General features: G+C 33.5%; 47 protein-coding genes. 22 read left to right on the forward strand and 25 right to left on the reverse strand.

Annotation, left to right across the window (positions count from 1 at the left end; all coding sequences use genetic code 11):
• Positions 1-545 (reverse strand): diaminopimelate decarboxylase (locus tag J0M08_10030; protein ID MBN8703393.1); only part of this gene is annotated, 545 nt, incomplete at its 3' end.
• Between the two features lie 10 nt (positions 546-555).
• A complete protein-coding gene (locus J0M08_10035) occupies positions 556-1,896 on the reverse strand; it encodes an aspartate kinase (protein MBN8703394.1) in 1,341 nt (446 codons plus the stop codon).
• Positions 1,897-2,102: 206 nt separating this feature from the next.
• Between J0M08_10035 and J0M08_10040 the strand changes: the two genes are divergently transcribed.
• Positions 2,103-2,651: a hypothetical protein gene (locus J0M08_10040; GenBank protein ID MBN8703395.1), complete on the forward strand. Its 549-nt coding sequence runs from the start codon at positions 2,103-2,105 to the stop codon at positions 2,649-2,651.
• A 20-nt stretch (positions 2,652-2,671) separates the two neighbouring features.
• Here J0M08_10040 and J0M08_10045 read toward each other — a convergent pair whose 3' ends face one another.
• Positions 2,672-2,836 (reverse strand): hypothetical protein, encoded by a 165-nt coding sequence (locus tag J0M08_10045; GenBank protein ID MBN8703396.1) that lies wholly within the window; start codon positions 2,834-2,836, stop codon positions 2,672-2,674.
• Between the two features lie 67 nt (positions 2,837-2,903).
• Between J0M08_10045 and J0M08_10050 the strand changes: the two genes are divergently transcribed.
• From J0M08_10050 to J0M08_10070, 5 genes are all read left to right on the forward strand, one after another.
• Positions 2,904-3,821 carry a hypothetical protein gene (locus tag J0M08_10050; GenBank protein ID MBN8703397.1) on the forward strand — a complete coding sequence of 306 codons (918 nt, stop codon included), beginning with the start codon at positions 2,904-2,906 and terminating at the stop codon, positions 3,819-3,821.
• A 5-nt stretch (positions 3,822-3,826) separates the two neighbouring features.
• A complete protein-coding gene (locus tag J0M08_10055) occupies positions 3,827-4,042 on the forward strand; it encodes a hypothetical protein (protein ID MBN8703398.1) in 216 nt (71 codons plus the stop codon).
• Positions 4,043-4,053: 11 nt separating this feature from the next.
• A complete protein-coding gene (locus tag J0M08_10060; GenBank protein ID MBN8703399.1) occupies positions 4,054-4,434 on the forward strand; it encodes a hypothetical protein in 381 nt (126 codons plus the stop codon).
• Positions 4,434-4,700 (forward strand): hypothetical protein, encoded by a 267-nt coding sequence (locus J0M08_10065; protein MBN8703400.1) that lies wholly within the window; start codon positions 4,434-4,436, stop codon positions 4,698-4,700. Before J0M08_10060 ends, J0M08_10065 begins: the two co-directional genes overlap by 1 nt.
• Positions 4,701-5,039: 339 nt before the next feature.
• A complete protein-coding gene (locus tag J0M08_10070) occupies positions 5,040-6,458 on the forward strand; it encodes a putative DNA binding domain-containing protein (protein MBN8703401.1) in 1,419 nt (472 codons plus the stop codon).
• A 113-nt stretch (positions 6,459-6,571) separates the two neighbouring features.
• On the opposite strand, the gene rlmD is transcribed toward J0M08_10070, so the two are convergent.
• Positions 6,572-7,966: a 23S rRNA (uracil(1939)-C(5))-methyltransferase RlmD gene (gene rlmD, locus J0M08_10075; protein MBN8703402.1), complete on the reverse strand. Its 1,395-nt coding sequence runs from the start codon at positions 7,964-7,966 to the stop codon at positions 6,572-6,574.
• Between the two features lie 109 nt (positions 7,967-8,075).
• Here rlmD and rocD point away from each other — a divergent pair, with 109 nt between their 5' ends.
• Positions 8,076-9,293 carry an ornithine--oxo-acid transaminase gene (rocD, locus tag J0M08_10080; GenBank protein ID MBN8703403.1) on the forward strand — a complete coding sequence of 406 codons (1,218 nt, stop codon included), beginning with the start codon at positions 8,076-8,078 and terminating at the stop codon, positions 9,291-9,293.
• Positions 9,294-9,305: 12 nt separating this feature from the next.
• Here the strand turns inward: rocD and J0M08_10085 are convergent, their stop codons facing one another.
• The gene (locus J0M08_10085) at positions 9,306-9,425 is read right to left on the reverse strand and encodes a T9SS type A sorting domain-containing protein (protein MBN8703404.1); all 120 of its coding nucleotides are present in this window, start codon (positions 9,423-9,425) and stop codon (positions 9,306-9,308) included.
• Between the two features lie 12 nt (positions 9,426-9,437).
• On the opposite strand from J0M08_10085, the gene J0M08_10090 reads away from it, so the two are divergent.
• Positions 9,438-10,247, forward strand: a complete 810-nt coding sequence (locus J0M08_10090) for a DUF3575 domain-containing protein (protein MBN8703405.1) — start codon at positions 9,438-9,440, stop codon at positions 10,245-10,247.
• An 84-nt stretch (positions 10,248-10,331) separates the two neighbouring features.
• Here J0M08_10090 and J0M08_10095 read toward each other — a convergent pair whose 3' ends face one another.
• From J0M08_10095 to J0M08_10150, 12 genes are all read right to left on the reverse strand, one after another.
• Entirely contained in the window at positions 10,332-11,522 is a 1,191-nt protein-coding gene (locus tag J0M08_10095; protein MBN8703406.1) for a hypothetical protein, read from the reverse strand.
• Between the two features lie 28 nt (positions 11,523-11,550).
• Complete coding sequence (locus tag J0M08_10100; GenBank protein MBN8703407.1) at positions 11,551-12,018, reverse strand: hypothetical protein; 468 nt, start codon at positions 12,016-12,018, stop codon at positions 11,551-11,553.
• On the reverse strand, positions 12,015-12,662 hold the full coding sequence (upp, locus tag J0M08_10105; GenBank protein MBN8703408.1) for a uracil phosphoribosyltransferase: 648 nt from the start codon (positions 12,660-12,662) through the stop codon (positions 12,015-12,017). Before upp ends, J0M08_10100 begins: the two co-directional genes overlap by 4 nt.
• A gap of 42 nt (positions 12,663-12,704) precedes the next feature.
• Positions 12,705-13,613, reverse strand: coding sequence for a GNAT family N-acetyltransferase (locus J0M08_10110; GenBank protein MBN8703409.1), 909 nt, complete (start codon positions 13,611-13,613; stop codon positions 12,705-12,707).
• A 1-nt stretch (position 13,614) separates the two neighbouring features.
• The gene (locus tag J0M08_10115) at positions 13,615-14,625 is read right to left on the reverse strand and encodes a polysaccharide deacetylase family protein (GenBank protein ID MBN8703410.1); all 1,011 of its coding nucleotides are present in this window, start codon (positions 14,623-14,625) and stop codon (positions 13,615-13,617) included.
• A complete protein-coding gene (locus J0M08_10120; GenBank protein ID MBN8703411.1) occupies positions 14,609-15,514 on the reverse strand; it encodes an AAC(3) family N-acetyltransferase in 906 nt (301 codons plus the stop codon). The genes J0M08_10115 and J0M08_10120 overlap by 17 nt, the downstream gene beginning before the upstream one ends.
• A 111-nt stretch (positions 15,515-15,625) precedes the next feature.
• Complete coding sequence (locus J0M08_10125; protein ID MBN8703412.1) at positions 15,626-16,927, reverse strand: polysaccharide deacetylase family protein; 1,302 nt, start codon at positions 16,925-16,927, stop codon at positions 15,626-15,628.
• A gap of 48 nt (positions 16,928-16,975) precedes the next feature.
• Entirely contained in the window at positions 16,976-19,642 is a 2,667-nt protein-coding gene (locus tag J0M08_10130) for a membrane assembly protein AsmA (GenBank protein ID MBN8703413.1), read from the reverse strand.
• A gap of 170 nt (positions 19,643-19,812) precedes the next feature.
• Entirely contained in the window at positions 19,813-20,403 is a 591-nt protein-coding gene (locus J0M08_10135) for a YdeI/OmpD-associated family protein (protein MBN8703414.1), read from the reverse strand.
• A gap of 128 nt (positions 20,404-20,531) precedes the next feature.
• Entirely contained in the window at positions 20,532-22,037 is a 1,506-nt protein-coding gene (locus J0M08_10140; protein MBN8703415.1) for an oligosaccharide flippase family protein, read from the reverse strand.
• Entirely contained in the window at positions 22,034-22,804 is a 771-nt protein-coding gene (locus J0M08_10145; GenBank protein ID MBN8703416.1) for a class I SAM-dependent methyltransferase, read from the reverse strand. Before J0M08_10145 ends, J0M08_10140 begins: the two co-directional genes overlap by 4 nt.
• Positions 22,805-22,830: 26 nt before the next feature.
• Entirely contained in the window at positions 22,831-23,700 is an 870-nt protein-coding gene (locus J0M08_10150; protein ID MBN8703417.1) for a hypothetical protein, read from the reverse strand.
• A gap of 164 nt (positions 23,701-23,864) precedes the next feature.
• Between J0M08_10150 and J0M08_10155 the strand changes: the two genes are divergently transcribed.
• From J0M08_10155 to J0M08_10205, 11 genes are read left to right on the forward strand one after another with little or no spacing between them, the layout of a single operon-like run.
• Positions 23,865-24,851 (forward strand): GDP-mannose 4,6-dehydratase, encoded by a 987-nt coding sequence (locus J0M08_10155; GenBank protein ID MBN8703418.1) that lies wholly within the window; start codon positions 23,865-23,867, stop codon positions 24,849-24,851.
• On the forward strand, positions 24,841-25,992 hold the full coding sequence (locus J0M08_10160; protein ID MBN8703419.1) for a LegC family aminotransferase: 1,152 nt from the start codon (positions 24,841-24,843) through the stop codon (positions 25,990-25,992). Before J0M08_10155 ends, J0M08_10160 begins: the two co-directional genes overlap by 11 nt.
• Before the next feature lie 3 nt (positions 25,993-25,995).
• Positions 25,996-26,967: an ATP-grasp domain-containing protein gene (locus J0M08_10165; protein MBN8703420.1), complete on the forward strand. Its 972-nt coding sequence runs from the start codon at positions 25,996-25,998 to the stop codon at positions 26,965-26,967.
• 34 nt (positions 26,968-27,001) lie between these two features.
• Positions 27,002-27,322 carry an HAD hydrolase family protein gene (locus J0M08_10170; protein MBN8703421.1) on the forward strand — a complete coding sequence of 107 codons (321 nt, stop codon included), beginning with the start codon at positions 27,002-27,004 and terminating at the stop codon, positions 27,320-27,322.
• 2 nt (positions 27,323-27,324) lie between these two features.
• Positions 27,325-28,341, forward strand: coding sequence for an N-acetylneuraminate synthase (gene neuB / locus J0M08_10175; GenBank protein ID MBN8703422.1), 1,017 nt, complete (start codon positions 27,325-27,327; stop codon positions 28,339-28,341).
• Positions 28,323-29,441, forward strand: a complete 1,119-nt coding sequence (gene neuC / locus J0M08_10180; GenBank protein ID MBN8703423.1) for a UDP-N-acetylglucosamine 2-epimerase (hydrolyzing) — start codon at positions 28,323-28,325, stop codon at positions 29,439-29,441. The genes neuB and neuC overlap by 19 nt, the downstream gene beginning before the upstream one ends.
• On the forward strand, positions 29,438-30,487 hold the full coding sequence (locus J0M08_10185) for a nucleotidyltransferase family protein (GenBank protein ID MBN8703424.1): 1,050 nt from the start codon (positions 29,438-29,440) through the stop codon (positions 30,485-30,487). The genes neuC and J0M08_10185 overlap by 4 nt, the downstream gene beginning before the upstream one ends.
• Positions 30,488-30,493: 6 nt before the next feature.
• Positions 30,494-31,180, forward strand: a complete 687-nt coding sequence (locus tag J0M08_10190; GenBank protein MBN8703425.1) for an acylneuraminate cytidylyltransferase family protein — start codon at positions 30,494-30,496, stop codon at positions 31,178-31,180.
• Positions 31,181-31,186: 6 nt separating this feature from the next.
• Entirely contained in the window at positions 31,187-31,936 is a 750-nt protein-coding gene (locus J0M08_10195; protein MBN8703426.1) for a class I SAM-dependent methyltransferase, read from the forward strand.
• Positions 31,936-33,159: a glycosyltransferase family 4 protein gene (locus tag J0M08_10200; protein ID MBN8703427.1), complete on the forward strand. Its 1,224-nt coding sequence runs from the start codon at positions 31,936-31,938 to the stop codon at positions 33,157-33,159. Before J0M08_10195 ends, J0M08_10200 begins: the two co-directional genes overlap by 1 nt.
• A 3-nt stretch (positions 33,160-33,162) precedes the next feature.
• Positions 33,163-33,900 carry a glycosyltransferase gene (locus tag J0M08_10205; GenBank protein ID MBN8703428.1) on the forward strand — a complete coding sequence of 246 codons (738 nt, stop codon included), beginning with the start codon at positions 33,163-33,165 and terminating at the stop codon, positions 33,898-33,900.
• 46 nt (positions 33,901-33,946) lie between these two features.
• Here J0M08_10205 and J0M08_10210 read toward each other — a convergent pair whose 3' ends face one another.
• The 3 genes from J0M08_10210 to J0M08_10220 are packed head-to-tail and all read right to left on the reverse strand — an operon-like array spanning position 33,947 to position 36,805.
• Positions 33,947-35,407, reverse strand: coding sequence for a VWA domain-containing protein (locus J0M08_10210; GenBank protein ID MBN8703429.1), 1,461 nt, complete (start codon positions 35,405-35,407; stop codon positions 33,947-33,949).
• A 21-nt stretch (positions 35,408-35,428) separates the two neighbouring features.
• Positions 35,429-36,268 (reverse strand): transketolase, encoded by an 840-nt coding sequence (locus tag J0M08_10215; protein MBN8703430.1) that lies wholly within the window; start codon positions 36,266-36,268, stop codon positions 35,429-35,431.
• A 45-nt stretch (positions 36,269-36,313) separates the two neighbouring features.
• Positions 36,314-36,805 carry a hypothetical protein gene (locus J0M08_10220; GenBank protein ID MBN8703431.1) on the reverse strand — a complete coding sequence of 164 codons (492 nt, stop codon included), beginning with the start codon at positions 36,803-36,805 and terminating at the stop codon, positions 36,314-36,316.
• 110 nt (positions 36,806-36,915) lie between these two features.
• On the opposite strand from J0M08_10220, the gene J0M08_10225 reads away from it, so the two are divergent.
• Positions 36,916-40,035 (forward strand): ATP-binding cassette domain-containing protein, encoded by a 3,120-nt coding sequence (locus tag J0M08_10225; GenBank protein ID MBN8703432.1) that lies wholly within the window; start codon positions 36,916-36,918, stop codon positions 40,033-40,035.
• Between the two features lie 3 nt (positions 40,036-40,038).
• On the opposite strand, the gene recQ is transcribed toward J0M08_10225, so the two are convergent.
• The 3 genes from recQ to J0M08_10240 are packed head-to-tail and all read right to left on the reverse strand — an operon-like array spanning position 40,039 to position 42,834.
• Positions 40,039-42,186, reverse strand: coding sequence for a DNA helicase RecQ (gene recQ, locus J0M08_10230; GenBank protein ID MBN8703433.1), 2,148 nt, complete (start codon positions 42,184-42,186; stop codon positions 40,039-40,041).
• A 1-nt stretch (position 42,187) separates the two neighbouring features.
• Entirely contained in the window at positions 42,188-42,421 is a 234-nt protein-coding gene (locus J0M08_10235; GenBank protein MBN8703434.1) for a hypothetical protein, read from the reverse strand.
• 5 nt (positions 42,422-42,426) lie between these two features.
• Positions 42,427-42,834: a hypothetical protein gene (locus tag J0M08_10240; GenBank protein MBN8703435.1), complete on the reverse strand. Its 408-nt coding sequence runs from the start codon at positions 42,832-42,834 to the stop codon at positions 42,427-42,429.
• A gap of 128 nt (positions 42,835-42,962) precedes the next feature.
• On the opposite strand from J0M08_10240, the gene J0M08_10245 reads away from it, so the two are divergent.
• Positions 42,963-44,756 carry an acyl-CoA dehydrogenase family protein gene (locus tag J0M08_10245; GenBank protein MBN8703436.1) on the forward strand — a complete coding sequence of 598 codons (1,794 nt, stop codon included), beginning with the start codon at positions 42,963-42,965 and terminating at the stop codon, positions 44,754-44,756.
• A gap of 84 nt (positions 44,757-44,840) precedes the next feature.
• Positions 44,841-44,984: a hypothetical protein gene (locus J0M08_10250; GenBank protein ID MBN8703437.1), complete on the forward strand. Its 144-nt coding sequence runs from the start codon at positions 44,841-44,843 to the stop codon at positions 44,982-44,984.
• A 3-nt stretch (positions 44,985-44,987) separates the two neighbouring features.
• Here J0M08_10250 and J0M08_10255 read toward each other — a convergent pair whose 3' ends face one another.
• Positions 44,988-45,230 carry a DUF1456 family protein gene (locus J0M08_10255; GenBank protein MBN8703438.1) on the reverse strand — a complete coding sequence of 81 codons (243 nt, stop codon included), beginning with the start codon at positions 45,228-45,230 and terminating at the stop codon, positions 44,988-44,990.
• 22 nt (positions 45,231-45,252) lie between these two features.
• On the reverse strand, positions 45,253-45,702 hold a 450-nt coding region (locus J0M08_10260; protein MBN8703439.1), incomplete at its 5' end, for a SpoIIE family protein phosphatase.

Raw genomic sequence — 45,702 nt, forward strand, 5'->3', positions numbered from 1 at the left:
TTTACGGCTTTTAGTTTATTTATAAGTTCCATAACACTTTTCAGCTCCCACCTATTTATACCAAATTTATTCTCTTCAAGCCCAGTAGTAATGTAATGATGGGTGCGTGCATCCACATTGGGATTGATGCGTAAAGCTATTGGTGCTATCTTACCTTTGTTTTCAGCCAACTGATTTATAACTTCTATCTCCTGAATAGACTCACAATTGAAACAAAAAATATTTTGGTCAAGTGCAAAATTTATTTCATCGTCCGACTTACCAACGCCTGCAAATACCACATGTGATGAGCCAAACCCAATTTCAATTGCCTTTTTAACTTCATTTCCACTTACACAATCAGCACCTAAACCGTGTTTATTTATTATGTCTAGTATCTTGTTGTTTGAATTAGCTTTTAGAGCATAATGCACAGCGTATTTATACTTACTGGCTTCCTGAACAATCAATTGAAGTGTTTGCTCTAATAGCAATGTATTGTAAAAATAAAACGGTGTTTTATTTTGCTGTAAAATTGCAGAAGGTAAATTGAAATGTGGGCTCATGGCAAACTAGTTAAACAACCTCTTTTAAAGAAGTAAAATCGAACAATCCGTTATTTAAGGCAACAAGAGTATCTTTTTTCAACTTCGAATCAACTAAAATAGAAATATTGTGTTTACTTCCTCCGTAGGATATCATTCGAATTGGAATGTGCTTAAGTGAGTCGAATACTTTCGATGCATACCCTTGTGAACTTGCCGAAAAATCGCCAACAATACATACAATGGTTTGCTCTTTATCAACTTCAACAAAACCAAATTTTTGCAAATCTTCCACTATTTTATCTAAGTGTAAAGAATTATCAATTGTTAGCGACACAGCCACCTCCGATGTAGTAATCATATCAATTGGAGTTTTGTATCTTTCAAAAACCTCGAATACTGTTTTTAAAAAACCATACGCCAAAAGCATTCGTCCCGATTTTATTTTAATGGCTGTAATTCCATCTTTTGCTGCTACAGCCTTTATAGCAGAACCTTTAGCATGTTCTGTTATTAATGTCCCTTGAGCCTTAGGCTGCATAGTATTTAATAATCTAACAGGAACTTTTCTTTTTTGTGCAGGTAATACACAAGTAGGATGCAAGATTTTAGCCCCAAAATACGCCAACTCAGCAGCTTCATCAAACGAGAGCTCTGTTACGGGTCTTGTTTTATCAACTACCCTTGGGTCGTTATTATGCATGCCATCAATGTCCGTCCAAATTTGTATTTCATCGGAACGAAGCGCTGCACCAACAAGCGTTGCAGTATAATCACTTCCTCCTCTCTTTAAATTATCAATCTGTCCAAACGAATTTCGGCATATATAACCTTGGGTAATGAATAAACTTTTGCCAGGATATTTATTTAACTCAAACTTTAAATATTTTTCAATGTATTCTAAGTCTGGTTCTTCATTCTCATCAATCCGCATAAAATTAAGTGCAGGCAACAATACCGAATCAACACCAATTTCACCTAAATAAAAGTGAAATAATGCTGTAGATAATAATTCTCCTTGCGCAACAATAACTCGCTCTTCATGAATAGTAAATAAATCTAAGGTAAAAGAACGTAAATAGTCGAAATGATTCTTTACTAACTCATTTCCTTTCTCAACATTTTCTTGTTTTTTATATAACTCAAGTACAACTTGAGAATATTTGGTTTCCAATTCATTGATTAATTCCTTTGCCTGTGCATGCTTCTTTTCATATAGTAGATTTGCAATATCAACCAAAAAATTTGTGGTACCTGACATGGCAGACAAAACAACTATTTTGGGCTGTGCATCGTTAATTAGATTGGCTACAGACTTCATTCGCTCTGTGGAACCAACGGATGTTCCACCGAATTTTAATACTTTTAGCATATCATATTTGTTGTAACAGTAAGATACTAGATAAAAGATAGTTGTGCAAATAAGAGGAATAGCTTCCGAAAAGTTCAAGAAATAAAAATTATAAGTTAGATATCAAATCGCACTTATTCACAATTCGACTTTAATAACTATTTATTGGTGGGCAAAAAAAGGCAGAAAATGGTTTGTAGGTTTAATTCAACTAAAATCTAAATAAAATGTGTACTGCTAATAGTTGGGGTGCTCGATTAATACTAATCTTACTCCCCTTGATTGCGCTTGCTAGTGCTGCTTTTAGTCAAACTACAATACTTGATATTGATTCTAACGAAAATTGTTTAGCAATTAAAATTTCGTTGCTAAACAAAGAGCGCAAAATATTAGGTGCAAAAATAAAATTGTACGAAAACAATACGCTTGATTCTGAAATAGAAAATTCCGTATTAGTAGAAAAAATAATCCTTAAAAGAGAACGCCACTATACTGTTGAGGTAAATAAAGAAGGGTTTTATCCTCGACTTATTTCGATTTCCACCGTTATTCCCAAAGCATTGAAAGTAAAAGATGATTTTCTATTTGAATATGCTATTGACTTAGAGTTAATACCCGTTTCAAAGGAAAAAATTGATTCCTATTACATGGATTTTCCAATTGCTCTAATATCGTATGACGAAAAAAAGAAACGTTTTTTCTACCGTGAAAAATATACCAACCACATAAAAGACAGTATAGAGAAAGAAGTTGGAATTGAATTTTCCGGCAAATAAACTTGCTCTATTTCTTAAATCTAATGAGCTACTAAAATTTTTCTTGTTAAAACATCGCTTGACGTTTTAACCGTTACCCAATAAAATCCATTTACAAGTTGAGCTGTATTTACGAGTGCTTTATTCGTAGCTAATTCATACTCTTTAAAAAACTGCTCCCGGGAGAATCCACAAACGAATTTCACTAATTCTTTGAAATTTCAAAGGAACTAGAAAAAGGCTAAATTTAGAACAGAGAAAATCGGTAGAAATTTGAAAGTAGATTCAAAAACCAACATCAACTTTATAGCAATAGAGTATTACTCTTTTGGTATGAATATGCCGGGTAGAAGTTTTAACTCTTCTACATATAACTACTCATTTAACGGAAAGCTTGATGATGCTGAAGTTGAAGGACAACAAGATTATGGGTTCCGTATCTATGACAAAAGGTTGGCGAGGTTTAAATCGGTTGACCCACTGACAAAGAAGTTTGCTATGTTAACACCTTATCAATTTGCATCTAATACTCCTATTCAAGCAATAGATATGGATGGGTTGGAAGCAATTATGTTTACGATTAAACAGTGGAAAAATTCAGATGGGAAAACACAACAAAGTGTTAACACCGCTTATGATGTTGGCAAAAAAGGTGATGAAAGAGTATTAACGGTAGTTCACAATTTAGATAATGGAAAAACTCAAGAAATGTTGACAAGTCCTATTGAGGTTGTTGGGCAAGCAAAGGGACAAAGCTTCGGGCAGAAGACAGAAAACTTTTTGTATTCTCTTGATAAAGCCTTACCTAAAGGAAGTATAGAGGCATATAATGATAATGCCTCTTATGAGGGAGAAGCCGGAATGTTAAAGGGAGCTGATGTTATTGATAATACCGGAACATTGTTTAAGGCTACTGTTATTGGAGCTCCTCTTGGGGAAGGGTTATCTATTATGTCTGACATAATGAAAACTGGGCTTGATTTCAAAAATAAGGATAGTAAAACAGCTTTAAAAAACACTTTTATTAGAGGGCTATCTTTAGGTGCAGGAAAAACATTAGATAAGTCTGTTGATTTAGTTAAAGGCGTTTCAAAATCAACAAAAGAGGCTGTGAAAATAACCAATGATAAACTTTTAGATACCTATAAAGATAACGCAACGGAAAATCCCAAAGAGCCTAAAGGGGAATAGAAATTATGGGAGAATATTTAGAGTATTTTTTACTACAAAGTTATGTTGGTGCTCTCTTGTGGATAGCTTTTGGAATTTGGATTATTAGATTTGTATTGAAAAATCCAACTAAAATGGAAGGTGATTCACAAGGAGGAGATATGAAAGGTTGGGCAGCCGGAATTTTTAGTATAGGTGGTGGAATAACTATAATAATATTAAAATTACTGGGGAAACTATAATATTATAACTAATGAAAAGGATAATTATTTTTTTGGGTTTAATACTGCTAATAATCAACTCAGCATATAGTCAGAATTTATCCTGTAAAAAATTTAGAGCAGGTAAATTTGAAATCTATGCTGATACATTTCGTATTGAATTGGAAAGGAAAGGAAACTATCAATATGAAAAAGCTCCTTTTGGGACTTCAAAATATAAGATTGAATGGACTTCAGAATGTGAATATGTTTTAGAATTGCTTGAAACAACAATTGTAACAATAAAGCAAAATATCGGAGAAAAGTATTTTGTTAAAATTATTGGGGTAAAAGATGATACATATAATTATGAATGTAGAGTCAAGGGTGTTAATTACATTGACAAAGGAAGTATTACAAAAGTGTCAGATTAGTGAATTTTTGGAAACCTGATGTGATTAGTTCAAATGATTATTATAGTTTCGGACAATCCATGCCGGGCAGAAACTTCAACGCTTCTACATATAAATTCTCTTTCAACGGAAAGCTTGACGATGCTGAAGTCGAAGGTCAACAAGATTATGGTATGAGGATTTATGATAAGAGATTGGGTAGATTTAAATCGGTTGATCCGCTATCAGGTAAATTCCCCCACCTCATCCTCGTTTGTAACGAGGATGTTTCTATAGTTCGTTTTTAACGCTGGACGGCACACCGCACACTCCACAAAAGTTTTGCAACAATTCTTTGAACCTGCCGGTCTTCATGCAAGCCTAAGCTATGGCAGGCGGGATTTCAAAACCTTAACTGCAAAAACGGCCCTTTTTGCGCGTTTTTTGCAGTTGAAGAAATAATTAGTTCAAAAACAAGTTATGAAGTGTGGTTAAATAAAATTTAATTATCGTAGTGCCTCAAAACAGTGGTGAGGCGCTAGAATCTTTACTAACAAAGGAGTATAGGCTTGCCTCTCACTGCTCACAGAAAACACATTTAACAACCCTTTAAAAAACATATATTCAAAAACTAGTATATTTAACCAATGAATATTCGTAAACTTATAACACAAGGCGAAAGCGAAACAGTAGAGTTTAAACAAAGTTTCAATAAGCAAGAGATTAGCGAAACGCTATCGGCTATGGCTAATCGCAATGGAGGTGTTATTCTGATAGGGGTAACAAATAATGGCGAAGTTAAAGGAGTACAGCTTGGGAAAGAAACACTACAAGAATGGCTTAATCAAATTGGGCAAACTACCGAACCTAGGCTTATTCCATCCTTACTAGAGTTTAAGACAAAGGGCAAATCAGTGGTTGCCATCGAAATAGCTCCATATCCCATAAAACCTGTTAGTTGTAATGGTCGCTGTTATCTTAGAGTAACCAGTAGCAACAAACAGCTTAATGCGAAAGAGATTGCAGATTTGCATTTACAAACTACCCATAATAGTTGGGATACCTTTTTAGCAGCCGATGTTGAGCTATCGGATATAAATCTAAATTTTGTCAAGCAATTTTTTGCGAGAATAAAATTATCAGGAAGGCGCAATTTAGCTGGCACCGGAAGTATTATTGAAACACTTCAAAAGCTAAAACTACTAGCTAAGGGAAAGGTAACATGGGCCGCCTTTTTATTGTTTAAGAAAAATAGACACGCCCTACCCGCCACGGCAATAAGAATAGTGCGTTTTAAGGGCGATACAACAATTATAGACGATAATTTTATAGAACAACCTTTATTCAACATAATTGAACCAACAATAGCAGCCATTAGAAAAAATTTAAGGGTACAATATATTATTACAGGAAAGCCACAAAGAGATGAAATATGGGAATATCCTCTTGATGCAATACGCGAAGCGGTTGTAAATGCTATTTGCCACAGAGACTATGTTCATAATGCAGATATTCAAATTAAAATATTTGATGACCACATGAGTATTTGGAATCCGGGCAAACTCCCCTATAATATTACCATAAAAGATTTACTTAATAATGAGCACAGCTCCAATCCTAGAAACAAACTAATAGCTCAAGCTTTTTATGATATGGGAGAAGTAGAAAGAATTGGAAGCGGTATAAAACGTATAATGGATGCATGCGAAAAATCAAAACTTCCAATGCCAGAAATAAAAGAAGCGGAAGGTGGATTTTATGTAATTTTTAGACGCCCTAAAGAAAATATTTATAATCCCAGTTTTGAAAATGCAGTTTCTTTAAACGAGCCATTTACAAAACATTATAATACTCCTGAACCGTTAAAAAATCGCCAAGTAGAAGTGATTAATTATGTAAAAAAGCATAGTCGCATTACAAATTCAGAATACCAAGCCCTGTTTAATGTTTCTCATCGTACAGCTGCAAGAGAGTTGTCTGATTTAATTACTAAAAATATTTTAAACCGCGTTGGAGTAACCGGAAAGGGGACCTTTTATGTATTAAAAAACACCAACGTGCCATAACGTGCCAAACGTGCCAATTTTTATGGCACGTTTTTAACTACAAGGCAAAACGCAAACAAAAATATAACCTTTACAACCCACTACAGTTACGACATCCACGAAAATAACCCAAACTATCTTTTATGCAACAACGCTATGTTCTCAACATGGGTAGTATGAGGAAACATATCGAACGGTTGAATTAACACAACCTCATACAGCTCTTTTAACAATGCTAGGTCTCTTGCCTGAGTAGCAGGATTACAGCTTACATAAACAATTTTATCGGGCACTATTTCTTTGATACGATTTACAACATCTTCGTGCATGCCTGCTCTTGGAGGATCTGTAATTATTACATCTGGCTTTCCATTTGCAGCAACAAAATCTGTTGTTAAAATATCTTTCATATCCCCAGCAAAGAAAGAAGTGTTGGTAATTTTATTTATTTCTGAATTGTATTTTGCATCATCAGTTGCCTCTTTTACATATTCAATCCCAACAACGGCAAGCGCTTTATGAGCAACGAAATTTGCAATAGAACCTGTTCCTGTATATAAGTCATATACCAATTCATTGCCTTTTAAATCAGCTAAATCGAGCACAGCTTTGTACATTTCATGCGCTTGAACAGGATTTGTTTGAAAAAAAGATTTAGGCCCAATCTTGTATTCTATTTCGCCAAATTTTTCTACAATATGATCTTTGCCAGAAAACACAGTAAAAGGTAAATCGCCAACAGTATCATTCTTTTTATGATTAATAAAGTAAAGCAAACTTGTAATTTGCGGAAAAGTAGATTTCAAATGATTCATCAATCCTTCAATTACCTCTTTCTCGTTTTCAAAAAACACAACGGCCACCATCCATTCACCAATAGTTGTATTTCGAATCAACAAATTCCGCAACAACCCTTTTTGCTCGCGGATATCATAAAAGGACACGTTGTTTTGTAGTGCATATTCCTTAACAGTATCCCTTACATCATTGGAAAAATCGTCTTGTAAATAACACTTGTCAATATCCAACACCTTATCAAACATTCGTGGAATATGGAATCCAAGACCATTCCTATTTTCAAACTTCTCTTCGCTTTTTATTTGTTCGTTGGTAAGCCACTTTTTTGCTGAAAAAGTAAACTCCAATTTATTTCTATAGTTGTAATGATTTGCAGAAGGCTTAATTGACCTTATTTCCTTTATATCAATTTTGCCAATTCTTGTAAGTGCATCAACAACCTGCTTTTGCTTGAACTCTAATTGGTATTTATAATCAATGTTTTGCCATTTGCATCCTCCACAAACACCAAAGTGGCTGCAAGCCGGGTTAGCTCGCTTTTCGGAATACGAGTGAAATTTAATTGCTTTCCCCTCGGCATACTTATTTTTTTTCCGTGTAATTTCCACATCAATAATATCACCGGGTACCGCATTTGCAATAAAAATAACCAACTCATTATGTTTAGCCACAGCCAAGCCTTCCGAGCTAATATCAATTACTTGTAAATTTTCTATAATCTTCGTATTCATTGGAGCCTAACTATTAAATTTCAAAACCACAATAAATATCAGTATTTTTGGATTATAAATGGCTATCGAGTAAGCAAGTAATTTTAGATGTATGGAAATCGCAACACAAATGAAAAATAAAACCTCCGATTATTATATTAATTTAGAAGAGAAACACGGTGCTCACAATTACCACCCACTTCCGGTTGTTCTAGAAAAAGGAGAAGGTGTGTATGTTTGGGATGTAGAGGGTAAAAAATATTTTGATTTTTTATCTGCTTATTCGGCCGTTAATCAAGGGCACTCGCACCCTAAAATTGTGAATGCACTTATCGAACAAACTAAAAAATTAAGTTTAACATCCAGAGCTTTTTACAATTCATCGTTAGGTGAGTACGAAGAATTTATTACCACTTATTTTGGTTTTGATAAAGTGCTACCAATGAATACAGGAGCAGAAGCTGTTGAAACAGCCTTAAAGCTTTGTCGCAAATGGGCTTATGAGGTAAAAAACGTTCCTTCTAACCAAGCAAAAATTATAGTTTGTGAAAATAATTTTCATGGGCGAACGATTTCAATTATCTCAGCTTCTACAGATGCCGACTCTACGTCAAATTTTGGGCCCTATACTCCGGGGATTTTAAAAATTCCATATAACAATAGTGAAGCATTAGAATCGCTGCTAAAAAGCGACAAAACCATTGCAGGATTTTTAGTAGAACCAATACAAGGAGAAGCGGGTGTAATTGTGCCAGATAAAGGATATCTAAAAACGTGTTACGCAATATGCAAAAAATACAATGTACTATTTATTGCAGACGAAATTCAATCAGGGCTAGGCAGAACAGGAAAACGTTTGGCTTGCGACCATGAACAAGTAAAACCCGATATTTTGATTTTGGGAAAAGCACTATCCGGTGGTACGTATCCTGTTTCGGCTGTTTTAACATCTAATGAAATTATGCTTACCATAAAACCAGGTCAGCATGGTTCTACATATGGCGGAAATCCTGTTGCTTGCAAAGTAGCGATTGCAGCTATAAAAGTTTTGGAAGAAGAAGAAATGTATAAAAACTCCGAAGAGCTTGGAAAAATTTTAACTGCAGAATTAGAAAACATAAAGGAAAAATCATCTTTTGTAAAAGCAGTACGTGCAAAAGGCTTGTGGGCAGCCATAGAAATAGATTCCACAAAAGGTAAATCTGCATGGGACGTTTGTATTGATTTAAAAAATAACGGGTTGCTTGCCAAACCAACTCACGAAACAATCATACGCCTTGCCCCTCCTCTATGTATTACCAAGGACGAGTTATTGGAGTGTATTGCAATTATCAAAAAGTGTTGCTAAATTTTTCTATATCTATTTAGAAATAATTATTTTCTTAGCAGAAGAAACACCTTCATTTTCTATTTTTATCAAATACATTCCTGTGGGAAGCACTGATAATTTTGTATCTTGCGCACTTAATTTTAACAACAAACACCCCTAATTATGAAAAAAACAGTTTACTCCTTTTTGCTAGTTTCTATTCTTGCATTGCCTGCATTGGCGCAAGAGCCAACACCGGCAATGGCTACCGATTCAACAACAGTGCCGGCTCCTCCTGCAGTGGTTATGAATACAGAAAAACCAAAATCTATCCATCCGAATGTTATAAAACTAAACCTCTTTGGATTGGGTGCAACAAGTTTTAATTTTCAATATGAAAGAGCTTTACACAAAAACATATCAGTTGCTCTAGGTGTTGGATTTTTACCTTCTCGTGGTTTACCTTCAATTTTAACAGACAACGATAGCAGCGGAACACTTTCTCAAATGAAGTTGAGTGGATTTTCCATCACACCTGAATTTCGATTCTATCCTGGTAAGAAACAGGAAAAGCAAGCCCCAAAGGGATTTTATATTGCTCCATATCTTCGTTATTCTAAATACAGCATGTCAACTTCTTTCCTTTTTGAGGACTCAACTGGTAGTGGTATTAGCAAAATTCCGGTGGATATGAAAATTTCTTTTTCTGGTATAGGTGGAGGATTAATGTTTGGCTGTCAGTGGTTAATAAAAGAACGTGTTTCTATAGACTGGTGGATAATTGGATTCCATGGCGGAGCATCAAACATAACGGGTGAAGTGTCTAGTTATGTTATAGCGCAAGACCCGGATGAATTTAAAGAGCAGTTGGATGAAATTGAAATTCCGTTTGGTTCTGCTACAAGCAGCGTTTCTGGAGACAAAGCCTCGTTAAAAATCACTACGCCATTTGCTGGAATAAGAGGCGGTTTGTGTATTGGATTTGCTTTCTAATACTTTTATTACTTAAAAAGAAAAGGTGCAAGAATTAATATTCTTGCACCTTTTCTTTTTAAGTATTTTACTACGCTCCTTACTTTAGGCCACTTTAAAAGGAGCTCTAAGTTCAAATTTACTAGGCTTTATTGCTCCTACAATTGACTTTACTAATTTATTTGTAAGTATATTCTTATGTCGAATATACAACTTCATATTAACTGGTAATGCACCAACCGAGCTTTTAATTTCTTCGGCAGTTCTACCAAAAGATAATTGACTACATCTTCTTGTTATAGCTAAAGCAACATAATCATACAACATTCGGGAGTATAACGCATACTTTTGATTCAAATTGTAATTAATTCCAACATAGTTTGCATCCAAAGTAGCATTTGAAATAAAGGCGGTACTAAAACCAACCAAGTTTTCTTCTACAAAATATCCGGTAAATATAAAATCTTTCTTTAGTGCCTTTTTTAGATGGCAAAACACATCGGCATTCAGCTCTCCGAACTTAAATAACGATTTATCTAACACTTGACCATACAAGTAATTTATAGTTGCTGAATATTGTATTATATCCTTTGCTTCAAATTCCTTAACTACAACATCCGTTGATTTTTTATAGGCCGCTTTAGCTTTTGTTCTAAACTTGGTATTCATACTCAACAAATAGTCATCAAACGACTTCCAACTGTCAGACAATGCTAATACCATATTTACATCTGCAAAAAAACCTTTGAAGCCAACACCTTCAAATTCATTTGCTACGGAAACAGAAGAAGGCCAGAACTCTTTAGCTAAAACTAAAGAAGCGCCAAGTTCTTTTTCTTCTCTCTTTTGCAAAAGCAATAACTCTTTCGCTAGATTTATATATGCTTGAACAGCAGAAATATCATTAACGAATAAAAATCCGTTTTCTCCACACGAAAAGGGATTCCCACAAACTAAAACTTTAGCTCCTAATGGATCTACTATTTTATCTTTTATTGTATTGCGGACCGAACAAAACTGTTCGTGCTCTTTTCGGCCCTTATCAATAAACAATAAACATTGAACAACAGCAATAGCAACAGGTTTAGAAGCTGCATTATAAAAAAGCAAATAACGAAAAGCAATATCTCTTTTTAATGATTTTTCGATAGCCTGCAAGTAAGCCAAAGACAGATAAATATTTCTATCATTTAATACTAGATTCCAGTGATCGCTATTAATCTTATCTACCGAATTAACAATAACGGTATTCAACTCTCGTGTCTTATTACTTTTTTTTGCTAAGAGCAATGTCATATATCGAATATAAATTTACAATTGAGAACTAACTAAGCAAACTTAGTATGCTGCTATAAATATATTTATAGAAAAAATACAACCCAACTGCATACATAAATATAGATACAGACATGTACAATATTACACGCTGCTTATTTTCATAGTAGCGCATTGCAATAAAACAGCCTAGCGGAATAGATAGAAAAAGTGGTGTAATAACAGCGATTCCTGTAAGTCCTAATTTCATCTTTGTCCAAACAATTACTCTGTTTGTTTTTGTAAACTTCCGCTTTGCTTTTTTTTGCTTTTTATCCTTTACTTTTTTCAACCCTTTAATAAGCCAATCGCTTAAATATGTAAAAAAAACGGTTCCGGTAATACCACCAATTGTGGTAATAGTAACGGATTTAAAAAAAGAAAATTTGGCAAAAATTGCCGCAGGAACGCCACCTATTCCAAATTTGATAGCACTGAGAATAAATACACTTACGATTTTCCAAAGTTCCTCGTTCATAATTTTTCTCCAAATGCTAAATCTCCGGCATCACCTAATCCCGGAACTATATAGGAATGCGAATTCAATTCTTTATCAACCGCTCCAATCCATATATCTACATCCGTCCCAAACTTAGACGATACAAAGTCAACCGCCTTCTGGCTCGCTATAATTGATGCAATGTGCACTTTTGCCGGCTTCCCATTCTTTAACATTTTTTCATACACCCCAAACATAGATGAACCACTTGCCAACATTGGGTCGCAAAGAATTAAGGTTTTCCCAGTCAAATCAGGGCATGCCATATATTGTATTTCGACACTAAATTCAGTTTCGCTAGAATACTTCCTAAAGGCTGTAATAAAGGCATTTTCAGCTTTGTCAAACACAGACAACATTCCATAATGAAAAGGCAGTCCGGCACGCAATATAGTGGCTAAAACAGGCTGCTCAGCTATAACATTCTCTTTTGCTAAGCCCAAAGGAGTAGTAATTTGCGCAGATGAGTATGTAATTTTTTTACTTATCTCATACGCCATTAACTGGCCTATGCGTTCAATGTTTTTTCTAAATCGCAAAGCATCCTTTTGAATAGATACATCGCGCATTTCTGCTATATAATTATTCAGAATAGTATTATGGGTATTGAAGACTGTAACCATACTTTAAAATACGAATTAAATAGGTTAATCCGTAATGTTGGTTTATTTTTTAAATACTGAAATTATTCTAGGAAGTTTATTATACTTAAAATTTAAATATGTATAATCAACTGCACCGAAGCCCTTGTTAAATCGAGCAACAGAATCGACATTAGAGCCTCCAAAATCTAAAACAAAATCTTTGTTTTGATACTCTTTAATAACCTTATCCATGATGTAATGCATGGCACCAATACTTTTCCCTACTTCGGTTGTAAATCCTTTAAAATACAAGACTCTGTTTTGCCAAACAAGATAATACGAAGCTGCAATAACTTCCTGCTCCTTTTTCAATACATAAATCTTCCCAACGCCATTAGCAGTAGATTGTTTCATAATTTCAATCATCATTTTATACTCCTTGGAGTTGTATGCGCTAATCTTTTTATGTGTATATTTTTTAAACAAGCGAACAAAGTCTTCCGCCTCAATTGCCGTATGTAGAGCAAAAATATTCTTTTGAGCTTTCTTTATATTCCGAACCGTATTTTCTGAATATTTCTTCACGCTATCAGAATGCGACTGATTAAGCTGCAACATCTGAGAATGCTTTGCTGTAAGCTTTACTTGACCCAAGTATCCAACAGTAGGAATATTGACATCTATAAACTTATAATCAGAAGTTATTTTAACCAATGCTTCTTGTAAGAGTTTGGTGTATATACTTTTATTGCTGGTATAAACATCAAAATAATTGGTAAAATGTGGTTGATATAAATAAGATACTCCAAATTTTTTCCCCACCGATAGCGGAAAAACGGCCTCATAATCATTAAACACCAATGCTTGCCATTTAGGATTTGTACTATCTAAATACCAACTCAATGCCAACACACTCGAATTAAAACTCTCTGTAATCGCTTTATCCCAGCGCTTTTTATCAATATTGGAAGAAGAAATTACTTTCCACATGTTACTTAAAAAATTGTTGACTAAAGGTAGTAAAGTTGTATTTGCGAATATTGTTTTGCAAATATTCGTCCAATTTTTTTAATGAATAATGTGTTAGTGCTTTTGGATGACCAATTACAACCATATTTGCAACACCTTTCTTTTCTGCATTTTCAGACTGCTTTTCTAACAGTGAAGCAAAATATCCTTCAATATTTGCACAATTAAGAGTGAATTGTGTAAGCATTTTTTTTCTATAGCCTTTTACAGAAATAGAATACCCATCTCCTATTGACTTGTGCTCCTTTGGATTTAACCTTCCCAACAAAAAAAGTTTCCAAAAGAAAAATGGAGCTATCTTTTCCGAATAAATAGGAAGCTCTAGAAAGTCGCCATTTTTATCTTCCACAGTTACATCGTTCGAAAACCTCCATTCGTGCATATCTGGGCAATTTGTAAAATCATAATTATAATTGGCAAGCACCTGTTTTCCTCCTTTATATACTGTTGAATCTATCTTTACACCAATCTTACTCAACGCATTTCTAAATTTTGCAAATGGCTGTATACACCAACCTCCGGCTCTAAATGTATGAAGTGGTTTTTGTGTTACCTGCAAAAGCTCATCTGCATATTTCAAAATTATTTGCTCAGCTTCTTCATCAGAGAAATCGGAAATTTTATACCTGCTCACATCCATCGACCACTCGCTACCGTTGTAATAAGCATCCTCCCAGTGTGGATGAACGTGTAATTGAACATCATGGCCAAGAGCTACTAAGTTTTTGATTTGATGGGTAACGGAAGCATAATCATTTTCCAACTGCTTAAATTTTCCCTTTAATTGCTTTAGTTTCACTAAATATCCTGCATCTACAAAAAAGGTAAAGCACACCTTATGCTTTTTAGCTATTTCAATAAGTCTATTTGTTGGGAAAAGCATACACTTTTCGGCACTCCCAACTTTAGTGCCAAAATACAATTCGTAATCAAGTGTGATATAAATATTCATGTTGCTACTTACTAATGCCATTGGGAGAATACATCGTAATTCCCCTTTCATTAAAAATCCGAATCATGCATTGCAACATTTCATTGGCATCAATAAGCATTGCATCTGCATTGCCAATTTTACCATGTTTTATTATTCCTGCCTCATCAAAATAACGCTGTAACGAATTTGGCTTTCTAATATAAGCATATTTAGGATCATGAACTTTGGTATCAACTGTATGCCGCACTCCTTCGTAATCAATCACGTTTGCCTTAAAGTTTTTAGGATAATAAACATCCGGCATGTAACTAGGAAGTAAATCTTCTACAACGTGTAAATTGATACAGACTTCAACTTTTACACCAAGCAATAATATCTTTCCATTCTTTAAACACAATTTATAGAATGGCGACTTATCGTTATAAGGTGTAAGTTGATTAAAATGTTCCTCTACAAAATACGAAGCCAAAGGCCCCTTGGCTGCAACAGACTCTGTGGGATGTATACTTCGCTTTACCCCAGGCATTTTCCTAAAAGTTTCTGTAATTGTACCGTATAAAGAAGGAGTATTGCGAACATCAAACACAGGATTCTCTTCCAAATAATGTTTATATAGTTTATTAGCTGTAGATGTTGGACATAACAATGTTCCATTTGGAGTAAGTACATTCAACAATGCATCAATTACAGCTTGCGCCCCCCCTTGCACTACACCTATTTTTCGCAAGCTGCTATGAACTATAACAGAATCGCCCTTTTGCAAACCTATTGCCGCAAGATCTTCCTCTAATTGCTTTTGAGAAACTACATTTCCTAACAGTTCTTGTTTATGAAGTCTCCTACGCCTTATGTATTTTTTTAATCGTTTACCATATACCAACACAAAAGGAAAAAACAACTTAAGAATTGAGTAAATCCTTTCTTTCATAAGTAATGTTCTTTGTTTTTCAATGTCATATGGTGTAGTATTGTAAACTTAAGCGGTATAAGCATTTCTAGAGGATAGTTATTTAATGGATTACTTTTTTCAATTATCAAACTATTGTGCATAATCTACCATCTCTTCATAGATACTTCGCCATCCTTTCCAAATTCCTAAATCACTTAACGTATCATTGTGCCACAAACTAATAAAAGTTCCATTCACGGCTTTAATATTGTCTATTAATGGCTTTATGTAAGACATTGCATTCTCAGAATCAATATTCATATAATACTTTAAAGTCCCCTCCATCATTGCAAATGGATGAATTCTAAGTTTTGTTTCCGATTCACTGTCTAAATCATAAAAATAAAATGGAGTACAAATACTTGCCCGAAACCCTACTTGAGATGCGTAGCCCATCGTATAATCATCCGTTATATCAAAATCAATTAAATTTCTGTATGTTTCTGGAAGAGTAAGTTTTAAGAAATGCTGTCTACTTTGTGTGATTTCTCTATGCAATATTTTTGAAAGTATATTGATTTCCGACTTCAACTGCTCTTTGTCTTTATTAGAACCAAATGAAGGATGAATGCCTACTTGAGCATAATCTGCAATATTTTTGATAAGCGATTGAAATTTTTTATTGTCGGGCGATAAATTCTTGTCATTTAACCCGTATGTTCCCAGAAGAAAAAAATAAATAGTTGTTACTTTCTTACGTTTATGAAACTCCAGCTGATATTGAAATGTATCATACGGATCTGCCTGCAAACGCAACAACACTCTGGTACGGTCTTTTAGTGCTTTTGTATTAAAATCAATAATTGATTTTGCATACCCGCCAAGTGTCCTAGCCAAGCCTTTTTCTTTGTAAGCATAGGCATTATCAATATCAATAGTAGAAATAAATTTATAGGTTGGTTCTTTAAAAATAACAGATGGATATTTATTTTTTAGTATTTGCTTTATCCATTGCGCCCAAGTATTAACAATTGGAGTTTGTAAAAAATTATTCTGAAAGGCAAGACTGTCTTTGGCTTCAAATCTATCGTAGGCATCTCTAATATGTGGCAAATACTCTTCGTATCTGCTTACCAAATAAAAACCTGCAGCAAAAACATCAAAAGGCAATACAGATTCATTGCCAACCATAAAAAATATTTTTGAACCCAAATAATCCGACACCGCAATATTTTGGTCTAAAATTCCCGTCTCAAAAAGCATTGTTCTCGACTGAAAATGAATTTCATCTTTTAGTGGAAGCTCAGAATAGCTTATTTTAGGAAGCTCTGAGGTAATAAAATCTTGTCGAGAAGTAGTTAGCTTATAGTCGATACCCAATAAATCCTTAAAATAAAGATTGAATGTATATTTTAACCGAGGTGTTATTTTGTACGAATAAACTAATAGCATTTGATTAGCGTTAGGATTTAGGTGCTCGTTAAATCAACCAATTAAAAATTACTTCGGCTTTTTAAACAAATCCTTTATAGCATCTTTACCTTTTTCTTCCGCTTGTTTTTTAAGCTTATCGGCTTCCGCCTTCGCTTTTGCTTCCGCTTCTTTTTTCAATCTATCGGCCTCTGCTTTTGCTTTTTCTTCGGCTTCTTTTTTTAATTTATCTGCTTCTGCTCTTGCCTTATCCTCTAACTCTTTTTTCTGTTTATCAAACTCTTCTTTAGCCTTCTCTTTTAAATCATCTACCGCTTTGTTTTTTGCATCTTTTAAACTGGTTGAAATTGTCGGCTTCAAAATTGTTCCTCCAATCAGTGCTTTCAAACTTACAGTTTCACCAACAGATAAATTTGCACCTTTGCTGTTTGCCTGCGCTAACAAACTATTTACAGCCGCATTTGCTTGAGAGCCAAATTCAGAACGAGGAATTTCTAAATCCATTGTGTAGTTTATTGTTTGATCGAAACTGTTGTAGCCTTGTACAATTCCTTTTGTATTGCCGGTTTTCATTTCAAATGGTTCTACATTTATTCTACCATCTTTAAAAGAGTAAGTAATATCTAAGTTTTGCAAATCCATCTTTTTATACTTCTCCATTTTCAGAGCATCTGCCAATTTGTTTAGTGGCTCAAAACCGGAAACAGTAATAGCTTTGGTTTGCAACTTTCCTCCGCCAGCCATAGTTTCGTATTTAGGCATCATAGTTTTGTCAAGTACAGACTTTAATTTTAACTGCGTTGAAAAATTTCCTTTGGTATATTGTGCAACCGGAGCCAATTTCTGCACGGTTACAAATGCTTTGTATGTGGACGGAATATCAAAATTAGAAATTCCTAAATCAAAATCGATTGTTGGATTTTTTACATTTTGTGTGTTATAAATTCCTCTCATTGTCATTTCTCCGCCAAGTGTATGCAAGCTCACACCATTCATTTGTACTTGTTGGTTTCTAATAACTATTTCGCCTTTGGTATTTGTTATTACTAAATTATCATACAACAATTTAGAGATGGAAGAATTAAGTACAAAATCTATATTAGCAGGCACCTCCACAACCGACATTGGCGCTGTATCAGCAGCAGCAGGAGTTGCGGAAGCCGTTGAAGCATCGTCTGCCATAAATTGATTTACATCAAAAAAAGTAGAATTAAAATTGAAATGCCCCTTAAGCAATTCATTTTTAAAATAGTATTGTAAGAAATTATCAATCTTTCCGTTGGCTTGAAAGTCGCTTTTACCAAGCATTCCGCTCATCTCTTTTAAATCAACAAATTGAGGAGAGAAAGCCAATACCATCTTCTTTACCGATAAATCATATGGAGTATCTTTGCTTTTGTATGTTACATTGGCAACTTCCAATGTCCCCTTTGCGTTGAACTCTTCGTATTTTTCCTTCTCGATAGAAGACATTTTACCCTTTAAATCTAAATCAGCAGCAATCTGCCCTTGCATTTCAGAACCATCGGTAGGCATAAAATCTCTTACACTTGCTAAATCTACTTTACCTTTTATGGAACCATTTATATTGGGGTCGGAAACGGGTGTTGCAATATGCATAAGAACATCCACAGGATTTCCCGCCATTTCTGCATGAAATTTATTTATGTCAATTAGTGTATTGTCCGGATCTCCGGTTTTGTTATTTACATGTACATCTAATTGAATATTGTTAACCGACTTTGGCAAAGAAGGATATTTAAACATGGCATCTTTTACTACTAGATTTAGAGCAAAAGCTGGCATTTTCTTTTCGTTATAAATTCCTTTTACAAAACCATCAAATCCAAGCGATCCGGCAGTTTTAATATTCGCAAAATCTGCGGAATAAGCACTTGGTATCAAAGACAAAAAACTTTTAAACTCGCTTTGCAACGCTTTAAAGGTCAAATCCATTTCCATATCCTCTTTAGGCATTGCAAAAAATCCGTCAAATTGAAAAGACAACTCATTCAAATCAATTTTATTATCCTTAAACACAAACTTAAAATTGGGCATATTTGCATCTAAATCCATTTTAATAACAGTTTTTGCTTTTGATAAATAATTTACGCCTCCATAACCCATCGTAAATTGTTTAATCTCCGTAAGTGTTTTTAATAAGAAATCGTCTTGCGTAAAATCTCCACTTAGTTCGTGATTCATGCCAACTAGAGCTGTGTAAAAATCGAGAGATTTATCGTCATAAATAATGTTGGCATCATTAATTACAAACGACTTAAGTTTCATTTTGAATTTAGTAGCAGCTTCCGGTTCAGCTGCTTTCATAGTATCTGTGCTTGGTTTGGCAATATCCCAGTTCGCTCTTCCATCTTTCAACACTTTTGCGAAAATATGCGGCTCAACTAATTTTATTGAACGGATAGAATACTCTTCTCCTTTTATCACACTCATCAAATTCAATGAAACTGATATTTGCTTCGAGGAAATAAGTGTATCTCCTTCAAAATCATTTACACCAACAATTGATAAATTATCAATTGCCAATCCGAAATAAGGAAAAGAACTTAAAAGCGTTAAATCAATATCTCCAAAATCAACTTTTGCATTCAAATTTTCATTTGCCTGCTTTTTAACTTCTGCAATTATTTTTCCTTTAAACATAAACGGCAAGGAAATTATTACAACCAATAAAATTATAACAACTATAAAAAACCATTTAAGTACCTTTTTCATATTATAGCGCGATTTTAAAATGTTTGTCAAATTTAGTCAACAGAAAACTAGCGAACAAAGTATTTTGGCTTAAAATCAATAATAATGAGTGCTTTAAATTCAATATCTTAGTTATAGAAAATCGACTCATTACTACTAAGTGCAAAGCAAAACTAGGATTTCATTCTTTTCTACTTACGTTTATTATCATTCAACCCTATTCCGTTGAGAATTTGCTTGATACACTTTTCAATTCTAGACACTCGTGTTTGGGATTGTTTGGGTGTAGAAAAATGAAGAAGATAGGCTCTTTGTCGGCCGGGAGTCAATGAATTAAAAGCAATTTTCAAGTCTGGCATTTCCTTTAACTTATTTTGAAATTCTTTAGGCATATCGAACTCAGTAGTTTTCTTGAATTCTACCTTCAAGCCAGCTTTTTCTATTTCAATAGCTTCATGTATATATGCTTTAACAGTTTTCGCCATCTTATCTATTTCTCTTTCACTTGTAAAACGAATCTGCCGGGCAGCCTGTACATTCTTTGTTTGCTGAACAAGAATACTATTAGTATCTTTTAGCAAAGCGCCTTTAAAAAACAAAAGCGCACAATATTCTTTAAATACGTGAATTAACACAATGTTCTTTTTCTGAAAATTGTAACAAGGCACACCCCACTTTACATCTTCTTGTAGGGCACAATCAAGAACTATTGTCCTCAATTTTTCCAATTCTGCCTGCCACTTTTGGGCTCTATTAAAATAAAAATCAACCTTTGGGTTCATGTTTAACTATTTTAAGTTTTAATAATCTACGTCCGCACCATTTCAAAACTTGAGGAAGGAAAAAGTTTTGGGGTATCATATTGGCAAAGTCAAAATCAATGGAAACACTTTCATTTTCAGAAGTGCTATTACTTATTCACGTTTATGGACTTATTCCTTTTCAAATATTTATCAAAAAAAGAATTAAAATCGTGTGATAATTTTAGTAAATAGATGGGCAGAACAAAAAGCAGTAATACCATCATACTTCTTATTATTCCATCCATGTAAACGTTAGTGAAAGTTGGTATAAAATGAATGATAATAGTTGCAAATGCTCCTATTAGTGTAATAATTAAAATAGCTTTACTAAATGGTTGAATTTTAAAATTATACTGAACAAAATACAATCGAATCAAGTTTGAAACAACAATTGTAAGCATGGTAGCCAATGCAGCTCCATCAATACCTAAATTGAGATTGACAATAAAAACATAGCACGAAACAAAGGTGAGTATTGCAAAAAACAATGAAAACAAAATTTCGTATTTATATTTCCTCGATGTGCTAATTATCAAACCATTTAAGCCGGTTATCATATCAAAAAGGCGACCTAATGCAACAAATAAAAAAACATTTTGCGCTCCCCTATATTCCATTGGAAGAAAACTCAATAAATTGTCAATATTTACCCATAATACAATAAAAAGCCCCCCTCCTATTATTGTATTAATCAAGCTAACCTTCTTATACAACACCTCCATTTTAGTTAAATCATTTTCTCTCCAATATTCGGCAACCAAAGGGCTTGTCATGCGAGATAGCGCTCTGTATGGCATCAATATCAAACTACTTATATAAAATACGGTTGAATAAATTCCAAAATGATACAATCCATTATCCATCAAGCCTGTAATCAACAGACTATCCATATTCAATATTAAAGAGCCACTGGCTATTGTTAAAATTGTAAAACCACCATAAATCAAAATTTTCTTATACAGCTTTTTAATTCTAAATGTAAGCTCAACCTTAAGTGTAAATTGTTTGAGGTAAGCGATATACGCCAATAAAATTAAGGCAGTCGAGCTATTGACAATTACATATATAATAACAAACTGATGAAAGCTTATCAAATTAATAGCATAAAGCAAAATACAGATTGTAATTAAGAGTCGAAGCAGCACTTCGTTTACAAATACAGGAACAACAGATTTGTATATAGACCTTAAAAATGAATCAAAAAATAAATAGAAGGTAGTTGAAATTCCAAGAGGGATTAGATATAAATAATACTCGGCTATTAAAGGCGATTTAGAGCCGAAATGCGTTGTAATAAAACCATCGAAATACAGAAATACAAAGGCCATTAGTAAACTTCCAATTGCAGCAAGCGCACTTCCCCAAAATAAAAAACCATGATGTTGTCTAGCTCTATCATTAAAATAGGGAAAGAATCTGAGTGTAATAGCTCCAACACCAAGCATGGAAAACTGAGCAAATACAATAGCAATGTTTATCATTACATTGGCCAACCCAACTTGATCCGGAGTTAAATAATTGGGAAATAATAATGTCTTGTTTATGTAACCGATAATAACTCCAATGTAGGAGATGATGGTAATTAATAAACTATATTTTCTAATTGAACTCAATTACTTTTTTTCTTTTTTCTGGCAAATACAAGTATAGAGGTGGATTTAAAAGGAATTGAAGTGGTATCTGAATTGAAAAAACCACCAACTACAAAATTTTTAAACCTCCCCTCCTTTAAAACATCCATTGGGGCTGTTATATAAGCTGTAGATAGAATTTCAAACCCAACACTCTCTAATAACTTTGTAATTCTCGATTTAGTATAAATTCGGGCATTTGAGTAACGTTCATGAATAAATTTAGGCAACCACGAAAAAAACGGAACCCGATTCCATGGTAATAAAGGCAATTTGGCTCCATGTGTTTCAAAAATCCACCATTTATTTGGAACTGTTATAGCAATCAGTCCATCGTCTTTCAGTGAATCGTAATAAAACTTCACACTTTTTTCATTGGGAAGATGTTCAATAACTTCGAAACTGATTATTCTATCAAACTGTTTAGGCAGATTGTCTTTATCTATATCAAACAATTTAAAATCACAATTGTCAATTTTTGTTTTTGATTTATATTTTTCAAACTCTTCTTTGTTTTTTTCATTGATATCAATACCTAAACAATGCTTCATTTTTGGCGCAAGCATAAAAACAGATGCTCCGTTTCCACAACCTATATCAAGTAGTTCTTTATCTTTTCCAATAAAATCGTTGAACTCCTCAACTAGTTTACACCTACGCTCAATAATTTTATCCGTAAAATCAGCAGGACGCCCAAGGTATTTATCACCTTCAAACAACTCATCCGGAACTCTTTCTTCGTATCGCATTTATTCTATCTAGTGGGTACCAAAAATTACTTATAAATATCTAAATCGTGCTTTTTAGAAAAAGAATCAACCAAGCCTTCTTTATCTAAGTTTACAATAGGAAACGCTTTGAATTTTTCTAAATGTTTAAAATTATAATGATGGAAATATAGCAATTCACCTATTGATTTTGAATGAGAGTCGACCACCTTTCTAGGTGGTTTGTTATCTGAATTGTAAAAATGTGTATCAATGTAGTACATTCCATTATTTTCATCTACAACAACATTCTTAAAATAGTTGTTATCAAAACCGCATATATATATATTCTTATAGCCCATAAAACAAGCTATTGCCAATGCTTTATATGCCGTCATACTTAAGTATCCAGCAGGTTTTAATATATTGACATTGTTAGAAAAAAAGTTGGCAGAATCAAAAAAAGCATATTTAGTTTGAAAAGGAGCTTTTGTATAGTATTGCGCTGATATAAAAACTTTAGTTTTGTTTTCTAAAAGTTTATCCACATCTTTTTTCAACTCCTCTTTTCTAATTTTTGACAAACGCTCCTCGCTTATTGTTTCTGGCACGATATAAGCAGGATCACTTATTATATAATAATTGGGCTTAACCAAATCAGCAAAAGTGGAAGTGATATAAGAGTTAACTGCTAAAACTTCATAATCTCCAGTTCCCTGTAACAAAGCCACTTTATCAGCAGAAATTTTACCTAATGATGGACCATTTGCAAAAACAATGGCACACTTATCTGCCTTACTATTTTTTAATTCTTTTGTTTTCGAAATTACCCCAAATCCCAACGGATAATACTTGAATAAATAGTAGTAATAGTTTTTTAGTTTTGTTTTAAACCAAAACAAAATTATACCCACTATATTTAAATCTAGATATTTCATTTATTAAACGTAATCAGCAACAATATAGTGCTAATTTTATTTCCTTTCCTCTCTTTAAAATTTTATATTTACTTAGTATTTAAATAATTACGAAATAAATGAGGTTGTTTTGTTTCAAATTTACATAATAATTTAACACTCATCTTACATACTTAATTAACTGAATGAAAAAAGTATTAGTAACAGGTTCCGGAGGATTTATTGGTAGCCATTTAACAGAGTTGTTAGTTGACCAAGGTTATCAAGTAAAGGCATTAGTGTCCTACAAATCAACCGGATCGTATGGTTGGTTAGACACCTTTCCAAAAGAAAAATTGGAGGCAATTGAGGTAATATCAGGAGACATAAGAGATAACAGTCAAATGATAAGTATTACAAAAGATGTAGATACCGTACTTCATTTGGCTGCATTGATTGCTATTCCATATAGTTATCAAGCACCTAACTCCTACATAGATACTAATATTCAAGGGACAGCTAATATTTTAAATGCATGCTTGCTTAATAATGTTAGCCGAGTAATTGTAACATCTACATCTGAAGTATATGGTACAGCATTGTATGTTCCTATTGATGAAAAACACCCTAAGCAGCCGCAATCCCCCTATTCTGCTACAAAAATTGGTGCTGATAGTATCGCAGAATCTTTTTATAGAAGTTTTAATCTTCCATTAACTATTGTACGACCATTTAATACGTTTGGTCCACGACAATCAAATAGAGCTATTATTCCAACCATTATTACACAGCTGCTTTCCGGTTACGAACAAATAAAATTGGGCACATTATCTACTACACGAGATTTTTTATACGTAAAAGATACGGCCAATGGTTTTTTAGAGGTTGCAAAAAGCACCAAACTGTTAGGTCAAGAAGTTAATTTGGCAACAGGTCAAGAAATAAGCGTAGGTGATTTAGCGAAAAAAATAATGCAATTAACAGGCAAACAAGCTAAAATTATACAAGAAGAAAAACGAATGCGCCCCGACAAAAGTGAAGTAGAAAGGCTATGTGGTGCTTATGATAAAATAACTAGTAATTCCTCATGGAAACCTAATTATGATTTAGACAAGGGACTAAAGGAGACCATAGAATGGTTTAGTAAAAAGGAAAATTTAAAACTTTACAAAAGCAATATTTATAGTGTTTAGCGATTTTACACAATTTTGTAGAGAACAATTTAAAGAACCATCTGGCTCTATTCCGCTTCATCGCCCCTATTTTATTGGTAATGAAAAAAAATATGTGGCAGATGCTATAGACTCTACTTTTGTTTCTTCAGTAGGCGAATATGTAAACCTTTTCGAGAAAAACTTAAAAGACTATTGTGGTGCAAATTATGCAATAGCCTGTGTTAATGGAACTGCAGCTCTGCACATATCATTACTTTTGGCAGGTTTAAAATCCGATGAATTGGTTATCACACAACCATTATCATTTATTGCAACCTGCAATGCAATAAGTTATATAGGCAGCCAACCTCTATTTATAGATATAAACAAAGAGACACTTGGTCTTTGCCCAGAAAAACTTTTAAATTTTTTGAAAGATAAAACTGAGATAAGAAAAGATGGTTTCTGTTATCATAAACCATCGGGTAAACGCATAGCAGCTTGTGTTCCAATGCATACCTTTGGACACCCAGTGCAAATAGACTCCATTGCTGAAATTTGCTCAAACTATAATATTCCATTAATAGAAGATGCAGCAGAATCAATTGGTAGTTTTTATAAGGGGAAACACACCGGCACATTCGGATTATTAGGCACACTTAGCTTTAATGGGAACAAAACCATTACATGTGGTGGTGGTGGCGCTATACTTACCAACAACAAAGAAATTGCTCAAAAGGCAAAACATTTAACCACTCAAGCAAAAGTTCCACATGCATGGGATTTTGTGCACGATGAAATTGGATACAACTACAGAATGCCTAATTTGAATGCAGCTCTGGCATGTGCTCAACTAGAAAACCTTAATCTATTTTTAGAGAAGAAAAGAGCTCTTGCTGCTTCTTATAAACGATTTTTTGAAAAGAACAACATTGCATTTATTCATGAACCGAAGGATTCAAAGTCAAACTATTGGTTAAATGCAATTTTATTAAACGATAGAACTCAACGCGATGAGTTTTTAGCATTTACGAATTCAAACGGTGTAATGACAAGACCATCTTGGACATTAATGAACAAACTTGTTATGTTTAAAGATTGTATTACAGAAAACATTGATAATGCTATTTATATTGAAGAACGATTAGTAAATATTCCAAGTAGTTATATTCCTTATTAAAAATTGAAAAAAAATAAAGACATAAACATATTATTTTTAGGTGGAGCTAAACGCATCTCCATCGCAGAAAAATTTATTGAAGCAGGCAAATCTCATAACAAAAAAGTCTCAATTTTTTCTTATGAATTAAGCAAAGAAGTTCCTATTTCAGGCATTGCTCAAATTATAGTTGGTCTTAAATGGAATGACATAAAAGTTATTGAGCATTTAAAAAGCACTATCAAGAAAAACAATATACATATAGTTATCCCTTTTGTTGATCCTGCTACAGTTGTTGCAGCAAAACTCAAATCAGAGCTTGATTCTAATTTGGTTTTTATACCAGTGCCAAACGAAGATGAGTGTACCATTTTTTTTGATAAAGTAAAAGCCAATTCATGGTTTGAAAACAGTAAAATTCCCGTACCTCCTACTCTACCAAGGTCAAGCTTTCCTATTATAGCCAAACCTCGATTAGGTTCTGCATCAAAAGGAATTCAGGTACTTCACTCAAAAATAGAGTACGCTAAATTTATTTCAACAACTAAAAAAGAAAACTTTCTTTTTCAGAAATATATAGAAGCGACAGAGTATAGTGTAGATTGCTATGTATCTCCCAAAACGCAAAAAATAATTTCTATTGTTCCTAGAAAACGATTAGAAGTATCAGGAGGGGAAGTAACAAAGACTATAACAATTAAGAATACTAAGATTATATCCATCTCAAAAAACATTTTATTAAAATCGAAACTAACAGGACCAATTACAATTCAGTTTTTGGAAGAATTGAAAACAAAAAATATTGTTGTAATGGAAATAAATCCTCGTTTAGGTGGTGGAGCTCCGGCATCTATTGCTGCAGGTGCAAATATTCCTTTATATGTTTTAAATGATTATTTAGGTATAAAAACTAAACCCAATAATAATTGGAAAAAAAATTTATTAATGCTTAGAGCATACAGAGAAACATATATTAAAGTAAAAAAACAGCAATAAAAATAACTACACTAAAAGTTGTAAAAGCTACATAATGAGATTAATTATAGATTTAGATGGTACCATTTGTACCGAAGAAAAAACATACAGTAGAGCACTTGCTAAAATAAAGCCGGGTGCAAAAAAATATATTGACAAATTATATTCTCAAGGTCATACTATTATTATTTACTCAGCAAGAACATGGATGGAATATGAAATGACTGCTGATTGGCTAGCAAAAAATGGCATAAAATACCATCAATTAATATTAGGAAAACCAATTGGCGATTATTGGATTGATGATAGAGCCATTGCATTTGAATCTTGGGAGCAGGTTGAAAAGAAAATTTCCGCAAAGAAAAAGACAAAGTAATTATGGGAAAAGTTTTAATAATTGCTGAAGCCGGTGTAAATCATAATGGAAATTTTGATTTGGCTATTGCAATGATAGATGAAGCAAAAAAAAGTGGTGCTGATATTGTAAAGTTTCAAACAGCTATACCAGAGCTTGTGATGACTTCTGCCGCTCCAAAAGCAAAGTACCAAGCCAGACTTACTGGTGCAGAAGAATCTCAATTGGAGATGGCAAAAAAGATTCATCTTCCATTAGATGCCTACAAAAAACTACAAACCTATTGTAACTCAAAAAAAATAGAATTTTTAAGTACCGCATTTGACTTGAAAAGCTTTGATTTATTAGAAAAGCTTAAAGTAAGATTACATAAAATACCATCAGGAGATATTACCAACTACCCATTACTTGTTAAGGCTGCAAAAACCAAAAAACATGTGATACTTTCCACCGGAATGTGTTGCTTAAGTGAAATTGAAGAAGCAATTAAAGTCCTTCTCAACAATGGGATGAAGCGTAATGATATTACACTGATGCATTGTACAACAGAGTACCCTACTCCTTTTGAGGACGTAAACTTAAATGCAATGAATACTTTAAAAAAGGCGTTTGGTGTGCAAGTTGGTTATTCAGACCATACACCTGGCATAGAAGTTCCTATTGCTGCTGTAGCAATGGGTGCAACAGTTATTGAAAAGCATTTTACACTTGATAAGAATATGATTGGCCCAGACCATAAAGCATCGCTGGAGCCAAATGAACTTAGTGCAATGGTAAAAGCAATAAGAAATATTGAAAAAAGTATGGGCAATGGACTTAAAATTCCAGGTGCTGCTGAATCAAAAAATATTATTGTAGCAAGAAGAAGTATTCATATTGCTTCTAATCTTAAGAAAGGATATACACTAAAAGAATCTGACTTAATCATGAAGAGACCTGGAGATGGAATATCCCCCATGAATATCAAAAAAATTATTGGCCGAAGCTTGAAAACTAACTTAACAATTGATCATAAATTAAGATGGGAAGATCTGAAGTAAAAAGAATTGCATTACTTACATGTGGGCGATCTGACTATAGTATATATAGGCCTTTAATTGAATTACTTTTTAAATCAAAGAAATTCAACTTAGATATTATTGCTCTGGGGACTCACGTTTCTAGGCAATTCGGATACACACTAGACCAAATAAAGGCGGATGGTTTTTCTATTAAGTATACTGTAGAATCATTAGTATTAGGAGATTCTCCTGAAGCTATCTCAAGTGCAATGGGATTAACAACTATAAAAACGTCATCAATTTGGGCTAAAGAAAACTATGATTTGCTAATTTGCCTTGGAGACAGATATGAAATGTATGCCGCTGTATTGTCTTCTATTCCTTTCAATATTCCAGTAGCCCATATTTCTGGTGGAGAAACAACAACCGGTGCAATTGATAATATATTTAGACACTCGCTTTCATTGACTGCAAAATATCATTTTACTTCTACAGAAAAATATAAAAATAAAGTTTCAGAGATAATTGGATCCAAAAGCAATGTTTATAATGTTGGAGCATTAAGCATAGATAACTTAAAAAAACTTAAACTTTATTCCATTGAGGAATTCAAAAAGAAGTTTAATATAGGTTTAAAACAACCTAGCATTTTAATTACGTTCCATCCCGAAACAGTTTCTCATACTAAGAATAGTATTTACATAAATGAGTTAATAAAAGCATTGAACCAATGCGCTAACTACCAATTAGTAATTACAATGCCTAACTCAGATACACAAGGTGATTTAATAAGAGAAAAACTCAACAATTTCATTGCAAAAAACAAAAATGCTATTGGTGTTGAATCATTCGGTACTATAGGCTATTTATCATGTATGAAACATTGTTCATTTCTATTAGGAAATACATCTAGCGGATTTGTTGAAGCAAGTTTCTTTCCTAAACACGTAATCAATTTAGGAGACAGACAGAATGGGAGAATAATTACATCTAATATTTTAAATTGCGAGATTAAGGAAGAAAAAATTTTATCTGCAATTAAAGTTATTGAGAAAAGGAAAACACTTCCAAAAATTTCTATTTACGGGAATGGTAATACTGCACAAAAGATTGTTTCAATATTAGAAAAGTGCTTATGAAAAATTACAATAAGAACATTGTTAGTAAAAACATATCTATTAGAGAGGCATTCGAAAGAATGAATGAGCTAGGAAGTAAGCTAACCTTATTCATTGTAGATGAATCAAATGCTCTTGTAGGCACACTTACGGATGGTGATATTAGAAGAAGCTTTCTGAAGGGATTATCTGTTGCTGAATCAGTTGAAAAATGCATGTTTCTTAATTTCAGGTACATTTCTAAATCTAATCTTACCCCTACTCTACTTAAAGAATTTAGAGACAAAAAAATAAGACTAGTTCCAATTTTAGATGAACACAAGAGGATTTTAAATATTATAGATTTAGAAGAAACAAAAGCCATGCTGCCTATAAATGCAGTAATAATGGCAGGTGGTAAAGGCGAAAGATTATGGCCTCTTACAAAGAATAAACCAAAACCATTACTAACAGTTGGAGACAAACCAATTATAGAACATAATATTGATTGGTTAATAGCACATGGGGTAAGTAATATAACAATTACAGTTAAGTATTTAGCTGAACAAATTGAAGATTACTTCAAGGATGGAAAAGAAAAAAATATTTCTATTTCATATGTCAAGGAAAATGAGCCATTAGGCACAATTGGTGCACTTAAGCTTGCAAATGACACAACAGAAGATACAGTTCTTGTAATGAATTCCGATTTATTAACCAATATTAATTTTGAAGATTTCTACTTAGAATTCATTGAGAAAAATGCTGATATGGCTGTAGCTACAATTCCATACAAAGTAAATATTCCATATGCAATTGTTGAAACAGAAAACGACACCATAATTTCATTAAAAGAAAAACCAACTTATACCTATTATTCAAATGCTGGTATTTATCTAATAAAGAAACCTCTGATTGATTTTATACCATCAAATCAAAAATATGATGCTACTGACTTCATAGAACTTTTATTGAGTAAAGGCAAAAAAGTAATTTATTTTCCTATTTTGAATTATTGGTTAGATATAGGAAAGCCAGAAGATTACGAAAAAGCAAATGAAGATATTAAACACATTGATTTCAATTAATAAGTAATGAAATATCTATACTTAATACCTGCAAGAGGCGGATCAAAGGGCATTCCAAATAAAAACATAAAATCCCTAAAAGGAAAACCTCTTATCGTTTATACAATTGATTGCGCAAGAAAACTAACCTCCGACATAAATATTTGTGTATCTACTGATTCGTTAAAAATTAAAAAAGTTGTTGAAAGCCAAGCAAAGCTTAAAGTACCTTTCTTAAGAAATAAGAAATTCGCAACGGATAAAGCCGGGATGTATGAAGTAATAATTGAAGCGTTGAACTATTATGAAAAACAAGGCGTTTTTTATGATGCTGTTGTACTTTTACAGCCCACCTCTCCATTAAGAGCAGCAGAAGATGTAAAGAAAGCTCAAAAATTATTTTCAAAAAAAACAGACATGATTGTCTCTGTAAAAGAAGCTGATAAAAACCCTTATTTCAATGCATTTGTAGAAAAAGACAATATGCTAGTCAAGCTCTTTAACAAAAGATATCTCAATCGTCAAGAAGCACCAATTGTTTATCAATATAATGGAGCTATATATATAATAAACACAGAATCATTGAAAAAAGCAAAAAGCCTTTCTCTTAAAAAAGTAAAGAAGTATGTGATGAGTAACGAATCTTCAGTAGACATTGATTCACTTATCGACTGGAATTTGTGCGAGTTGTTACTTAAAAAGAAATTCAAATAATATACATTGGAAGCAACCTCTATAACTGACAAACAATTTTGGATTGATTATTGGAAATCAAAAGATTTCAATATCAAACTAACGGATAAGCCAGCGTTTTATACAATTTTTGATGAAATAATTTCAAAACAAAACACATTATCTTGCCTTGAAATTGGTGGATTTCCTGGTTATTACTCAATTTATATCAAAAATAAATTTCCATACTCCTCAACTACTCTATTTGACTTTGTTATTGTAAAGGAAAAATTAAAAGAACTTTATTCAGCAAATAATATTAAAGAATCAGCCATTCAAGTTTTAGAAGGCGATATAAATACTTTTACATTTAATACTAAGTACGATTTTGTATTCTCCCTAGGCTTTATTGAACACTTTTACGACACAAAATTTGTTATCCAAAAACACATAGATGCCCTGAATGATAATGGATCTCTACTTATTACATTGCCAAACTTCAGAGGCATTAACGGATTTATAAATAAAAAATTTGATATTGATAATTACAATGCACATAATATTAAGTGCATGGATATAAATTTTTTAAAACATACGTGCGAAGAGCTGAAACTTAGTTCTATCTCAGTTTCTTATTATGGTGGATTTAGCATTTGGCTTGAGGATATGGGTAAACTAAATAGCTTAAACAAACTATTTTTTTACACATTAAAATTTGTTGGCAAAGCTGTTTCAAAAATTATTCCTTTAAAAAATAGATTATTCTCTCCTTATATAATAATAAGAGCAAAGAGATAATGAAAATCACCCACATAAATACCAGTAAAAACGCAGGAGGTGCTGCCATTGCATGCAATAGAATAAGCAGCGCTTTAAACGCCAATGCAGTTCAATCAAATACGTTAAATCAAGAAAGCTTCTCAGCATTTACCCAAAGAAAAATACATACTTCCATTTTATTGGAAAAATTGCTTTTACTACCAAAGCAAAAAAGTAAAAATATTCGATTTAAAATTTCTAATCCTCAGTTTGGAATTGATATAAGCTCTGATGATTCGGTTAAAGATGCTGACATACTTCATTTACATTGGATAAACAATGGTTTTTTATCCATCTCATCATTAAATAAGTTAGCCAAACTAAATAAACCAATTGTTTGGACATTGCATGATATGTGGGCTTTTACAGGTATTTGCCATCATAGTAGAGATTGTAATAATTTTGAAAATCAATGTGGTAATTGCTTTTACTTAAACACGAATTCATCAACTGACTTATCAAACAGTATTTGGAAACAAAAGCAATTGGTGTATAAAAAACTAAACTTATCTATTGTTACTTGCAGCAACTGGCTTGCCCAGAAAGCTAGAAAAAGCAGTTTGTTAAAAGACATATCAATTCAAGTTATTCCAAATCCTATAGATGTATATAAATTCAAGCCCTTTCCAAAACTTGATATCAGGAGTGAACTTGGTTTATTAAATGATACGTTTTACTTACTTTTTGTAGCTGCCAATATAAATGACGAGAGAAAAGGAATTCAACACTTATTAAAAGCATTAACTATTTTAAAAGAAAGATATTCTGAAAAACAAGTTAAAATAGAACTTTTGGTAATAGGCAATGTAAAGAGCGAAATTAAAGAACACCTACCCTTCCGTTCAAAATTTCTTGGATATATTGACTCAGAAGAACTGATGATAAAATATTATAACGCAAGCAATACTTTTATTACTCCTTCCTTAGACGAGAACCTTCCTAACACAATCATGGAAGCATTATCATGTGGAACACCCGTTGTAGCCTATTCAACCGGAGGAATTCCTGATATGGTAGATCATTTATCAAATGGCTATCTTGCAGAATACGCTTCTCCTCAAGATTTAGCAGAGGGTATAGATTGGGTCCGAAAAAACAATGAGATGCAAATATCTGCTAACGCACGAAACAAAGTTCTTAGTAACTTTACATATGATATTGTAGCTCAAAAGTATATAGATTTATACAAAAAGCTTCTGTAAATTATGAATCCTAAAATAAGCATTGTAACAGTTGTATATAACTCAAAAGACCTAATTGAGCATACAATTATTAGTGTATTGGAACAGAGTTTTCAAGATTTTGAGTTTATTGTTGTTGATGGTGCATCAAAAGATGGAACACTGGAGGTAATAAATAAATACAAACATAAGATTAGTAAAATTATATCTGAAAAAGATAAAGGCATCTACGATGCAATGAATAAAGGGTTGAATTTAGCTTCCGGAGATTACATTCTCTATTTAAATTCAGGTGACGAATTTTTTGACAGAACAACATTGGAAAAGGTTTTAACAAGCACAAACGATGCCGATATAGTATACGGAAAAACTTCTGTTATTGGCAATGACAGAGGGATAATTGGCGATGCTAGACTTAAACCTCCTCACAAGCTTTCATGGAAAAGTTTACAATATGGAATGTGTGTTTGCCATCAATCTTTTATTCCTAAACGCAGCCTATGTAAGCCTTACGATCTTAGTTTTAAAATAAGTTCAGATATTGACTGGGTTATATCAATCTTAAAGGAAGCTAAAGTAGTTCAATACTATGATGGCTATATATCTAAGTTTTTAGTAGGTGGTACATCTACGAAAAACAAATACAAAAGTTGGAGAGAGCGTTTCAAAATTCTATCAAAACATTATGGAGTTTTTAAAACAGCCATTAATCATATATACATAGCCTCTCGTTATTTCTTTTTGAGAAATGATTTTCAGTAAACTTCAGCTTACACGAAGTTTTAAACCTTATTCTTGATAAAAAAAATTAGAAGACTCTAACCTGCACTGTAGATCCTGATTCAACCTTAAATTTTTTCTCAACTGTGTATATAGACTCTTTAGCTGATTTAGGTCGATACTCAATTCGATAGTTACCCGGCTGAAGCACAATATTTTCTTGAATCATATTATCTTTTAAATTACAAACCCAAACAACTTTATTTTTTTCTTCTAAATAAATAGAAGCAGGTCCTTCGGATGGCTTACTAATAGAAACCATTCCAGCTTGCGGAATTTCAATAGTTGTGGTCTTACTTTGAGAAATATCAACATCCTCCAATACAATTCTCGGCAAGGTCAATATTTCTAAATCGTATTTTCCTACAATATATTTTTCCAATTGATTAAACTCCTGGACATGCAAAGTAGTTGGCGTGCCTTTCTTTCTTACAATTGTTTGAAGAGATTTGTAATTATTTATTCCATTAATTTTCAAACTTAAAAAACCCTGTGGTGCATCTAAGGCAATAACAGTGTGCTTTCCTGCTTCGAGAGAAATATTTGTTTTTTCCTGAGGAGGAATTGTATGTACAATCATTTTATATGTAGTAATAGGATCAAGAATAACAGTATCCGGATTTCCACGATGATTAATTGTGTGCATATAATTGTAGCGTATTGCACCAGAAAATTCGTCATAGAAAGTCATGTTTACGTCTGTCTCAGTTGGCTTTCCTGCCTTGTCTAAAAGATTGACTTGCGCTGTTGTGCTATTTAGTGCCTGAGAAATAACTACATTTAGAACTTTTGTAAAATTAGCCTCTTGCGACACATCATAATATTTACCTATACACCCAAAAGATTTAATAAAACTTTCATCCATGCCTATCCCAATTATGAATGGCTTAAGAATAATTCCTTTTTTCTGCAAAGCTTGAGATACTGCACAAGGATCGCCATCACACTCCTCTATTCCATCAGTGATAAGAATAACTATGTTTCTGCAATTAGCACAAGGGGTAAAATCTTCCGCGCACTGCTCCAGTGTATAGGCAATAGGGGTTGTGCCTGTTGGAGATATTGATTTTAATCTGTTTCTAATCTTGGGAATAGAAGCATTTACTGTTTCGAATGGCACTTCTAGTTTTGTGTCTTTACAATCCCTAGGTGAATTATCGGGTGGATAGCCAACAGGAGGATTTAATCGAGACTGATGACCATAGGCACGAAATGCAACCTCTAAATTTGGAACATCTTTTAAACTATCCAAAAAGCCTGTAAACATATCTTTGGCAATATCCATCTTAATTCCACTTTGCCAACGACCAAACATGCTGAAAGAAGCATCAAATATGAATAAAATACGGGTTGTTTGAGGTGGTGGAGTGTTTTTTTTCTGAGCATAAACGGAGGAAAAACAAGAAATAAAAATGACTAAAAAAGAAATGAATCGAACTCTTCTCTTTCTTACCATTCTAAAAAAAAAACTTTGTTTTGTATCCTGCATTTTAACTAGTTATTCTGCTATTTAGTAATCTCCATCTGTTTCTTGCAACTGAGCTAACGCTTTTGAAAGCTGCTCATCATTTGGGGCTACACCATGCCACTTGTGGCTTCCCATCATAAAATCTACACCTTGCCCCATTTCAGTCCTCATTAAAATAGCAATTGGCTTTCCTTTTCCTGTTAATTGCTTTGCTTTTTGCAAACCAGAAACAACATCCTCCATGTTATTACCATTCATTTCTAATACATCCCATCCAAAAGCATGCCATTTTGCTTTTAAATCGCCCAATGATAACACTTTATCTACATCGCCATCTATTTGACGTCCGTTACAATCTATTGTAGCAATTAGATTATCTACTTTGTTTGCAGCAGCGTACATTGCAGCTTCCCAAATTTGCCCTTCTTGTAATTCGCCATCCCCATGCAATGTATAAATCAAAGAATTGTCATTATTCAATTTTTTTGCCATGGCTGCACCTGCAGCTACAGACAAACCCTGCCCTAACGAACCGGAAGCCACTCGTATTCCCGGCAAATGTTCGTGTGTCGCTGGATGCCCCTGCAATCTAGAATCCAATTTTCTAAACGTAGCCAATTCCTTTACCGGAAAATATCCGGAACGTGCAAGCACACTATACCAAACAGGAGAGATATGTCCGTTTGACAGAAAAAATAAATCCTCTCCTACTCCGTCCATATTAAACGCAGGATTATGCTTCATTATTTTAAAATAAAGTGCAACAATAAAGTCAGCACAACCCAATGAACCACCCGGGTGACCTGATTGACACGCATGAACCATACGTACTATATCTCGCCTAACTTGAGAGGCTTTTTGTTTTAATTCGCTTACTTCCATGTTTTTATTAAATAATTGAGGTGGCTAATATTAAATAAGTATAAACTAATGAAAAAAGAAAGTCATCACTAAATCCTTATTACCAGAGTGGCAACTAGTGCAATCCTTACCTTCTAAAAAAACACTATAATCCGTTTTGCCTTCCGGGTCGTATTCCCCCCACTGCCAAGAGCCATTTAGCTTATACATTCCTGCATACTGTTTTAAATTTCCACCAGATGTGGCTGTATATATTTCTTTTACGATTAATGAACTATCAGGGAAAACACCATTATCAGGCAATTTTCCATCACTACCTAATACACTTTGCGCCTTTTTATTAAAGCGTACTCTAAATGCATCGTGCGGACTTGCAGATGCCTTTGCTAATATGGCAGGGTTGTTTTTGTAAAATGCATGTCCCGCTGTATCCTTTAACAACAAATAAAATGCTTCGTTGCCCCAAGCATAAGACACATCTGCTTTTTCTTTGGCACACGAATTTATAACTAAAATGAAGACCACAAAGACAATAAAAAGGAGAAAATGACCACGCATAAAAGAAATATTTAATATGTAATAAAGATATTATTTTTTTAGATACTCAACTATTTATGTATCTTAAATACTTGTTTAACCAACTATTTGTTACCTACACAAATTAAACTATGAGTGAAGAAATACTTAAAGCCCTCATGCATTTGTTTGGAATAATTTCCAAGCAAGATGAAGGTGCGAGTATTAGTCATAGACGATTTGTTGAGTCATTCTTAAAATTCCAGCTTACCAGAGATAAAGTTGAAGAATACCTTGCTTTATATGAAGGGCATTCCGGCTATATAAAACCTACAGAAGAACCTATTGTTTCGGAAGAAAAAACTACGGAACCTGCTGCAGAGCCTATTAAAAAAAGGCGTAGAACTTCGATGAAAGATGCCGTACTTCTTTTGTCTATTTGCAAACAAATCAATCAAACGCTTACTCAAAAGCAAAAGATTGTGGTGGTGGTAAGACTATTAGAACTTATAAAAGCCGACAACCAATTTACCGTGCAGCGTATGGAGCTTATTGATACCGTTTGCATGGTTTTTAATATAAGCTCTGACGAACTAAAAATAATTCACAGTTTTTGTATAAATGAAAATCCATACACACTAGAATCGGACGATATACTAGTAATAGACAGCGAACCGGTTGTTGTGATGGATAAAGAAAAAGGTATTAAGCATATCTTTTCGGAAGGATTAGATAAAGAAATAAGTATTCTTCGGGTAAGAAGTGTTGATTTATACTTTGTAAAATACAACGGCAAAAGTGAAATTTTCTTGAATGGGTTAACCTTCAACAACAAAAACATTTACTTGTTTGCTCCCGGCAGTACCATGCGATTGCCGCAGGGTGCTGTGTTCTATAGCGATGTAGTAGCTCGTTTTTTAAGTGATAAAATTTCTGTTAAATTATCTTTTACTGCTCAAAATTTAGAATATAAATTCCCAAATGGCAAAGTAGGATTACAAGATATTAATATATCCGAAAAACATGGCAGACTGATAGCCCTTATGGGTGCTAGTGGTGCGGGGAAAACAACATTATTAAATGTGCTTTCCGGATTAGAAACTCCATCGAAGGGAGACGTTTTAATCAATGGAATTGACTTACACAAACACCCCGAAAAACTAGACGGTATTGTAGGCTATATTGCTCAAGACGACCTACTAATTGAGGAATTAACTGTATTTCAGAATTTATACTACAATGCAAAACTGTGTTTCAAAAATCTAACAGATAGCGAAACCACTGCGCTTGTGCACAAAACACTTTCTAATCTTGGGTTGTATGAAATACGAGATATTAAAGTAGGAAATCCATTAAATAAAAAAATAAGCGGAGGACAACGAAAACGCTTAAACATTGCACTAGAACTTATTCGTGAGCCTGCTGTACTTTTTGTTGACGAGCCTACTTCAGGATTATCATCCAGAGATTCGGAGAATGTGATGGATTTGTTAAAGGAACTATCCTTAAAAGGCAAACTTATTTTTGTGGTTATTCATCAACCCTCATCAGACATTTATAAAATGTTTGACAAGCTTATTTTGCTTGATACGGGGGGATTTCCGATATACTACAAAAATCCGATTGAAGCGTTGGTTTACTTTAAAACAGAAAGTAATCACTTAAATGCAGAACAAGGAGAATGCCCAACATGCGGGAATGTAAACCCTGAACTTCTCTTTAACATTATAGAATCAAGGGTAATTGATGATTTTGGACAGTTTACCAATGAGCGAAAAGTAAAACCAACAGAATGGTACGAACGATTTAAACAGAACTTTATTTTTAAACCGGTACGTGCCGAAAAAAAATTACCGGAAAGCTCATTCCAAATTCCGAGTAAACTAACACAACTATTAATCTTCATTAAGCGTGATGTGCTTGCTAAAGTTAGCAACATGCAATACATGTTGATTAATTTACTGGAAGCCCCATTACTGGCATTTATACTCTCTTTTATAATAAAATACATTAGCAACCCTAATTCTAATGTGTATATTTTTAGAGAAAATGAAAATATACCTGCCTATATTTTCATGTGTATTATTGTGTCGCTTTTTATAGGATTAACAGTAAGTGCAGAAGAAATTTACAGAGACCGAAAAATACTAAAACGAGAATCGCTCCTAAATTTAAGTCGCACAAGCTATTTATTTTCAAAAGTATTTGTTCTATTTACCTTATCCGCAATACAATCGTTGCTGTTTGTGCTTGTTGGCAATTCTATTGTGGAAGTAAATAGTCAGTTTTGGTCGTATTGGGGAATTTTATTTTCTGTTTCCTGTTTTGCGAATATGCTTGGCCTAAATATCTCTTCATCCTTTAATTCGGCTGTTACAATTTATATCTTAATTCCATTGCTTATTATTCCTCAAATGATATTGGGAGGTGCTATGTTTAGTTTTGAAAAGCTAAATAGAAAAATTGGTGGAGGTTATAGCGTTCCAGTTATTGCCGAATTTATGACAGCCAGATGGGCTTATGAAGGATTAATTGTAAATCAGTTTAAAAATAATCCATACCAAAAATATTTTTACGATATAGAAAAACAAGAAAGCTTTGCCAACTACAAACAGAGCTTGCATTTACCGGAGCTTAAACTTATTAACGATGAAAACAAACGCCTTTTAAAAGACAAAAACGACTCTACCTTACAAATTCTTAAAAACAATTTAGAAATACTTAAGAACGAAATTTCTTGGGAAGAAAAAATAAACCCTAGAGTAAAATTTGGCAAACTTGAATTATTAACTCTAGATAAGTATGATGAAGCATCCGCAGATGAAGTAAATGCATATATAGATGCGAACATTGCTTTTTACGGAGAACTATTTAACGCAATAACTGCAAAGAAAGATGAACTTACAAATACTTTAACTAGCACTAAACAAAACTCACAATTGATGCAAAAAGCATACAATAGCTACTACAATGAAAACCTAAGTGATATCGTAAAAAGAACTTTAGAAAAAAACAAAATTGCCCGATCGAATGGGCACTTAATACAACTTATTGATCCTATTTATCAAGAGCCAACGCATGTTAAATTATTTGATTTCAAACAACCATTCTATGCACCTAAAAAATTGTTTTTTGGCGTAAGCATAGAAACCATTGTATTTAATGCGATAATGATATGGTTGTTTACCGTTGTATTATACATTACATTGTATTTTGATGCAATAAAACTACTGCTCAACTTCTTTAGCAAGTTGTTGCCAAATAAAGAATAAATTCTATTTCAATTCTGCTCTTTTCATATCAGCTAAAACAGCTTTTATTTCTGCATAACTATAATTCTCGCCTAAAATTTCTTTAATTGGACTTAATCTATCGAATGTATTTTTTGTTACAACATCTTGTATAGCTTGTATTTTTTCGGGAGCAACTAATTCTGCAACATTAATTTGGCCACTAGAAACACATTCAACCAAATGCCCTTGAATGGTAGATTCCGAAAAGCCTCTAGCCAATGCAATTTCTGAAATACTTTTACCTTGTTTATATAAATTCAAGGATACATCAATACTGCCGTTTTGTTCAATGCCCGATTTTGATTTTCGTTCTCGCTTTGGTTGTTTTAAATTTATTCGAGATGTTAAATTATTGTTTTTGCAATACTCTTGAATTAAAGGCAAAACAAAGGCTGCATAACGCTCCATTTTCACCTTTCCAAATCCTGATATTTTTTGTAATTCACTTGTAGTTTGCGGCAAAAATGTTGCCAACTCAAGCAAAGAAGCATCAGACAATATGATATAAGCAGGCATATTTTCTTCTTGTGCTGCAAACTTGCGCCAAGCTTTTAATTGAGCAAACAATTCCTTTTCCTCTTCGTGTACAATCGAACTCTTTTTATACTCTATTGTTTCGGACTTTAAGTACAACACTTTTTCATTTCCCTTTAAAACACCGGCAGATTTATCTGTAAGCAATAGCAACGGATAAGTTCCCTCTCCTACCTTTAAATATCCTTGATGAATTAGCTCTCTAATAAAACGTATCAAATCGTTTTTGCTTGTATCGGTTGCTACTCCGTAGGTTTTTAAAGACCGATGCTGTGCCGAAATTTTCTCTGACTCCGAGCCTCGCAAAAAATCAACAACATAATGCATTCCAAAACGCTCCTCTAGTCGAGTAACTGCCGACAACACTTTTTGCGCTAATACGGTACCATCTGCCCGTTCGCCCTTCTTGGTACACGTATCGCAATTACCGCAAGGGCCTTTGAATTCCTCGCTAAAATAGGTAAGCAAATATTCTCTTCGACACACATTTAACTCGCAATAGGTGGCCATCTTATCGAGCTTATCCAACAGCAATTTTGCAAATTCCGGATTGTTATCAGACTGGCAAAAATTTCTCAATTTAATTTTATCGGCAGAACTATAATACAACAGAACCTCGCTAGGTAAGCCATCTCTGCCTGCACGACCAGTTTCTTGGTAATAAGCTTCTATATTTTTAGGTAAATCTACATGCACCACAAAACGAACATTCGACTTATCTATACCCATTCCAAAGGCAATTGTAGCAACTACAATTTTCACTTCGTCCTTTAAAAATTGCTCTTGTGTAGATGCTCTCAAATCTTGTTCTAACCCTGCATGATAGGGCAATGTATTAAATCCATGCTGCCTAAGTTTTGCCGATAGACTCTCCGTAGAATCTCGAGACAAGCAATAAATAATACCGGATTCATCTTTATAATTGGATAAAAACTGAATTAATTGATCGAAATAGTTTCGCTTAGGCTCTATACTGTAAAACAAATTTGTACGGTTAAAGCTCGACACAAATTTTCTAGGTTTTTTCAACTCAAGCTTTTCAACAATATCTTCACGTGTTTTTGTGTCCGCTGTGGCTGTAAGAGCAATAACGGGAATTTCCGGAAATTCATTTTTGAGTTTAGACAATAAAAGATAATCCGTTCTAAAGTCAGGCCCCCATTGAGAAATACAGTGTGCCTCGTCAATTGCAAATAAAGAAACATTTATACCTTTCAAAAAAGAAATAAACTGAAATCCACTGCTAGACAATCGCTCCGGAGCAATGTATAACAATTTTAACTCCTTATTATTTAACTGCTCTATAATTTTTTGTTGCTCTCCGGCACTTATTGATGAATTGAGGTAAGCTGCACTAATTCCATTCAATCGAAGAGAATCTACTTGGTCTTTCATTAAAGCAATTAGAGGAGAAATTACTACAGTTAGTCCATCAAACACTAATGCCGGAATTTGATAACACAAGGATTTTCCGCCTCCGGTTGGCATCAATACCAATGTATCATTGCCTTGTAAAACAGATTCAATTATTTCTTCTTGTTGATTTCTATATTCCGAATAACCAAAATATTTTTGAAGCAGTGTTTTGGTATCCATTTTAAGAGGTGGTTATACTATTTTTAAACTGTATATACATGTCGTTAAACCTATCATTCACTTGCTGAATAAATTCAGGTGTTATAATCCGCTGAACATCGTCCATTCCAGCTATTTTAGAAAATTTAAACAGTTGCTCCATAGGCCCTGCTTCAAATCGAACAATATGTTTTTCGTTCATATAAAAAACGGTAATTGTAATTGCCGGATGAGGAATTGTACCTATTACACGCATATATTTTATTTTATTGGACCTTTGTAAAAAAAATCTAAATCGGAATGAGAATCCTCCTCAAGCTTTTGAATAATGGCATTTGTCAAATCTACAAAATGAATTAAGTTATTTCGATTCAGCCACTGCAAAGCATTTTTATCTTTATTAATGGCGTTTGCAGTTGCAGCTAATTCGGTAAATTTATTTTTCATCAGCCAATCAAAAGCATTTTTATCTCCTTTTATGGCTTTAACAAATGCAGCCAATTCAAACTTTTTGTTCTTAACCAATAAACTAACAGCACTTTGGTTTCCCAATAAAGCTTCCTTCGCCAAAATTAAATGTTTATGTTCTAGCTCTACACGCTGATAAACTACCTCATTCAGTGTATTATTAAGCAATTCAATAAAAATAGCTATTTCACTTTTATTCATACAAAAATGGTTTTAAAGCTAAAAAAGCAGAAGAAAAATTTAACCTCTAATAAGTGTAAATATACGTGCTTTTCCAATAAACTTATTTTCCCATTTTTTGTTATATTTGAACAACAAACATACACACTATGAGCACAACATCTAAAACAAATGCAATTAAGGGCGGTGAATTTTTAGTAAGAGATACCGAAGCAAAAGATATTTTTATACCGGAAGAATGGAATGAAGAGCAGTTGATGATTGCTCAAAGTTGTAAAGATTTTTTGGAGCAGGAAGTATATCCAAACTTAGAAAAAATTGATAAGCAGGAAGATGATATTTCTGTAAAATTATTAGACAAAGCAGCAGAATTAGGTCTTTTGGGACTGAACATTCCTGAAGAATACGGTGGATTTGAAAAAGACTTTGTAACAGGAATGTTGGCTACAGAAGTATTGGGCGCAGGACACTCTTTTGCAGTTTCAATTTCTGCTAATACTGGTATTGGAACATTACCAATTGTGTATTACGGCAACGAAGCTCAAAAAGCAAAATATTTACCCAAACTTTCTTCCGGAGAGTGGAAAGCTTGCTATTGCTTAACAGAACCGGGATCAGGGTCGGATGCAAATTCAGGAAAAACAAAAGCGACTCTTTCTGCAGATGGGAAGCATTACTTGATTAATGGTCAAAAAATGTGGATTACCAACGGTGGATTTGCAGAAGTAATGATTGTGTTCGCAAAAATTGACACAGATGAAAATTTAAGTGCATTTATTGTAGAAAAATCTTTTGGTGGAATTACATTGAATCCGGAAGAACACAAAATGGGTATTAAAGGTAGCTCTACCAGACAAATATTTTTCAACGACTGTAAAGTTCCTGTAGAGAATTTATTATCAGAGCGCCAAAATGGATTTAAGATTGCAGTTAATATCTTGAACATGGGTCGTGTAAAATTGGGTGCCGCTGCAGTTGGTGCTGCGAAACAAGTAAGTAGTAAAGCGGTTCAATATGCCAATGAGCGCCAACAATTTGGTCGTTCTATTAGCAAATATGGTGCTATCCGATACAAATTAGCCGAACAAGCTGTAAAAATATTCTCTTCAGAATCTGCCTTATACCGTGTAACACAAAACATTGAAGATGCAATAAATGCATTTGCTGCTTCAGGCATGGACAAATCAAAATCTATTTTAAAAGGTGTTGAACAATTTGCTGCAGAAGCTGCTATCATAAAAGTAAACGGCTCCGAAACGCTTGATTATGTTGTAGATGAAGGAGTTCAAATTTATGGTGGTATGGGCTACTCAGCCGATGCTCCGATGGAAAGAGCATATAGAGATGCGCGTATAAATAGAATTTTTGAAGGAACCAACGAAATTAATAGAATGTTGCTAGTTGACATGATGTTGAAACGTGCCATGAAAGGTGAATTAGATTTAATGGGGCCAGCGCAAAAAGTTGCAGCTGAATTAGTTTCTATTCCTGATTTTGGTGCAGAAGACACTTCGCTATTTGGTGCTGAAAAGAAAGCTATTAAAAATTTCAAAAAAGCAGCATTAATGGTTGCCGGAGCTGCCGTTCAAAAACTAATGGCGGAACTGGCAAAAGAGCAAGAAATATTAATGAACATTGCAGATATGTTGATGGATATTTATGTTGCAGAATCTACACAACTGCGTGTAGAAAAATTAGTTGGTATAAGAGGCGAAGCAGCATGTGCAGAGCAAATTGAAATGATGCGTATATACATAAACGATGCTGCAGGAAGAATTGAAAGAGATGGTAAAGATGCAATTAATTCATTTGCGCAAGGTGATGAGCAACGAATGATGTTAATGGGCTTAAAGCGATTTACAAAAGTAGAACCACTTAATGTAAAGGAATCTCGTAGAAAAGTTGCTGCGAAATTAATAAGTGAAAATAAATATTGCTTTTAGAATACAGTAAAGCTCTTCGTTAAAACAAAAAACCACCTTTTTTAGGTGGTTTTTTGTTTTAACGAAATAATCCAATAAGTGAAGGTGTCTTTCAATCAATCAATCAATCAATCAATCAATCAATCAATCAATCAATCAATCAATCAATCAATCAATCAATCAATCAATCAATCAATCAATCAATCAATCAATCAATCAATCAATCAATCAATCTACCTATCTATATAAAAATTAAGACTTGGTGGATCCATGAGTTTCTCTAGGACCTCTGAGATGAATAATCAACCCATTTAAAAAGTTTCGCAATACCTGATCTCCACAATCCATATAATTTGGATGGTCTTCTTTGCGGAAAAATGCCCCTAACTCACTAGCAGAAATTTTAAAATCGACCAACGATAAAATTTTAATTATCTCATCATCTCTCAATTTGAGAGCAACTCGCAATTTTTTAAAGATATCGTTATTTGTCATGGAATATTAACTCTCATTTTTTCTAAAATTTAACCCCCATCACTATAATATCATCTACTTGATCTCTATCATGAATCCAGTCGGTAATATTTTTATCCAAAATATCTCGCTGAACGTCCATAGACAAGGTAGAATTTGCAGCCAATAACTGTTTAAACGGACTGTAATAAAATTTCTTCTTATTCGGACCTCCAATTTGATCTGCATATCCATCAGAGAATAAATAAACCATATCTCCCTTTTCAATCTTAATTATTTGATTAGTAAACTCACTCTCACCCGAATGAATAGCCGATTTCCCAATTGGAAATTTATCGGCTTTATACTCCGTCAACTGACCATTTCTAACATGATAAAGTGGATTATAGGCACCGGAAAATTCTAATGTTTGTGTCTTACTATCATAAGCACAAAGTGTAATATCCATTCCATCTTTCACTTCTTTCACTTTATTGCCTTCATCGTCCTTACT

This window comes from Bacteroidota bacterium, assembly GCA_017303975.1.
In the GTDB taxonomy this organism is placed as follows: domain Bacteria; phylum Bacteroidota; class Bacteroidia; order JAFLBG01; family JAFLBG01; genus JAFLBG01.

Bases quoted from the DNA above. Each gene is read 5' to 3' on its own strand.
- J0M08_10130 (MBN8703413.1), bottom strand. From the start codon at position 19,642: ATGAAAAAGGTACTTAAATGGTTTTTTATAGTTGTTATAATTTTATTG.
- J0M08_10145 (MBN8703416.1), bottom strand. From the start codon at position 22,804: ATGCGATACGAAGAAAGAGTTCCGGATGAGTTGTTTGAAGGTGATAAA.
- neuC (MBN8703423.1), top strand. From the start codon at position 28,323: ATGGGAAGATCTGAAGTAAAAAGAATTGCATTACTTACATGTGGGCGA.
- J0M08_10215 (MBN8703430.1), bottom strand. From the start codon at position 36,268: ATGGAAGTAAGCGAATTAAAACAAAAAGCCTCTCAAGTTAGGCGAGAT.
- J0M08_10120 (MBN8703411.1), bottom strand. From the start codon at position 15,514: ATGAAAGAAAGGATTTACTCAATTCTTAAGTTGTTTTTTCCTTTTGTG.
- J0M08_10255 (MBN8703438.1), bottom strand. From the start codon at position 45,230: ATGACAAATAACGATATCTTTAAAAAATTGCGAGTTGCTCTCAAATTG.
- J0M08_10205 (MBN8703428.1), top strand. From the start codon at position 33,163: ATGAATCCTAAAATAAGCATTGTAACAGTTGTATATAACTCAAAAGAC.
- J0M08_10070 (MBN8703401.1), top strand. From the start codon at position 5,040: ATGAATATTCGTAAACTTATAACACAAGGCGAAAGCGAAACAGTAGAG.
- J0M08_10150 (MBN8703417.1), bottom strand. From the start codon at position 23,700: ATGAAATATCTAGATTTAAATATAGTGGGTATAATTTTGTTTTGGTTT.
- J0M08_10220 (MBN8703431.1), bottom strand. From the start codon at position 36,805: ATGCGTGGTCATTTTCTCCTTTTTATTGTCTTTGTGGTCTTCATTTTA.
- J0M08_10110 (MBN8703409.1), bottom strand. From the start codon at position 13,613: ATGTGGAAAGTAATTTCTTCTTCCAATATTGATAAAAAGCGCTGGGAT.
- J0M08_10225 (MBN8703432.1), top strand. From the start codon at position 36,916: ATGAGTGAAGAAATACTTAAAGCCCTCATGCATTTGTTTGGAATAATT.
- rlmD (MBN8703402.1), bottom strand. From the start codon at position 7,966: ATGAATACGAAGATTATAGAAAATTTACAAGTAATTGATATTAGCTCG.
- J0M08_10185 (MBN8703424.1), top strand. From the start codon at position 29,438: ATGAAAAATTACAATAAGAACATTGTTAGTAAAAACATATCTATTAGA.
- J0M08_10190 (MBN8703425.1), top strand. From the start codon at position 30,494: ATGAAATATCTATACTTAATACCTGCAAGAGGCGGATCAAAGGGCATT.
- recQ (MBN8703433.1), bottom strand. From the start codon at position 42,186: ATGGATACCAAAACACTGCTTCAAAAATATTTTGGTTATTCGGAATAT.
- J0M08_10240 (MBN8703435.1), bottom strand. From the start codon at position 42,834: ATGAATAAAAGTGAAATAGCTATTTTTATTGAATTGCTTAATAATACA.
- J0M08_10115 (MBN8703410.1), bottom strand. From the start codon at position 14,625: ATGGCATTAGTAAGTAGCAACATGAATATTTATATCACACTTGATTAC.
- J0M08_10170 (MBN8703421.1), top strand. From the start codon at position 27,002: ATGAGATTAATTATAGATTTAGATGGTACCATTTGTACCGAAGAAAAA.
- J0M08_10245 (MBN8703436.1), top strand. From the start codon at position 42,963: ATGAGCACAACATCTAAAACAAATGCAATTAAGGGCGGTGAATTTTTA.
- J0M08_10135 (MBN8703414.1), bottom strand. From the start codon at position 20,403: ATGAACCCAAAGGTTGATTTTTATTTTAATAGAGCCCAAAAGTGGCAG.
- J0M08_10095 (MBN8703406.1), bottom strand. From the start codon at position 11,522: ATGACATTGCTCTTAGCAAAAAAAAGTAATAAGACACGAGAGTTGAAT.
- J0M08_10040 (MBN8703395.1), top strand. From the start codon at position 2,103: ATGTGTACTGCTAATAGTTGGGGTGCTCGATTAATACTAATCTTACTC.
- upp (MBN8703408.1), bottom strand. From the start codon at position 12,662: ATGGTTACAGTCTTCAATACCCATAATACTATTCTGAATAATTATATA.
- J0M08_10060 (MBN8703399.1), top strand. From the start codon at position 4,054: ATGAAAAGGATAATTATTTTTTTGGGTTTAATACTGCTAATAATCAAC.
- J0M08_10200 (MBN8703427.1), top strand. From the start codon at position 31,936: ATGAAAATCACCCACATAAATACCAGTAAAAACGCAGGAGGTGCTGCC.
- J0M08_10035 (MBN8703394.1), bottom strand. From the start codon at position 1,896: ATGCTAAAAGTATTAAAATTCGGTGGAACATCCGTTGGTTCCACAGAG.
- J0M08_10155 (MBN8703418.1), top strand. From the start codon at position 23,865: ATGAAAAAAGTATTAGTAACAGGTTCCGGAGGATTTATTGGTAGCCAT.
- J0M08_10100 (MBN8703407.1), bottom strand. From the start codon at position 12,018: ATGAACGAGGAACTTTGGAAAATCGTAAGTGTATTTATTCTCAGTGCT.
- J0M08_10210 (MBN8703429.1), bottom strand. From the start codon at position 35,407: ATGCAGGATACAAAACAAAGTTTTTTTTTTAGAATGGTAAGAAAGAGA.
- rocD (MBN8703403.1), top strand. From the start codon at position 8,076: ATGAAAAATAAAACCTCCGATTATTATATTAATTTAGAAGAGAAACAC.
- neuB (MBN8703422.1), top strand. From the start codon at position 27,325: ATGGGAAAAGTTTTAATAATTGCTGAAGCCGGTGTAAATCATAATGGA.
- J0M08_10235 (MBN8703434.1), bottom strand. From the start codon at position 42,421: ATGCGTGTAATAGGTACAATTCCTCATCCGGCAATTACAATTACCGTT.
- J0M08_10125 (MBN8703412.1), bottom strand. From the start codon at position 16,927: ATGCTATTAGTTTATTCGTACAAAATAACACCTCGGTTAAAATATACA.
- J0M08_10090 (MBN8703405.1), top strand. From the start codon at position 9,438: ATGAAAAAAACAGTTTACTCCTTTTTGCTAGTTTCTATTCTTGCATTG.
- J0M08_10055 (MBN8703398.1), top strand. From the start codon at position 3,827: ATGGGAGAATATTTAGAGTATTTTTTACTACAAAGTTATGTTGGTGCT.